We start from the raw sequence: 57,671 nt of genomic DNA, 5'->3' as shown, positions 1-57,671 counted from the left end.
ATAACCTTGATCAACTGCCAATTTTGCAGCACGCGCTAATGCGAACGTATCGGCAATCATCTGATAGATCAATTAACGGAGAGATTGTATATGACGATTACAAGGCTGTTGGAGGAATGGAGGAATCTTTATCGCGCCATGCAAGCGATAAATTCTGGGAGTTAGGTGATAAAGACAACCAAGCAAAGCTTTCAAAAAAGCAGCAGATTGCTAAACTGATTTTTCAGGCCATTACTGACCAAAGTAAGGGCGGACAAAAAGGGGGCCGTCGGCCGCTTCCACTTGGTAAAATATATGACTTATGCAAACCGCTCCCTGCAAATGAGGAAGAAATAAATGCCGTAATTGCGTATTTCAGGGCAACAGATACTTCTTTTCTGATGCCGCCCCCCTCTACGCCATTAAACCCGGAGTTGGTTATCGACATCTCACACGAAAGCCTGATGCGAAACTGGGTTGAACTCCGTACCTGGATCAATGAAGAAACCGCGAACGGAAAACTTTATACCAGGCTTAATGAAAGAAGAGAACTTTATGAACACGATCCTTCGGATGTTATAAAGGGGGTATTGCTACGTGAACTGAAAGAGCTGGGGGAGAAGATAAAAATTACGGCAGCATGGGCTTCTCGTTACCATCAAACCCCGCAAGAAGGGGGGGCTGAGCCTGATCATGAGTTTCTCAAAGAAAAGAACCTTGCGTTCCTGGATTATAGCATAAGAAAGGAGGATCAGGAAACAGAGGAGCAAAAATTAGAGATTGAGGCAGAAGTCAGGAGGCAGGAACGGGAAAGGAACAGGAAGATCTTAATGTTTATACTTTCTTTCGGTTTAGTACTGACATTGATAATCGCAGCATGGGCTATTCAGCAAAAGGCAGAGGCAAACCGACAAAAGGCAGAGGCGAACAAAAACCTTGTAGAAGCGCAAAAAAGTGCCCGAATAGCTCAAAACGCAAAGATCAGGGCAGACAAATATCTGGAACAGACCACACTTGTTAACAACGAGCTCATAAAAAGCCAAGCCGGCCTTCAATTGCAACTAAAACATAATGATTCACTTACTAATTCGCTTCGCAAAGTTTCAAAAGAAGTGGCGAGTCAGAAAAAAGCGATTGAACTACAACTAACCATCAACGCGCTTCAAAAGGAACATTTTTATAAGGTAAGTGGACTAAGTGACAAGCTCAAGGGCGATATGTTGGGTAATGTGTTAAAAGGAAAGCTGGAACGTTCTGGAACGGTAGATGTAGAAAAATATATTGACAATAATAAACTTCAACTTCTGAATAGGGCTGCGATAGCATTTGATACGATACCAGCCAATGCTATTTTGGGACTGAGAATGGCAGACACCTTGTGGAGCATGCATTCAGAAAACATTTACCTGAGTCAAATTATCAGGACTATTTTCGAAACCAATCTTTTTCCCGATAATATCCTAAACGTGGGAGATGACGAAAATCTTAAAATTTCGCCCGCCGGAACCGATGGTTTTTATGCTATCGGCAGCGACTCCCTGTTCTCCCTTCGTTATGATCCGGTTGGCAAAATGATTGAGCTACGTCAGGCTTACCAGATCAAAGGGGGATCCCTTGGATGGAAAGCATACATTTCGATAAACAACAACGGGTTGCTTGCACTTGACCGGGGCAATTTAATTTATTGGGATAAAGGTCGTGAATCTTTATTAGATACTATTCCATCACCTGCATATGCAGTTTTTACTCCAGGCGGAAAACAGCTTATTACTTCCCTGCGGGATTCGGTTACGCTCTGGAATCTGGATCAATTAAAAACGAGCCCCGGGTTTGGCAGGATGAAGGGGAAATTCCTTACAGCTAAACAGAATATCAAAGGTTTAACAGTGTCGCCCGATGGCTTAAAGTTGTTGATTCAAACCTCAGAGTATGACGAGGCCTGGGATATTAATAATATGGTAAAGCTTACTTTAAGAAATAATTATTACCTCAAAGGGACAAACTATGTAAGTTTTACTCCGAACAGCGATAATTTATTGGTAGTATGGGGAAATAGCATATACCTGACAAAGTTTGATGGGAGAGTTTTAAATATCGTTTCCTGGCCTTTGCCTGGCAATGGTTTAGACCAGGGCTATAACAGCTCAAAAATTGATAAGATTATGCTTTCTGCCGATTGGAAAAAAGCTATAGTATTATCAAGAAGAGGCACTTTTTTGATTGAGTCGGCTGGCGATTCCTTATTACATAATATGTCTGCAAACCAGATGACGCGTAGTTATGCAAGGAAAAAAATCTATCCGGATATAAAAGTGAAGAGGTTCAGCAATGGGACTACACCAATTAAAGAAGCGAAATTTATTGATGATATAACTGCAGTGATGACCGACAACGACGGGCTTGTGAGTATTTGGAATACACGTAATAATTCGAGGGCTGATATAAACGAAAGTTTTGGCCGATTAAAGGGCTTTCTTAAACAATCAGAGGAAGAAAAGCTTGAAAGTGGCCTGCTTTCTTATGATTACATCATGCATTCTAACAATGTTAGATTGGTCAGAAAGTCGGTTTTTTATTTTTTTCCGCATACACCGGATTCGTACAATGAGATGCCGATGGATACACTTATCAAGGTTAAAGCTTTGTTAACGCATTCGTTACAAATAAACCACACCAGCCAACGGCGATATGAGCTCTGGCAACTCGCCATGGTCAATAATCAAATGATTGCCGAGATGCCAGAAGTTGATCTTTCTGTTTACAGCGAAAAAGCTAAACTTTCAGCGGAGAATATAAAACTTTATAACGAATACCTGGCTCTCACTCCCAATGATGCAGAAGCGCAACGATCATTGTCTGTTTCATATGGTTCGCTTTCTTTCTACAAAATTTTTGAACGGGATTACACTGCTGCAATTGCTGCAGCAAAAAAGGGATTGGAGCTCGGTCCCGGTGAAACTTGGATCTACACTAACCTGGCGCTTGGCAATCTGCTACAGGGAAATTATACAGAGGCAGAACGATTGTACCGGAATTATAAGGATGTTTTGTACCGGAGTCAGACAATTAAGGTGAGTTTCCTGGATGATTTTGAGAAAATGCAACAAACGAAAGTTATTACCGGAAAAGAACCCGCCGTATTGAAGATTAAAGAAATTTTAAACGCCAACCCATAGGTACAGTGCTTTTAAAAAAGCAAAAGCTTATGCCAATTATCTGCCATTATGGAACAGAATGATTTTCAAAAGTATGTCGAAGACAGGTATCGTCATCAAATGGAGTATTACAAGACAACCTCGGCTAAAAACCATCGTCTCTACAGGAATTTTCAGTGGATCCTGATAATTCTATCGTTGTTGACTCCGGTATTTACGGCGTTAAAATTAGGAGGTAACGCCGCCCCTGGCAGTGGACTGGGCGTTGATTGGACTATCCTGACATTGATTATATCGAGTGCGGTTGCCATTCTCACTACCGCATTAAAAACCTTCAATTATCAGGAACTTTGGGTAACAGCACGTACTACTTACGAACAGCTAAAACCAGAGATCCATTATTACAATTTTAACCTGGGGCCTTACGCCAAGCCCGATCAAAATAAGGAAGGTTTATTTGTTACGCGGGTTGAAGCAATACTAAGTTCAGAGCACGATTTATGGCCACCGGCGAAAATGCAAACCGAAAAAAAATAGAATAGCTGCTTCATTGCTTCGCCGCTCACACTCTACTTCCTGGAAAATTGGCTCGAAAAATATGCTCACAGCGTGAGTATTGGCCCAGGGGTATTTATCGCATCCTGGATAGCGGCAATCGTGATCACCCTGTTCACTATCATTTTTCAGGCTATAAAAGCTGCGTTGACCAACTCAGTGAAAAGTTTGCGGAGTGAATGATTTATAGGATCCGCTGAAAACGCTTAAATCCGCAAACTGGGATCTGAGGCTTAATTGAACATTAGTAGGTGCATTCTGTGGTGAGATACGTAACGCATTCTTAAACGTGTAAATCATGTTACAAAAGTGTTACAGTAACATTTCAGCGAAGGATCCTATTTCGCGTTTAGAGACAAAAAAAGGCCGTTTTTGATATCAAAACGGCCTTTTTTCAGAAATGCACCCTGATGGGCTCGAACGTGTAAAAAATAATAAACAACTATTATTATTTTTTAGGTGTTCCTCAAATCGCTTATCAAATGAATAACGGCATCTAATTAATGTGCGGTGGTTAAATCATCTTTTATTTCCTTGTAAAGGAGTCCTGGACATTGTAGGCAAGTCTTCTTTGAATTGGTTCGAACCAACTAAGTCAAGGAGTACCAAACCGGGATGAAAGCTTTCCGAAGTTTTTATCTCGGCTTTTTTTTCTTCCTAACTTATTGTTAGTGTGGTGAATTAAAAATGCAGTCAAGTTAATTTGATCGGTTCTTACAGCTTTTTCTAAAATCTTCCATTTTTCTGGAAATATCGAACCAATAATCGGCCTTTTTTCGTCAATTTTAGCCTTTCTATACACTTTAAACGGCATATTTAGCCGCAACGATGCTCCGTCTATAATTTGGGCGTTATCTAAATATTCGGTGTTATTTTCCTTCAAAGTTTTTAACCCCGCTTCAAATCAAGTGTCATTGGTTTTAAAATTCAGGTTGGAAACTGAATTTGATGCTGAATACGCGTGCGCCGGGTTGGTCAAGATAATTGCAACGGCGAATAAGGTCGATCCGCAAAAATTTGAAAATATTGGCTATACCGGCCCCGACTTCAACATACGGTGCGCTGCCAAGGGTGTAAGTGCCGTTGGAGCTTTTGGTTGCAGCAGGTAAGCGATAAAGGCCTGTGCTTTGCTTCGGATCGTTTTCGGTACGCAAGCCACCGTACAATATTTTAGCAGAGATGAATTCCCGCCATTTTAGATATTTGATTAGCGGGACTTTGTTTAGCAGGAAGCCGTTAAAGGTATGCGTAAGGTTAAGCCCAACGTAATGATCGCTCACAAATTCAAGATAATTCATGGCATTATAAGCATCTCGCTTATAGGCGAGCGATTGATTGGCGGGGCTGATATTGAGCAAGGGAAAAGGCACTTTGCCCAGCACATAGCCGCCGAGCAGGGTAACATCGGTAAAGCCTGCCTGAGAGAGATAAAAGCGCTTATAAATGTTAATGCCAAAGTCGGTATAGGCATACCTGCCACCAAGGCTACGGTTAATAAGAAGGTCATAAATAGGATAAGGGTTATGGATACTATGTCGCGTGCGGCTGCCCTGAATAAGCTCTTCGTGCGGTGCATAGCGTAAGTGAAGATTTAGCTCGCTGGTAGTTAAATTGTTCACCAAACTGCCATCATCATTTTTTTGATAAACCAGTGCTGCAGCGGGTGTTTGCTGCCAGTTTTTATAACCCAGAATATACGAGAAGTGATTTTCGAAATCACGAAAATATTGTAGCTCAAATATTCTACTATATAGCCAATAGTTGGTTTTTCCGGTTTGAAAAGATGAGAATGCTGTAGCACGGTTGGTTACCGAAAAAGCATGACCAGGTACATCTACATCATATAAATAGCTTGCCTTAAAATAATTATTAGGAAAACGGTAGGGCGCTGTTTTATTTAATGAAAGATAAGCGATTGCATTCCCTTTTACCCGATGATCTTTAGTGCCATAAGCACCGTATCCCTCAAAATAAAAGGTGCTATCCAGCAATGGAGTAGTTCGTCCGCCCAATTCCAAATGCAAGCCTTCCTGGCTATTAAAAGATAAAAAATGTGCAATTGGTCCGATTTGCACCGGGCCGGTATCGGCATAGCCCGCTGTAAGTGTGGACAGCCACCACATTGTTCTTTTGTAAGACGGCATCTGTTCCAGTTTGTACAACTTTTCGTAAACCTGTGCCTGGCCTTTGCTAAGCGTATCAAAACCAGCTTTGCCCGTAGCCACCTGTAAAGTCTCACCCTGGTAAAATGCCGCAGTCTGCGACGCGCCGATTTTGTAGTTACGATATATCACCTTACGCTCACCAAATACACCCCAGCCTTTTTTAGTAAGCCCAAAATCAGCCTTAACTCTACTGCTGGCCAGTTCATACCGACCGCCAGTTTGCCGGGCAAAATCTAACAGTACATCAAAGCTTCTTACAAAATTTACATTGATCTTCCCATTTAGCCTTAATTCACAAGCTGTTACTGAAAAACGCCCGTCCAACGTTACAACCAACTTGCCCTCAAATAACAGATCTCCTTTTGCGCGCGGCGTAAAAGCGAGCTCTACCTGTTTACCCATAGCCGTGCTAATAGTATCTGTAATAAAAAACTTATAATAATTTGGCGCATGATCCGCTATAGGGCTCAAAAACTGGTTAGCTATAATAAACAGGTTATTCTCATAAATATCCACTTGATGACCGTACAATTGGTTTACATAAAGTTTAACCCCCGCGGTGTCAATAAACTGCAATATATTAACGCCTTTATAAGCTCTCTGTATCTGTATTTTCTTCTCCGGCTCCTTTCGAAAATAAATGTCCGACAGTTTTTCTTCCAGCAACACCGGTAAAAAAGTTTGCCCCTGTACCGTATCCAACATAAACTTATATTGGCTAAAAAATTTACTCTCAACCACTTTCTGCGGTAAATTAAAAAAAGATAGTCCCATTCGTTCATACTGCTCGTATTGCAAATAAGCTGCAGCCTCTGCCCGGTTCTCCTGCTTATGATCGATCACTTGCTGAATGAGCGCGACTGCCGGATTTCCTTTGTTGCGATAACGCTGCCCTCTCACAGAGGTTATCGTTACATTTGCCAGCTCATTGGCATCCCGTTCAAGCAATACTTGTAATTTATTCGCTTGCCCGGGTACAATTACTTTGACGGTGGGTAAATAACCAACATGCGAAAATGCTACCTGTGTAAACGTTACTGCTCCAGCCAGCCGAAACCGCCCCAGCGAATCTGCCTGTGTGCCAATATTACTACCTGCAAAAGTCACTGAAACTGATGCAAGGGGCTCACCGCTAGATGCATCTACCACTTGCCCTGTCACTAACGTCTGCGCTGCGGCCCATAAGCCTGATATTGAAAAGCATATCAAAAAACAAAGACGCAAACGCATGATTAATTAACCATTTCTGTGAAAATATGTTTTTGCCTTAAAAAGCATTTAGATAGTCTTCACTTTCTTTTTCGACCTAACAACTCGAAAAAAATCAATACAATCATGAACCTGTTTGGCGTTTGAGCTATCGCTCGGTTGAATGGCTGTATTTTCAGACCGAAGAAGAAAATTACCTTTGAGAGTTTCTTCGTTTGTTCACTGATTTGCCGTATCGCATCATTCAAATATTATGGGTCAAGACTACGTAAATTGCCTATTTATCTATACTCAGTAAAATTTCAGTCAATTCATCGGGGCGATGCTCCATAACATTATGTTCACAATCAATCACCTCCACTCGCCATTCCGGAGAATTTTTATGTAATTCATATAGTTGCCGGAAAGGAGTACTTTCCCAGCCGCTGAGATAGATAAAAGTAAGGTTTCGAATTTGCTTGTAGTTACCAATTAATTGTAGACTTTGCATAAAGGTAGCCAAAGGGTGTGGGCGCCTTCTACTATCAGAACCTGGCCTGCTAACTACATTAAATCCATCCGCCGCGGCGCCAGCTGCAAAAAGCTCGCGATAATGATCACTAGTTAGCTTCCAACATGAATCCCCGTCTTTGGGAATATAGGCATCTATGTATACAAGCCCGAAAATATTTTCAGGAATAATATCAGCTACACCTGTAATAACCATTCCAGCATAGCTATGCCCGCATAAGATCACATCGGTCAATTTCTTTTCAACAATAAAATCAATGACAAATTGAATATGAGTTGTCAAATTAATGATCTTGTCTTGGCTAACGGCTTTTTGCTCGAGTCCGGGTAATGTTAAAGAAAAACAATCTTTTTCATACGATTTCATTCGCATTGTTATTGGATCAAATATCCACGCACCATGCCACCCACCCGGTATAAATAAATAAGTTTTTTTAGTTCTTTCAATCATTGGTTGAAAAGCGTTAGTGAATATTGTGCTTTACTTCAAGTTTTTAGAAGACGAAAGCAAACTGTAATAAAAGGACTGCGCTGTGAAAAAAACAACGATCAACGGAACAAGCTTTTGATTAAAAGAAGTTTATTTTTCATTGTGATACGTTAAATATTTATGTATAAGCTAAGATTTTGCCGGGCCGAAGGGTTTTCAATTAAGGTGCACTATAAATAGTCCTTTTCTACAAAAGCTTCTTCCCGGTTTTGTTCAATAGGAAAGGTTATCGTTAAGGTAACGCCATGGCCATTTTCAATTACAAATTTTCCCTTTAACTGCTTGCCAAGCGCCTTCATCATTTCCATCCCAAGGGAATTAGCTTCACTAAAGTCAAAGTCGGGAGGGAGGCCGCGCCCTGAGTCAGAGACCTTTAAAATAGCGTTTTCATCGTCTGATGTTGACAGGCTCACCTTGATCTCGCCGCCCTTATGATCAAAAGCATATTTTATAGCATTGGTGATAGCTTCGTTTAATATTAAGCCGATGGGTACCGCTAGGGCCGGATCAAGGTTAAGAGGATTTAATACCTGGTTTATTTTGATCTGCCTGTAACCTGTATCGAACGAATCGCTCAGGTAATCGATCAATTCACCGATATAAGCGGGCATAGATACGAGGGCAGTGGTTGTACTGCTGTAGAGTTTCTGGTGTAAAAGCGCGATAGCGTTTACCCGGTGCTGGCTGCCGCGAATTGCTTCAAGCGCGATATCATTTTGTAAATAAGCCGACTGGGTGTTCAGAATGCTCATTACAATTTGCAGGTTATTTTTTACCCGGTGATGTACTTCTTTCAACAACCATTCCTTTTGCAGCAGCAAATCTTCCAGAAGAACGTTTTTGGAAGTGATCACCTCGTTGCTTTTTTGCTTATGTACGTTTTGCCTGAATAATAAAGCCGCTATGACCAGTAATAAAAATATGGCGCCGATAGTAAGGTTTTTAACCAGGTTGGCCTGCTGTAAATTAGCCTGCTCAAGCTTGCTCTTTTGGTTTAAAAGTGTAATTTGTGCTTCTTTTTGCCTGGTTTCATACTCAATTTGCAACTGCTCAATCTGTTTGCTTTTGGTGGTATTAAATATCGAGTCTTTGATGGTATTGGCTGATATAAGATGATGAATAGCCGACTGATACTGCCTCCGGCTGGTATCAAGGCCAAACCAAAGAGTTTCATTGGTGCCAAGGTCATTGTTATTGCCAATCTTCCTCAATAGATCCTGATTCATTTTGAGGTATTTTAACGCTTCGGCAAACCTGGAGGTTGCGGTGTAAAACTTAATGATTAGTTCATAATAGCTGGTCCGGGCATATAAGTTGAGGTTGGGATTGTTAGTTTGCTGTATCAGTTTGTCGCAGTAAAGTTTGGCCGTATCATACTGTTTTAATGCCAGGTAAACTTTAAGATAGGTTTGACTTACCTCATCGCCTCCTTCATATAATTCTCCGGAGGGCTGTATGAATTTTCGAGTTACCTGTGTTAAAAAAGCTTGGGCTTTTTGGGGCTTATGCATTCGGAGGTAAACATCAACTATATTGCCTGCCAGCAGGTATATGGTTGCATTATCTTTCTCTGATTTGGCAATTTCCAAAGCACGTGAAAAATAATTGATGGCCTTTTGATTGTCGCCAAGCTTTACAAAATTATAGCCCAGGTTATTGTTGATCTGGCATATTAACCTCACATTATCCGCGTGGCTTGTGGTGGCAATTTTCAGGGCCCTCAGTTCATAGCTGATTGCTGTTTTATAGTCGCCCTGGGTATAATACAGCCTTCCTAATAACGCGTACAGCCCCTGGGTTTCCGTGTAATGGGCCTGGTCATAATAGGCTAATGCTTTTTTAGTTTCGGCAAAAGCAAGGGTATAATCATTCATCATCTGGTGAAGGTCGGCTAGTAACCGGTAACACCGGGCGAGTTCAACCATGTGGTTTGTACGTTCAAAAGCGCCGATGGCCTGGTTCAGGTAATCAATCCGGGAAACCATGCTTTGCTGTAAAAAATCCTGGCTGTAATATTCAGATAACTCAAAATAAGCTTTACCAAGCAGCACCCAGTTATGTGCCTGCTTAATTTCCTGTATGGTTCGTTCAAGCAATGCGCGGCCGTTTTTGGATTGGCCTTTCGACTTGTAAAAAGCCGAACGGATCAATGCAATGCGAAAGCTGGTTTCAGCCTGCGGAGAGCGGTAATTAAGCTGTTCGGCCTGGTTAATAAAGTGAGAAGCACTATCCAACTGTGCAGTGGAAGGGTGGCGCAGATGGGTGAAAAACTCCGCCAGTTGCAGCGCAACATGGATGCGGTCGGCGGCAGAACCAGGGATGCTTTTTTGCGAAAGCAAAGAATCAACATGGTGCCTGGTAATTTCCTGCGCGTTTGCTGAAATGGCCAAAAGAAAGCACAGGATAATCAGTTTGCATTTTGGTATCGTGTCAGCTCGTTTCATCTTTGGTTGGGAGCCTGTATGCATTAATCTTTTTTTTAAATTTAGGTATATTCAAGTACATCTGCTAATTTAAAAGCTATCCTTGTGTTATGTAATTTATTAGTATTCAGTTATTTTAAAGCTTTGTTGAAAGAAATGATTAGCAACATCGAAAAAGAAATAGAATTAAAAACATTAGCAAGGCTATATCAGCATTCACAGGATCTTTTAATATATTTTCTCCGGTATAAATATATCCGTATTTGATAGATCGTCATTGATCAGGATGCTGCAGCTCAGTACATTTATTTTTATTGCTGAGTTATGGCCGGTAATTTGTACCAAACAGGTGCCACAACTCCCCATTCCGCAGCACATCCCCAAGCCCGTTCACTATTGCCCGGGTGATGTAATGTAAATAAAATGCCGTTTTTTTCGGGCATCGTATGCTACTTTAAACTTTAACGGGTGCGATAGGTAAATTAATAAAAAATCTCCGGTTACCCGTAATACCCGTAAGGATGCTCGGTTTAAGCCAACGGTAAACTGAAGTGAAAAACAGATCCTGTACCGCTTTCGCTTTCTGCCCAGATCTGTCCTTCGTGCCGACGGACGATCTCGGCACTTAAATAAAGTCCTATACCGAAACCTGAAATATGACGGGTTTGGTTGCTTTCAACCCGGTAATAACGGTCAAAGATCCTCGGCAGGTCCTGTGCATTAACCCCCATTCCCTCATCTTTTATGCTAACCTGTGCAAAGCCATTGACCGGAGTGCATTTCACTTCAATCTTCCTGCGTTTGGGCGAGTATTTAACGGCGTTGCTAATCAAGTTGGAAATTACCGAGCCGATCTTTTCCCTGTCGGCGTTAACCTGCACATGATTACTGATATCAATGTCAATAATATGAGTGGAAACAGTGAGCCCGTATTCCTCAACAACTTCCCTGATCAGCAGGTCCAGATCAAATAATTCTTTATTGATCGCGATTTTGCCCGATTCCAGGCGCGATATATTCAGGAACCCGTTAATCATGCTGCTCATCCTCTTCGCTTGGATATCCGCTTTTTCCATAGCACCCGCGAGAAAATTATCAGGATTATTTTTCAACTTGAGGTTAGCTACCTGAATCAGCGCCATCAACGAAGTTAACGGGGTTTTAAGTTCATGGCTCACCATGCCTATAAAATCATTTTTTCGCAGCTCGTCCTGTTTCTGTTCTGAAATATCCCTGGCGATCTTGGAAACCCCGGTGATCTTTCCGTGTTTGTCACGTATAGGCGAAATGGTTAGGGATACGTCCAGGACACGACCACCGTTCGCCAGTCTTTTTGTCTCAAAATGTTCCATGCGCTCCCCGTTTTTCAAGCGGGCTATTATCTGCGGTTCCTCATCCTGCCGGTCTTCCGGAACCAGTTTAAGAATAGACTGTCCTATCATTTCGGAGGCTGGATAACCAAAGATCCTTTCTGCAGATTTGTTCCAGCTGGTGATCGTCCCCTCCAGCGATTTGCCTATTATCGCATCATCTGATGATTCTACGATAGCGGCCAGTTTGGCACTGCGTTCCTCTGCTTTTTTCTGATCGGATATGTCAAGCGCGATTACCAGTCCAGCATAAACCATTCCCCGTTCATCTGTTAATGGTACAAAATCTACCTGCAGATCATGACCGCCGGTGCTTTTAAGTTCGGTCCTTATCTGCTCACCGTTCAACATCCGCTCATGGTACTCCCTGGTTATGGCATATCGCTCGGGAGAGTTAAGTTCGGCCATGTGTAAACCTGCATAACTATCTTCGTTGTAACCTAATTTTTGCATCAGGTCACCCTCCATCGTTATCAAGTTTTGCTCCCTGTCAATAACGAGGATCAGCGAGCGGGGAATATTGACGGCGATAGAACGGAATAACTGCTCCTTCTTTTGTATTTCTTCCCTGCTTCTTTGCAGTTCCTCATTACTTGCCAGCATTTCTTCGTTTGATGCCGCAAGTTCTTCGTTAATAGCTGTAAGTTCTTCATTAAGGGCTTGTGTTTCCTCTTCGCTTTCTGCAAGGGATTTAGTGCGTGCAGCTACCAGTTCCTCCAGCGATCCGTTCATCCTTGAAAGTGCTTGTTGTGCCTCCAAAAGCTCACCATTGATAGAGATGAGTTCTTCGTTTGCTGTGCTGATCTCTTCGTTAGCCGCGGTAAGCTCCTCGTTAAAAGCCGCGGTCTCCTGTTCTTTGACCTCCAGTTCCCGCTGCAGACGGTCTTTGACCTTCACATCGCGAATTGCACTGATATATGATAGTGAGGCGATCACAACGGCGAGTATGAGCACTACGATTATGGCTGCAGGAGCAACAAAGGTATAACGCTCCAAAACTGCCCGGCGTTCATCCAATAGTTTGCGTTCGGTATCTTCTGCATGGTCAATGGCATGTCGTAATTCATCCATGGCAGATCTTCCTTCTTCCAGATCGGCAGTGGAAACAAGCTGTTGATGTTGTTTTTTTGAAACAAGTTGCTCCAGGATAGCCATTCGATGGGTTAGTATTGCACGGATGCCTGCCATGTTGGCTTGCTGCAGGGCGTTATCGGCGGTTAAGGCACTTACCTCACTAATCAGGCGCTGTGTTTTGAGATAGGCGCCCTTATAAGGGCCTAAGAAGGCGGTCTTGCCGGTAAGCAGAAAGCCACGCTGCCCTGTTTCTGCATCTTTCATCGATGAAATAGCTTGTTCAAGCTTCTGGATCACCAGAGTGCTGTGCCCAACAGCTTTATTGCTGTTTAGCAAATTATTAATCGTAGCGTAAGAAAACAATCCTACGATCAACAGGATCAATATTGAAAACCCGTAGCCGAGCTGCAAATTGCGGGTAAAGTTCAGTCGCATAGAGATACCGGGTAACAATGTTTTTAAGGGGTATGCAATAATTTATGATTTTACGAAAAAAAACACGGAGATGGTTTGGCGTTGCCGGTAATAAATGTTGAAGGTAACATAGATGTTACAATTTTATGTCTGCTATTTATACAAAGGTTTAACTTTAACTAAGGGGCTTAATTTTTTTTAATTGGTAACTTACTAATTAGCAATAACGTTTAACAACTTTATTGATTTACTAACTATATATGAGAAAAGGGGCGTTTGGAATTGCCTTTGCTTATTTGTTGATTAGCCTGTTGTGGATCATGTTCAGTGACCGGCTATTGTTTTATTTCGAAGGAATACTTAGCCCCAACCAATACCTGTGGCTGAGTTTAGGAAAAGGGTGCTTGTTTGTGGTGGTTACAGCAATTGCTCTTTACGCTTTGATCAGGTCAGAAGACCAAAGGTTGAAGCAGAGCGAAAAGCAATACCGGAGCATGTATGAATCCAATCCAAACCCGATGTGGATTTACGAGCCGGGGACACTCCGGTTCATTTCGGTAAATGATGCCGCCATTGCTGTTTATGGCTACAGTGCGGAAGAGTTCAGGCATCGGACAATTCTGGATATCAGGCCTTTGGAAGACCGGGAAAATGTGATTTCTTCATCAGAGCGGGTGAACAGTAAGCTCAATGATAGCGGTACCTGGCGTCACATTAAAAAGGACGGACAACTGATTTATGTAAATATTACCTCCCATAAAATCTGGTTCAATAAAAAGCCCCATATCATGGTTATGATACGTGATATGACCGAACGGGTGGCATTTGAGCGGGCTCTTGAAAAAGTAAACCAGGAGCTTTTAGAAGAAAAACACAAGCTCAGTGAAACCCAGTTGTTGTCGCGGGTGGCCGGATGGGAATTCTACCCTCGCGAAAACAAGTTGATATGGTCAGACGAAGTTTATCGCATTGCGGGCTTGAAACGAGATGGGCGCGAAGCTTTCGATATTTATGTACAGCATATTTTTCCGGAAGACCGGCCGCTGATGATCAACGCTTTGCATGACCTGATCAGTACCGGTAAACAACTCGATATAACGCACCGCATTACTGCGCTGGACGGCACAACCCGTTACATCCGGCAGCTTGCCCGCGTAGAAAGCAGCGGGGAGCAGGAACTTAAGATAGCAGGTTCGCTACAGGATATTACTGAGCTCAAGCAATTGGAAATGGAGCGTAACCGGTACCAGTATAGCTTTGAGCATACGCTGAACAGTATCACCGATTGCTTTTTCGAGCTCGACCACCAAATGAAAATAACCCGGATAAACGATATTTTTCGGGAGATGGTTAAAACAGACAGAAGCCGGATTATTGGTGCAAGTGTTTTTGAGTTTTTTCCTAAAGCCGAAAATAAGTTTTATCATGTTTACCAGAAAGCGCTTGAAGAAAGGATTATTGTAAGGCACGAAGATTACTCGGTTGTCCTGCAGCGCTGGCTGAGAATGGCTGCATATCCTACTGATGAAGGCGTTGCTGTATACTTCGCCGACATAACCGAAGACAGGCTTAAAGATGAACGGTTAAAAGAAGCAGTTGAACGTTACGAACTGGTGGCCCAGGCGACGAGGGATGTTGTTTATGACCTTAATATTGTTGAAAATAAACTGGTATACAATACAAGCCTTACGCATTTGGTGCAAATACCGCTCGATGAAATTAGTTATGAGCTGGAATGGTGGCGGTCACTGATTCATCCGGATGATATGGAAGAAGTAGTGAGCAGCCAGGAAAAGATCAGCCGCGCCGGTTTAACCAACTGGGAATGCGAATACCGGCTCAATTGCGGTAAAGGCGAATATAAATACGTGATGGACCAGGGGTATTTTATATATAACGAACAAAAGCAGCCGATACGACTGATAGGGGCGGTAAGAGATATTGATGCCCTTAAACGCAGCACCCAGGAAAATAAGCGGCTGGCGCGCATCATCAAACAGGTAAATAACATGGTGCTAATTACAGATGACCTGCGAAGGGTACAATGGGTAAATAATGCCTTTGTAGAGCTGACCGGTTACGCTATGGAAGAGGTGGTAAATAAAATGCCGGGTGATTTTTTGACAGACCCCGATAACCCGGTGATCCAAACGTTAATAAGAAAGCAGCAGGCCAGGGAAGCTTTTGGTATTGATACAATCATTTATACCAAAAACAGAACCCCGGTTTGGGTATCAGCCCAGTTAACCCCGGCATATGATGAAAATAACGCTTTTCAGGGTTACATCATCGTTTGTCAGGATATAACCTACCGTAAAGAAAAAGAAGAAGAGATTAATAGGCAGAACCGTTTACTCCGTGAGGTTGCGTGGATAAGCTCACATGAGATAAGGCGGCCCGTGGCAACTATGCTCGGATTGGTAAACCTGCTGGATATGACTGAAGATGAGAGCGAGCGAAAAGAGATTTTTTCAAAACTCCGCGAATGCGCCGCGGAAATGGACAGCATGGTGCATGAGATCCACCGTCGCATTGAAGCGGAAAAAGTCATGCAAATTGCGCGCGACCTTTAAACAGGTCATTTAATGGTTAACATTAAAACTTAGTAAAAACTTCACATCACAGTGCCTTAGCGAAAGCCTGCCTGAATAAAGTTACGACAGTTTTTTTTAGTATTATACTCCAATATACCGTAGCCGGAATTGTTCCGCCTATTCGCTTTTCAGGCTCTTTACGGGGCTGGTTAACGCTGCTTTTATCGTCTGTAAGCTAACCGTAAGCAGTGTGATGACAAGGGTAGTAAAACCGGTAACGATAAATATCCATGCCGATATACCCGTCCGGTAATCAAAATGTTGAAGCCAGTTGTACATCAGGTAAAATGCTATAGGTTTAGCCAATAGTAATGAAAGCATGACCAGGCTAATGAAATCTGCAGATAATAATCGCCAAAGGTTGAAAACTGTTGTCCCCAACACCTTACGAACGCCGATTTCTTTTACACGTTGTTCGGCCATAAAGGAAGCCATGCCAAACAATCCCAGGCAACTGATAAAGATTGCCAGCCCGGCAAAGAAGGCGGCCAGCCTGCCTATGTGCTGCTCGTTACCAAATTTTCGAGCGTAGGCTCCGTCGATAAAAGTATATTGAAAGGGTTGCTCGGGATTAAAACGTTTAAATACACTCTGGTTATTTGCTATAGCAGTACCGGCACTCACCTTTGGGTTAATACGCAGCTATACCGTACCCCCGGCATCATTATTAAAAAAGTAAACACATGGCTTCACCTCCGGGACAACGGGAAAGGTATCCCTGAAGAAGCGCAATCAAAAATATTCAACAAATATACCTCATATACTACTTTTGGTACAGCCAGTGAAAAGGGAAGTGGTCTTGAGCTGTTATTATGTAAAGAGTTTGTAGAAAGAAACAATGGCACCATACGGTTTGAAAGTAAGGCAAGGATCGGAAGTACGTTCTATTTTACTGTGCCAATAGAAAACGAAGAGTTGGTTGCTCTTTAAGGGGCTTTAAACAGGTCAGAAGATGGGGCGTCTACCTATTTTTCAATAATCCTCCGATATCAGGGCATGATGTTTGTGTGAAAAGAGTTATGTTAAAATGTAGCTTTTAGAACTATAATGATTGCCTCTTATCAGAAGAGAGTCCTGGTTGTTGATGATGATAAGGACATTCGTGAATTAATGCACCTGATCCTGGAAATGGAGGGATATGCGGTAACCGAACTGGATAATGGTCATGGCGTCCTTGAAGCTATACAAGTCTTACGACCGGATGTTGTGCTGCTGGATGTTATGCTGGGCGATATGGATGGCCGTGACATTTGTAAACATTTGAAGAATGACCCGGGTATGCAGGATATACCTATAATCATTGTTTCGGCAAGTCACGGGTTGCATACGATGCACGAGAAACAATGCGGCGCCAATGATTATCTGGCCAAGCCTTTTGATGTCAATGAGCTCATTAACCATGTCCGGCGTTTTGCCGCCTGATGGGTGCCATGCTGTAAATCTCCGGTTTTGCAATGGCAGTTGCAGTAGTGGCTCAAATAATTTCTTTATATAGCTGCCAGCAGGTTAATTAAGGTTGGAATTTCGGGAAGATTTTCGACGGTACGAACGGTGCCTATCAGTTGGTCCTGAATCTCTGCGGAAAAATATTGTTGCTGAGCCGCCGAAATTTTTCAATCGTATCATTCCACGTAAACGGACGTGTAAAAAAACATGATAATCTCCCTGTTCCCTAATTAGGGTTTGACCGTTTTTGAGGCCGATCTCCACCTTGGTTTTCATTTTATAGAGATAAGCAACAGTATAAGGATCAAGCAGGCAGGCAACTATCAGCGGTTGATGAAGCGGGAAACCTCTACTTACTTTCAATTGGCTGCATTTTGCATTTGCCGCCTTCGCCCATAGCCTGCAATTGCCTCAATAATTTGGGAATGGCAGGCTTGTTACCAGCGTGGATCAGCGACCCCAAAGCATCAAGCAAATGGCGTTTCAGTTATTCGATGGCGGTTTCACCGATGTCATCATAACGGGCATTAAGCGCGAAGCTGGCGATCTTGAAATTCTGCAGCTCTTTTTCCATGATCTACCTGTTAATTGCTGCGGCCGCGAAACAATGAGATAACCCAGATGATGACCGCGATAACGACGATTACCGCGAAAATGCCCACGGCAGCACCTGCTTTAAAAATACCGACAATGGCATCACAGCTGCTCAATAACACGCAAAGGCTTAAGAATAGTGGTGTAATTAACTTTTTCATAGACTGATAGTTTTATACTTAAAACTTAAAACAGCGAGCGATGTTTTAATTATCATTTAAAAGATATTTTTTCAGCGATTTTTTTAATTGTTAACTGATTTTAACCTATGAACGCATCACCCTGGTTTTGGAATACCAAAGCCGCCCTGTACTTGCCTGACCTTATTCCGGTATATAAAACCACATCAGGTAGCTATGATTTTAAAATATATGACCTTGGCGACAGTTGCTGGCTGGTGGTTGGATGGCCGGATGGCAACCAAATCGCTTTCCGGCTGGCTTATTCACCAAACGACCGGTTGCAGATCACACTAAAAGAAAGAAAAAACGATGTGCGATTGAAGATTGGCTCGCTGTTGGGCGACTATGAAGTGGTTTTGACGTTACCCACAGAAGACCGGCCCGTACTTCATCATACCACCAGGCTAACGCCGGCCTCCACCTTATTGTTCCCTTACTGGCCACGCGACATTGTGCCGCTTGGTTTCGGGGGAAGTAAAAGCATGGCCGAAGGACAAATACATACCCGGCAGGTGGGTACACGTTCGGGACAGCTCTATTTTAGCATGAACCAGCCAAAAGCGGGTTCGGTATTATACCTGCAAAATCTAACCGCGTTGGCAGGTTACAACCAGCAAACCGAAACCTCCGCGGGTGACAGTGTAGGCGGCGAATGGCCCGAAATTGGCTTTGCCCTGCCGCCTACCATTAAAAATAGGCCGCTGGCAGCAGGTACAAGCTATACTTTGAGCGATGCTTTTATTGTTTTTTCGGAAGAAGTACCTGCTGATGAGGCGGCTATGGTTCGGCAATACCTTAACCTGCTGGCAGAAGTCTACCTGGCTTTGCCCAAACCGGCAACGAATTATATCCATTGGCCCGACATCCTTGATAAAGGATTAAAGGATCTAATAGATAGCCCGGGTTGCTGGGTACAACTCGATGGTCATCATTATTTTAACGCCTATGTATCAGACTATATCACTCCTCCCGAGATCATGGTGCAACTGGCGGTACTGCTTCCTTTACTTGATTATGTGGAATGGAGCGGCGCGGAACTGGAAGTAATGAAAAAAGTTAAAGCCGGCCTGCCATCATTCTATAGTGAAAAATACGGCACCATAATGCGCTGGCACCCAAAAGCAGCCGATACGCTGGAAGGTGAGGAGGAGCAGAAACAACCTCTGGTTATGGATTCCTGGTACCTGCACCATCCTTTGTTAAACCTGTCGCGCCTTGCGCTGAAGGGCGATAAGGTTGCCAGGAAACTCTTTTTGGATTCTTTGGAATTTTCGATACGGGTGGCGCACCATTTTAATTACAAATGGCCGGTTTTTTATAAAGTAGATACCCTTGAGGTAGTAAAAGCCGAAACGCAGCCAGGCAAAGGAGGTGAAAAGGATGTGCCGGGTTTATTTGCCCATGTCATGCTGCAGGCCTGGGAGCTTACGGGCGAAAAACGCTATTTAACCGAAGCGGAAAAAGCCGCTATGCATTTGCGTGGCCAGGGTTTCGACCTGTTTTACCAGGCCAACAATACAGCCTTTTCTGCTGGTGCAATGCTGCGCTTATATAAAATCACCAAAAAAGAAATTTACCGCGAGCTCAGTTACCTGTGCCTGGCCGGTGTATTTAACAACGTGAAGCTTTGGAACTGTGATTATGGCTATGGGAAAAATCTCCCGACATTTTTTGCATTGTTTCCGCTTAATGACGCTCCTTATACGGCAGTATACGAAGAGCAGGAAGTGTTCTGCGCGCTGCATGACTACCTCCGCTACGCCGAGGATATTGAGATTTTACCATCGGTACGCCTCCTGATAAACGAATATGTCCGTTACCTTGTAGACCGTGCCGCTTATTACTACCCCACAATGCTTCCAAAAGAAATGCTCCAGGAAAAGCCAAAAATAGGAGAGGTTGATCCGAACCTATGGATCGCGCTTGAGGATTTACACGACGGCTGGGAAAAATCAGGGCAGGTAGGCCAGGAAGTATATGGGGCAGGCAACGCTTTCGGGATCCTGCCGCGCCACTATATCCGTATACCCGATCAGCCTTTCATGATCTTCACTGATTATCCTGTTTACCGCTTTGCCACCAGGAAGCAAGATCATCTTCATGTCCGCATGGCGGGGGATAATCGCATCGACTGCCGCCTGATGGTGGTTAAGAGCGGGCATGGTAAATTACCAGGGGTAGAAGTGCGTGTTAATCAGAAGCCTATCGACGGAAAAAAAATCAAAGGCGGCCACTTTGAATATTTAATACCCGGCAATGCCGAAATCACTATTAGCTGGAAATAACATGAAAAAAAAAATCAATTACTTTGAGCGGTTCTCTAACTGGGCCACCGCAGCAACGGGCAGTTCGGCTGCTTTTATTATAGCTGCGTCCACCATAGTGCTATGGGCTGTTACCGGGCCGGTATTTCACTACTCGGAAACCTGGCAGCTTATTATCAATACCGGCACAACCATCGTTACTTTTTTAATGGTTTTCCTTATCCAGAAGGCGCAGAACAAGGATTCGAAAGCTGTCCATTTAAAACTGAATGAATTGCTGGCCTCTCATGAAGGTACCAGTAACAGGATGGTTAATATTGAGGACCTGACTGAAGAGGAGCTGGATCACCTGTACAAATTTTATATCCGTTTGTCCGAACTGGCGCAAAAAGAAAGTGACCTTACCAAAACACATTCTATTGATGCCGCGAGGGTAAATCAACAAAATAAATCAAAACGTTATAACAGGAGTAATAAGAGGTCAGAGTAACCGGATGCCTGGAACTGCCGGTGGCGCGTCAGCTATTGAGATTATGATAAGCAAAATAAGATTTTTGATCATCATCGGGTTTGTTGCAGCGGGCATTTGGCTGGCGGTAAGGTATCGTTCGGCCCAAAACGTCAAGCCTGTAGTTGTTTGCAGCGGACCTTTAAAAAATTGAGTTATGGAAAAGTTATTGATCACTGTTTTTGGAGAGGGGAAGGACCTGAATGCGCTGCAGATGAGCAGCCGCGGCGTTGTTATCTTTTTTATCGCGCTTATGCTGATCCGCATTTCGGGGCGTCGCTCTTTTGGGTTACGTACCCCGCTTGATAATATCGTCAGTATTTCGCTTGGGGCTGTTATGAGCAGGGCGGTGGTTGGCGCCTCGGCTTTTGTGCCGGTTATTGTTTGCTGCTTTGTGATCGTTCTGCTACACCGGCTGCTGGGCTGGCTTATTGCACGTAACAGTCCTTTAGTTAGTTGGGTAGAAGGGGAGAAGATCCCGCTTTTTCGTGGCGGCCGGTTTGATGAAGAGCGGATGAAACGGGCACTGGTTTGCCGTGAAGATGTGATGCAGGGTGTACGCAAATCTGCACTTACTGAAGATTTAGAAAAGATAGACAAGGTGTATATGGAACGGAATGGTGATATCAGCGCCATTAAAAAATGATATGTATGGATTGGCATATAGGATGTTCAGGGTTTTACTATCGTCACTGGAAAAATACTTTTTACCCGGAGGGGCTGGCGCAAAAGCGCTGGTTTGAGTTTTACGCCGGGCAATTCCGTACCCTGGAATTAAACGTGACCTTTTACCGTTTTCCGCAATTATCTATGCTGCATGCCTGGTATGAAAAAGCGCCGGCTGAGTTTCGCTTCGCGGTAAAAGCCCCCAAGGCTATTACCCATTTTAAGCAGTTTCACGGAACCGTGGATATGATTACGAGTTTTTATGATACCATCCGCAATGGTTTACAGGAAAAGTTAGGGCCTGTATTGTTCCAGTTTCCGCCGCGTTTTCATTATGATGAAGAACGTTTGACACGCGTGTTGGCGCAATTGGATCCCAGCTTTAGTAATGTATTGGAGTTCAGGCATCCGGGCTGGTGGCAGGAAGATGTTTATTCAAGGCTTAGGGAGCGTGGTGTTTCTTTTTGCGGTATGAGCCATCCCGAACTGCCGGCTGAACCTGTTGTAACCGGCCCGGTGGTATATTATCGTTTTCACGGTGTTCCGGATTTATACCGCTCATCTTATAGTGATGCTCAATTACGGAAATTTGCCGATGAGATTAATTCAAAACCTGAAGTCCGGGAAGCATGGTGTTATTTTAACAATGACGCGGCAGTGGCAGCTATTCCCAACGCAAAGTCCCTGCTGCAATTTTCGGTTAAGCACCAGTAGATATATGTTGGTGATAATTAAATTGAGTTAGCGCCCTGATCAGCATCTCCGCGGTAGCCTGGATAGTTTGCTGAATAATTTCTTCGCATGATCCCTGAAATACTTTTCGAAAACCGAGGTGCCTGTCATGGATCAGCGCATATACAAACATAGTTCCAACCGGTTTTTCCGGGGTTTCGCTGCCACCGGGTGTAGTGAGCCCGGTAACGGTTACCTGTATGTCGGATGGGATAAGATGTGCCAGGCGGTATGCCATTTCCTTCGTCACCTCCATCGACTCTGGTGTAAACTGATCAATCAATCCCTTCGGTACTCCTAACAGTGATACTTTGAGATCGGCATCATAGCAGGCGATCCCGCCCTTAAGCACCTGGCCGGATTCGTCGGTAAGTGCAAACTCCGAACAAAGCCAGCCTGCCGTAGCGCTTTCGGCAAAAGCAATGGTCATCCCATGTTGAGCTATCAGTTTACTACATTCTTTAATCTTATTTTCTGCCATGATTAATTGATCCAGGCCTGTCGATTACAGACTCTATAAAAACCTCCGGAAATACGGTTTTGTTTTGTTGTAATTTATTATTTTAATAATAAATTAAGGTTTGGAGGATGGCACTGATAGAGAAATGTGCGCCGCAAACAAACTCATCGGCTGCACCATAATAGATGGTTAAACGGTCGCCATCGGCAATATGGCCGTTGGTGAAAACAACGTAACCGAAAAAGCCGCTAAGCTCATAAGCCTCGGTTGGCACCATGATCGGGTCACTACTTCGGGCGATAACCTTTGATGGATTGTTAATATCCATTAAAAAAGCGCCAAGGCAATAACGGTGCTCGACATTGGCACCATGATATATCTCCAGCCAGCCATGTTCCGTACGGATAGGTGCCGCGCCCGCGCCAACGCGACCGCTGTCCCACATTCCAGGTCGGGTTTTTATCAGGCATTGGTGATTGCCCCATTGCCGGCTGTCTGATGACTCTGCCAGCCAGATATAATTGCCGCCGATCTCTTTGCTGCTTGGCCGGTGTAAACAGTAATATTTTCCGCCGATCTTTTCCTCAAAAATTGCGCAATCCTTATTATGCGGAGGCAGGATCATTCCGCCGCTTTCAAAATGCTGCCAATTGGTGGTTGTTAACAGGCCTACACCCACGCCGCTGTCTGATACGGCGGTATAGGTGAGGTAATAAGTGTCATTTATCTGCGTAACCCGGCAATCCTCTATACCAAAACGTTCCAGGTATCCCTTTCCGAATAAGGGCGGATAGCCTTCCTGTTCAGTAAAACGGATCCCATCGTCACTGGCCAGTAAACGTAAATGCGAAACTGTGGTGAGATAGTCCAGCCCCTTGTAACTAATGACCCGGGCATCGGTAGCGATCAGATCGGGGTCGTTAAGCGGCACTTTAATGATTTCGGTATTGCCTGTGGCATCCAGGGCAGGGAAAAATAAAACTCCTTCCTCCTGCATAACTCCTTCTGCTACCCTTACAATAAGCCAGGTTTTACCGCCATACCTAAAAACGCCGGGATTAAGCAGGCTGATAATTTGTAAACCCTCGCGACTGGGAGCAAGGTCTTTTGGCAGCAGCAAAGGGTTTTCCGGAAAGCGTTGTGCCAGGTCTTTCATATTTCTTCCCCGCTAACCCAGGCTTTGGCCTCTTCCAATTGATCGGGTGAAAAACCGCGCGACTTGCCGGGTATCATAAACCGGAAGAGGTCCGTAAACCATTCCACACCTTTCTGGTCGGTTACTACCGCAATGCGGTGCCAGTTTGTAAAGTTGGTTAGCCCAAGTTTGAGGTCGTCCCACCAGGCCGCCAGCGTGAAATTCTGCACGCCTGTTCCCAATACCAGCAAATAGTTGATTTCGCCCTGGCGGTTTTTCAGCTCCTGTATCTTGGGTATCAGTATGGTCTCCATATCGTTGCGGGTTACTTCGCCGCTGGCATAAATACCTACCACGTGCTGCGGGAGGTTATTAATTATTTGTAGCATAACTTGTTGTTTTTTGTAAGATGTGATAACCAATGCCGGCGAAAACCGCGAACACAATATGTGCTGGTACCAGTTGCAGATAATATTTTTTAAAGTTGAGGGATGGGGGCAACGGGTGCATTTTAAAGGTCGTTTTCCAAACAGCTACGGCTAACAGGCCGCTTAGGCCACCGAGCCAAAGATTTGTCTTGAGGTCGGGTTTTAATTTACCGCGGTGCCATAGTTCTACATAAACGAGTGTAAACAGCAGGCCAACGCCGTAATGCCCCAACCAGCCTAATGCCTGGCTTTGCTGCTTATCTAACTTAGGGATCAGGCGGCCGGTTAGCTGCCCCAGGCGCTCCGGCTCGCTGAAGTTTTCGCCGTCGGCGAGCGATACCAGATAGCTGAACAGCGTCATGAAGGTAGTGCCGGTGACTCCCGAAATTAAAATTTCTTTAGTTTTCATCATTGCTTATCGTGGTAAGGCCCCTGGTTGCGGGCCCGGTTAATACATTGCCATCGATATCGTAACGCGCGCCATGGCAAGGGCAGTCCCAACTCTTTTCTTCGCTGTTCCAGCTAACAATGCAGGCGGCGTGAGTGCAAACGGGACTTAAGGCATGTATGGTGCCGTCGTCATCGCGGTAAGCGGCGATTTTGTTTCCGTCTACTTCAACCACTTTGCCGGTGCCAGGCTTTAACCTGTTCAGCGAATCGGTACTTTTAATATTCAGGCGGTCAGCCACAAAGTGGTAGGCTACATCGGCGTTTTCTTTTACAAATTCGCTAAACCCGTCTATCGGTTTTATTCTGCCCGGATTAAACAGTTTTTCATATTTGCTGCCCTTGCCACTTACCAGGTCGACAAGGATTTTGGCGGCAATGCTTCCGAGCATCATGCCGTTGCCATTATAACCGGTTGCGCAATAAATACCATTGGCAGTCAAAGGCATCCGGCCGATATAAGGAAGGCCATCTACGGGTACGTAATACTGACTTGACCACCGGTATTTCACTGATGACACGTTATAATACTTACGTGCATATTTTTCAAGATCGTCAAAAGCTTTCTCGGGCTCTTCGTGCCCTGTCTTATGATCCAGCCCGCCAATCAATAATAATTCCTGCCCGTCTATTACATGTGTCCGCACATAATGATAAGGTTCCTGGCAGTCATAAATAAGCCCGTCAGGATATTTTCCGCTATGGAGTTTAACGGCCAACACGTAACTGCGGTAGGGTGCACACTCGAAATTGAATACATTGATATTCGGCGGCATATGGGTGGCATAGATCACATTTTTTGCACGGATCTCGTTTTTACCAGCCTGCACGATATGTATTTCATCTTCAGTGACTATTTGTTCAACAAGCGTGTTTTCTAATAACGCGCCGCCGGCCTCCAAATAAGCTTTTTGTAATCCTTTTAAATATTTTATGGGATGAAATTGTGCCTGGCCATCGAAAGCCAAAGCTCTTTGAAAAGGAACAGGTGTCGGTACTTCGTCTGTATATTTTACAGGAACGCCAACTTTGGTAGCACCCTGGTATATTTCATCCAGCATTTTCACTTCATCGTCATTTTCGGCATACAGGTAACCAGTTTTCGGTTCATAATCGCACTTGATGCCATAGGTGTCGATATTGGTCTTAATCAGTTCGAACCCCTCATTGATCGCATCTGCAAAACCCTGTGCACCTTCCTCGCCAAAGGCGCTTTCAGCTTCGCTGTAAGTAGTATCGGCAAAAGTATTGATATGCGCGCTGGTGCCGCCGGTTGTGCCAAAACCGGTATTATGCGCTTCTGTAATAATGGTAGCCTTGCCTGCTTTTTGTAATAGCAGTGCCGCCGTCATACCGGTAATTCCTGCGCCAACAATGAGGCAATCGTATATTTTATCTTCGGGCTTAACCCTGGCTGCCGGACTGCTGAGAGACTGCCAGGGGCTATTCCTGGTACCATCTCGTTTAAGATTGATTAATGTCATTGCATAGATTTTGTACCATTAAATACAGTGCAAATGCGTAATGGTTTCCTTTGAAGAATATTTTTAATTATTTAATTAAATTGAAGAGAGGGTCGGCTGAATAATCAACTTTTTCGTGGGGAAGTGCTGTTAGGGGGGCCAAACAGGTTTGTTTGGCTTATAACATTTATGCCAACCATTTATGCAAATGTTTGTTAAGCCAATCATGCAACAAGAAACTACTAAAACACGGTACACTGATACCGAATTAAATGAATTCAGAACATTGATCAAAGAAAAGATCGGCATGGCACGCGAAGAACTACAGGAATTGGTGGGTAGCCTCAGCGCTTCAAACACCAACGGGGACGATGCCGCGATTGCGGGCAAGACGCTTGAAGATGGATCGGCAACTTTTGAAAAGGAACAGATTAATCAGTTGGCCGCCCGCCAGAAAAAATTTATCGAGCAGCTTGAAGCCGCGCTGATGCGCATTGAAAACAGGACTTACGGCATTTGCCGTTCTACCGGTAAACTGATACCAAGGGAACGCCTGCTTGCTGTTCCGCACACTACCCAAAGCATGGAAGCCAAACTGAAACAGGCATGAGTTCGGCATTTGTAAAAGAAGGGGAGGCCGGGCATCTTAAAGATGTTGCACCGAATATAGGCGCACTGCTTTTTTTTCTGCGTGTGGAAAATAACGGTACTATTATCCGTGATGAGAAAATCTACTTTAGTCAAAAACATGACCGTGACGTTTATGAAATGAGTGACGGCCTGGCCTATGCCCTCGACGATGATGATCATTGGTATATCATACTTGACTTATGAAAGAACTGTTTTTTGGAGGGACCAGTGGCTTACAGATCGACAGGCCCAGGCGGGACTTTCCGCCTGAATACAGCCATTTGTCGCGGCTGGGTTATTATGCTTTGCAGGAGAACAGCATCGAGGTTAACAGCTCTTTTTATAAAATCCCGCAGGCAAAAACCATAGCCCGGTGGGTAACGGAAGTAACCGAGGGGTTTCGTTTCACTTTCAAGCTGTGGCAGGGGATCACCCATCAAAAAAATTTGTTTTTCAATAAGGAAGATGTTACCCGTTTTATGCAGGCTATCCGTTTGCCGGAAACTGAGCGGGGTTGTCTGCTTGTTCAGTTTCCGCCAAGCCTGCAGGCGGGAGCTCTTCCTCAGTTAACGGAATTGCTGGAGGCCCTTAAACCTTATACCTGGCCTATGGCCGTCGAATTTCGTCACCCGTCCTGGTACAGGGATGAAGTTTTTGAACTTTTAAACTGGTACCAGGCAGCAATGGTACTGCAGGATATGCCCACATCGGCCACGCCCATGGAAATCACCGCCGATGAACTGGTTTACCTGCGCTTTCATGGCCCATCGGGCAATTATAAAGGAAGTTACAGTGAAAGTTTCCTTTCTGAATATGCTTCGTACATCAATGAATGGCAGCAGGAGGATAAAACAGTTTACGTTTACTTCAACAATACCGCCGGGGCAGCGCTGGAAAATCTTCAGTTGCTGAAACAGTTTCTCGTCTAAGCAAAGACCCTGGTAGCTTAAATCTGCCCTGTAACGAACGCTTTACCGGATCGGTATCTGCACGTGTTTATTAGTGTTATAAATACAATTAATTTTTTATTTCTGTTTTTCCATATAAATTATTTCTTATCTTGTCGTCGTTATAGCCTTAAATAATTACTCCATGGCAAAACTACTGCTTCGGATATTATAAACGTAAACAACAATCTGAATCGATTAATTTTATCTCGTTTAGTTAAATGTATTTTGTACACTTATAATTGTATCCATACGGAAATCCGGTAAGGATGATTTTATCTTAAATGAAAAATTTTTAGGATCATGCGGATGTTCAGTTGACTGGGCTTTTTGAACCTGGAGATATTGACGCGTGTGAAGGAATCTACAACTGGTATTGGCTAAAGCTCGTAGGATACTCATAGAAATAAACAAAACGCAGGATGGCGGGTTGGCCGTTACTGCTTTAGAACTAATATATCATCAGGATGAAAAAAAGATTACTTATTGCATTATCATTTTATTGCGGCATTGCTTATGCGCAAACCAAGGATTATCCCATTAAGCCGGTATCATTTACCAATGTAAAGCTTAACGATAAGTTTTGGACCTCGCGTATTGAAACCAATCGTACGGTTACCATCCCGGCATCATTTGCCCGGTGCGAGAATACCGGCAGGGTTAAAAATTTTGAAATGGCGGCCGCGCGCAGCGGTAAGTTTTGTACTAAGTTTCCTTTTGATGATACGGATATTTATAAAACCATTGAAGGCGCATCTTACTCCATGGCCGTTCATCCTGATGCAAAGCTGGATGCCTATGTCGATTCATTGATCACGATAGTAGGGAAAGCGCAGGAGCCGGACGGATATCTTTATACCGCCCGCACTATTGACCCATTGCACCCGCACGCATGGTCGGGCCCGGAGCGTTGGGTAAAAGAGAATGAACTGAGCCACGAGCTGTATAACTCCGGACACATGTTTGAGGCCGCGGCCGCACATTACCTGGCTACCAACAAGCGCAATTTTTTAGATATCGCCCTTAAGAATGCTGACCTGCTGGTTAAAACTTTTGGGCCGGGTAAAAGGCATGTAGCGCCCGGACATGAGATTGTGGAAATGGGCCTGGTACGCCTGTACCGCATCACCGGCAAAAAAGAATATCTCGATCTTGCTAAATTTTTTATTGACGAAAGGGGGCATCGCACCTATGATAAAACCAGTACCGACGAATGGAAGAACGGGATGTACTGGCAGGATAATGAACCTGTTATAGCCCAGGAAGATGCCGAGGGCCACGCCGTAAGGGCAATGTACCTGTACTCGGGCATGGCCGATGTTGCCGCTTTAACCGGCGATAAGAAATACATCGCCGCCATTGATAAGATCTGGAACAACATGGTTGGCAGAAAGATCTACGTGCAGGGGGGAATCGGCGCAGTGCCGGGCGGTGAACGTTTCGGAGCCGATTATGAGTTGCCAAATACTACCGCTTATAATGAAACCTGTGCGGCAATAGGTGATGTGTTCTGGAACCAGAGGATGTTCCTGCTGCACGGCGAGTCGAAATATATTGATGTGATGGAAAAGGTTTTATATAACGGGTTAATTTCGGGTGTTGGGCTGGATGGTAAGACATTCTTCTACACCAATGCCATGCAGGTAACCAATGGGGTTACACATCATGAGCTTGAGCCCGAGCGTTCCGGCTGGTTTGAGTGCTCATGCTGCCCAACCAATATGGCGCGTTTCCTGCCGTCGTTATCAGGCTATATGTATGCCCAAAAGAATAATAGTGTATTTGTAAACCTGTTTATTGCCGGTACAGCCAATATGGAGATAGGCAATAAAAAAGTGAGCATTGTTCAAAGCAACAATTACCCGTGGAATGGTGCACTGTCGTTTGCTGTAACACCGGAGACGGCAACTAATTTTGCTATACACATCCGGATCCCAGGTTGGGCAAGGGCAGAGGCGATCCCGTCTGATCTGTATGCTTTCCAAAATAAATCGGCCGCAAAAATCAGTCTGAAACTGAACGGCAAAGCGGTTGCTTATAAAGTTGAAAATGGCTACGCTGTAATTAACAGGCAATGGAAAAAAGGTGATAACATCCAATTAAACCTGCCGATGGAAGTTAAAAAGGTTATTGCCAATAAAGCATTGGTTGATGATAAAGGTAAAACAGCCCTTCAACGCGGCCCGATTATATACTGCGCCGAGTGGAAAGATAACGGCGGAACGGTGAGCAATTTAGCAATCCCTGCAAACGCAGCTTTTAAACCTGTAACCGAACCCAACCTGTTAAATGGCATAACTGTTTTAAAAGGGGAAATCCTGAGTAAAACAAAAGGCGAAGCTGCTAAAAAGGTAGAGCTTACGGCCATCCCTTATTATTCATGGGCAAACCGTGGTAAAGGCGAAATGACCGTTTGGTTTCCAGAAGTAAACGCCGCTACCAAATAAATATTTAAAGCCTCAGTAACTCTCCAGCAAAAAAATAGGATGGTTTAGGGTAATTGCATTCAGCATTCCCGTGCTTGTTTTATTATTTGCCAAAGCATTGCTGAGGCTTTTCCATTACAGGCATGATACCGGCCTGTTTAGCAAATACCCTTGATGACCCTGACTATTGGGTGATCAATAAATACGCGAAAAGTATTTATGTGCACTACCAGTTCAACTGAGTTAACCGGCGCAGGAATTGGCAACTCATCACAGCAAACTTCCGAAACCTATACGCCATCATTTAAGCTCCCCGGCGTAATCTGAAAACATTTATATATTTTTTTAAATTGTCAGATATTAGCCTTAAAATTAAATAATTAAAATTTACAAGTCTTAACTACCTATCCCTTAAGATTTGCCGGCATATCTTTTTCTAATAATGTAATGTTTAATAAGCAATCATGAAAAATATTAAAGTGATCATCCTTGCAATCATAACTACCTATTTTATGGCCGGAGTTTCTGTAAATGCGCAAAGCAGCAAATTAATTACGGCTGATATTTGTGTATATGGCGGAACCTCCGCAGGGGTAATTGCTGCGTATACGGCAAAAAAGATGGGGAAAACGGTGATTTTGATAGAGCCGGGAAAGCATTTAGGTGGCATGAGTTCGGGAGGTCTTGGTTATACGGATATTGGGAACAAATATGTGGTGACAGGTTTAGCACGGGATTTTTACCGCCGTATAGGTACGTATTATGGGAAATTTGAACAATGGATATTTGAGCCAAAGGTAGCGGAGGGCATTTTCAACGATTATGTAAAAAGGGCTGGCTTTCCTGTTTTATTCCGGAACAGGCTTATAAAAGTGAAAAAGGAAGAAAATCAGCTAAAGGAAATTATGGTAGAGGACAGCTATAAGCCCTCGACTGCTACCAATAAAACTATTCGAGCTAAGGTATTTATTGATTGTACTTATGAAGGGGACCTGATGGCCCGCTCGGGTGTTTCTTATACTGTAGGAAGAGAAGCTAACAGCCAGTACGATGAAACTATAAACGGAGTGGAGTTGCTGGATAAACACCAGTTTCCGGATAATATTGATCCCTATAAAGTGCCGGGCGACGCGAAAAGCGGTTTGTTGTGGGGTATAAGTAAGGAAGTATTACAAGCAAATGGTGCAGGAGATAAAAAAGTGCAGGCATACAATTTTCGTATCACGTTAACCAATGTGCCCGAAAATCGGATCCCAATTTCAAAACCCGAAAATTATGATCCCAAAAAGTATGAGTTACTGCTGCGTTTAAAGGAGAAACAACCCTGGAAATCATGCTCCGATGTTTTTTTTATAAGTAAAATGCCTAATGGCAAAACGGATATCAATAATAACGGAGGTTTCTCGACGGATATGATCGGGATGAACTGGGAATATCCGGAGGCTGATTATAATACGAGGACAAAAATTTGGAAGGAGCATGAAGATTATACCAAAGGCTTCTTTTATTTTATCGGCAATGACACCCGCATACCCGGAAATATCAGGGACGAAATGAAACAATGGGGCTACCCTAAAGATGAATATACGGATAACGGGAACTGGACACCGCAGCTTTATATCAGGGAAGCACGCCGAATGATTGGTGAACTGGTTATGACCCAGCATCATTGCCAGGGAAAAGAACAGGTAGAAGATGGAGTAGGAATGGCCGCATATGGTATGGATTCGCATAATTGCGAAAGGCTGGTAGTGAATGGCGTGGTGAAAAATGAGGGGGATGTTCAGGTACATGGTTTTGCGCCATACGCTGTTTCGTACAGGGCAATAGTCCCAAAGCAAAAGGAAGCCGCTAATTTATTTGTCCCGGTATGCTTATCTGCAAGTCATATAGCTTACGGATCAATCAGGATGGAGCCGGTATTCATGGTATTAGGCCAATCTTCGGCTGTGGCGGCATGCCAGGCTATTGATAAAAAAATAGCAATACAGCAGGTTAATGTAAAAGAAGTACAAAGCTTGCTCAGGGCAGACCCTCTTGCAGACGGAAGTATGCCCGAAGTACTGGTTGACAATGAGGACAGTCACGTAACAGGCGATTGGAAAACTGAAAAATCAGGCGGTTATGGGCCAACCTATCTCACTGATAACTCAAAAGCAGAAACTGCAAAATCGGTAAGGTTTATTCCAGAAAAATTAAAAAAAGGTGCTTACCACGTTTATACCTATTTTCCTAAGGTTATGAATCCGGCAACAAAAACTTATATTACTATTTATGATGGTGATAAGGCCACAGAAAAGATAATCAACCAGTCTGATTTGCAGGTAGAAGGCCAAACTTCAGGTGAGTGGCTTCCACTGGGGCTATATAACTTTTCAGATGAAAAGAAGGCATATGTAGAAATTTCGAATAAAAACGCAGATGGCGTAATTGTGGCTGATGCAGTGCTTTTTGTGCCTGTTAGGTAGTTTTATCGTTTTTGTGCGACGCTTAAATTATTAAATGGCCATATAAAACATAGATTTATTTTATTAGAGGTGGAGCCTTAAAGTAGCTGATAAAAAATACCGATGCTGCCTATAACCCCAATATTTTAATTTAATAACATATTTTATATTTTCATTGCTTATAACGGCTTTGATAAATTTAAACTATGTTTAACGGCCGTTGTAAACCAATTAAACAAGCATAATGCAAATAAAGCAAAGAGCTAATTACGGGGTGAAATCCCTCGTACAGCAAATTGTCGGATCAATCAGTAAGAATATTGACAAAGGTGTTTACCGGAAAAATGAAAAGCTGCTGTCAATAAATACATACAGCAAGCAACACGGCGTAGCAAGGGACACCATTGAAAAGGCTTACACGATACTTAAGAGCAATGGCTATATCCGTTCGGTTTCCGGAAAAGGTTATTTTGTAGTCGGTAAGCCCGATGTGCGGATCAAGGTACTTTTGTTGTTTAATAAGTTAAGCTCTTATAAGAAAATGGTTTATGATACCATCGTACGCACCCTGGGTGATAAAGCCAGGGTCGATCTTCATATTCATCATTATAATCCCGCTTTGCTCGAGGAAAGTATAGATGCAAATTTGGGCAATTATCATTATTATGTGGTAATGCCGCATTTTTTTGATTATAGTAACGAGCAGGAATATTTAACCATTTTAAAAAAGATCCCGGTTGATCAGTTGATATTGCTGGATAAAGATTTGCCCAAATTAACCAGGCAGTCGGCTGTATTCCAGGATTTTCGCAACGATATCTACGGGGCATTAAATGTAGTCACCGATCTGATTGCCAAATACAAAAAATTAATTATCATATATCCTGTAGACCGCCACCATCCGCCCGAAATTAAAGATGGAATAATGCAGTTTTGTGAGGAGAAAAACAAAAAGTTTGAAGTAATAGACGCTTTTAAAACAGACGATCTCAAAAAAAGCACCCTTTATATTGCATTGACCGAAAATGACCTGGCCGATCTGATTAAAGGCGCCAGAGCAAGTGGATATGAATTAGGGAAAGATATAGGGATCATATCTTTTAATGAAACCGTGTTTAAAGAATTATTGGATATTACCGTTATTACCAGTGATTTTGAAGAAATGGGCAGAAAAGCAGCTGAGCTAATGTTGCAAAACAAAGCCGCGGTTATTAAAAACGCTTTTAAAATAATTATCCGAAAATCGCTATAGCGAAGCCCTGAGTGTAAGGTAAAAAGGCACCTCGTAACGGCCGGTAGAACCATTTTTAATAATCTCTGCGGTCATTTTTCCCATTTGTTCAAAATCTGTGGATATAGTGGTTAAGCCATTGAGGATGATTTTTTTTAGCGGGGTTTCATTGTATGATATTACGCCAACATCTTTACCTATCTTTAATTCCGTAGCCAGGATCCTTTCAATCAAGACCACAAGGTCGTTTTCCATCAGGTTGATAAATACGTCTCCTTCATGTATCGGCTCGCCTTGTATGTCATGAACTACTTTGTAGGTAAACGCGTATTGGATACAGAAACTGAAAAAGCCTTTCAAAATCTCGCCTGGAAAATAAGTGTATTCAGGAAATATAATCTTGAGAGTGTGATACTTCCTTAATTGCGGCAGGGCTTCCTCCAGGGCCTGGAAAATGTCTTTTTCAAAATTTTCGTATACAGCGGCAAAATCGCCTTTTATTCCCGGTACTAATTTATCAAGTATGATTAGTTTCTCCTTTGGCAGCATATTGATTATATCGTGAACGTTTTCGCCGCCATGCATAAAGTGCGGCAGGATCACATAATGAGTGTAATCGTTGCTATTATTTTGAAGCAGTTTTTTAAAAAATTCGAAGTCGTTATTGTATATATAAAAGTCGATAGCGGCTTCATGCCCAAGACCATCAACTATGGCATCATAAACCAGCTTTTTATGGGTGCTTAGTTTATTAAATATTAAAAAAACCTTAAACTGTTGCCCGGCTTCAGTGTTTTTGATGTAATACCCCTTGCCAGGTACCGAGCCAAGCAGGCCGATTGATTTCAGGTGTTTATAAGCCTTTTCGGCGGTGTCACGTGATATTTCAAAGTTGCAGTTTAACTCATTAATGGATGGCAGCGTTTCGTTAATGATTAATTTCCCTTCACGAACACTTTTGATGATCGAGTTAGCTAACTGGATGTATTTAGGGGTAGATGAATAATAATCAATATAAATGTATTCTAAAAATCGTGAAGACTTCATAACTATTGAACTGGCTACTGGCAAAAACTTAAAGTTAATCAAATTAGGTTTGATAAGACTCCCACCTTTTGCGTGTGTAAGCCGGGGAAGCTTAATAAGCAGCCAAAATAAATAAAGTGATGAATTTGTTACAATAAGAGAGCCTTCAATCAGGATGGTGCAGGACGCTGTTGGTATGAACATGCCATAACTTTATCTATTATAAACCAGGGCTCGTGTTAGCCTGCAAATAACCAGATAAATACTATCCATAATGATCAAGCTGCCTTACAAGTTCTTGTTTTGCGCTATTGGCGTCTCGCTTCGGCTTATTTTGCCTGCGCCACTTTTTGCACAGGCGGTTAAAACCAGCTTTAAGTTTGACTTTGGTAATGGAAAAGCTGCAGCGGGTTATCAAAAAGTAAGTCCTGATGATATCTTTAGCGAGCTTAAAGGCTATGGATTTGATTTTGGCCAGGAAGTAAAGGCAATAACGCGCGGCGAAGGGAATAAACTTACAGATGATTATATAACCGCTGATAAGCCTTTTTATCTCTCAGTAAACGTGCCTGAGGGTAATTATAAGGTTACCTTAACGGTTGGCGACGTCAAAGGTAGTAGTGATATTACGGTACGAGCTGAATCGCGGAGGTTGATGCTGGAAAAAGTAACGACCAATAATTCGGTTAAAAAGTTAAGCTTCATCGTAAACATCCGTAAGCCGGAAATAAGTACGGGCGGTAAAGTAGCGCTTAAGCCCCGCGAGTTGGGTAAATACGATTGGGACAATAAGCTTAGTCTTGAATTTAACGGTACAAGGCCCTGTGTTGATGCGCTGGAGATAGAAAAGGTAGATGACCAGGTAACCCTTTATCTGGCCGGAAATTCAACCGTAGTTGATCAGGATGATGAGCCATGGTGTTCCTGGGGCCAAATGATCACCCGGTTTTTTAAACCTGGTGTGGCCATTGCCGATCATGCCGAATCAGGACTTAGTTTGGGTAGTTTTTTAAATAGTCATCGTTTAGATAAAGTGCTGAGTGTAATTAAGCCGGGCGATTATCTGTTTATAGAGTTCGGCCATAACGATCAAAAAGAAAAAGGGCCGGAGGATGGCGCCTATAAATCATATATAGAACGTTTTAAGCTGTTTATCAATAAAGCTCGCCAGAAAAAAGCCATTCCGGTAATCATAACCTCTACCAGTCGCCGGGCTTTTAATGACAGCAATAAAGTGGTAAATACCCTTGGCGATTATCCCGATGCAGCCAGAAAAGTTGCTGCAGAACTGCATGTGCCTTTGATTGATCTTAATGCGATGTCTGCTAAATTTTATGAGGCATTAGGTAACGAAGGATCAAAAAAAGCCTTTGTTTGGTATCCTGCAAACTCGTTCCCAAACCAGCCGAAAGATTTGGCTGATAACACGCATTTTAACAGTTATGGTGCTTATGAACTTGCAAAATGCATTATAGAAGGCATCAGGAGCAATCATTTGGGCATTGAGCAGTATATTATTGATGCGCCGCCTTTTGATCCCGCTCATCCTGATCCGGCAGAAACATTCAGCTTGCCGGCGAGTCCTAAAAACAGCACTGTAAAACCTGATGGAAATTAATTGGCGGTATGAACGTCGGAGCATATAAATTTTAATAAAAATGATAATGAGTAAAAAACTGGCTGTATTAACGCTTGTTGTTTTACAAGCAGGCATGACCGCTGTAAAAGCCCAGGAGGTAATGGAAACAGGTGGCGCCAAACCTATGCCCGCACAGTGGATTGATAGTGAAACAAGTCATAAGGTAATCCGCCTGGTGAACCGCGAAAATGACAATGGCAGTTTTTATTTTAACAATACACCCTTTGTTCCTCAAATAAAAAATGAGGGCGATTTGATGGTATTTTATGGTAAAACGGATAAGGGCGAGCAGCTATTTACGGTTAACTTAAAAACGCAGAAAATAGAACAGTTAACAAACAGAACCAAAGTATCCGGAGAGATGGTTTGTGCCAAAACCCGCGAAGCATTTTATCAAAGTACCGATAGTATTTTCGCCGTAAATGTTAACACACATAAAACAAGGTTCATTTATGCCTTTGCCCCTGAATTTAAAGGAAGGGTTGGCACTGTAAATGCCGACGGAACGTATATGGCCTGTGTTAAGGCTACCGGTGAGCAGGAGCGTGAAATACTTGCGAAATATCCCGAAAAGCATGATTTTTTTAACCGGATCTATGATGTACATATTCAGCATACCCTGTATGTGCTTGACGTAAAACGAAAAGTATTAAAACAAATACACCAGGAAAATGAGTGGACAAACCACCTGCTTTTTTCGCCTACAGATCCTGATAACCTTTCTTATTGCCATGAGGGCCCCTGGGAAAAGGTGGACCGGATCTGGAACATCAATATAAAAACCGGCGAAAACAAGTTGTTGCATAAGCGTACCATGGTCAATGAAATAGCCGGTCACGAGTTTTTTTCACCGTTAGGAAACACCGAATGGTTTGATTTGCAGAAACCCAAGGGCCAAACATTTTTTCTGGCAGGCATTAATATGAAAACAGAAAAAGAGGATCGCGTTTATCAAATGAACAGAAACGAGTGGTCAATCCACTTTAATGTAACTAAGGACGAGCAAACATTTGCCGGCGACGGAGGTAATTCTGGGCAGGTAGCCAAAGCACCCGATGGCATGTGGATCTATTTGTTTAAGCCTAACGGCGATCATTTTAAATCAGAAAAACTGGTAAATATGAAACATCATAATTATCACCTGGAGCCTAATGTGCATTTCTCGCCCGATGAAAAATGGGTTATCTTCAGGGCTAATTTTGAAGGTCATGAGGGCGTTTACGCTGTAGAGATTGCCAAACACTAATACCCCAAACAGGATGTCATTGATCAAAAATAATTTTAAAATAGCTGTTGCATTCGCACTCACAATAGGTTCGCAAACAGTATCTGCGCAAGTTGGTTGGCCTGCAACTACCGAACAAACCAAGCCCTGGGCCCGTTGGTGGTGGGAAGGGAGCGCGGTAAATAAAAAAGACCTGACCTGGAACATGGAGAGTTACCATAAAGCCGGATTGGGTGGTTTGGAAATTACACCAATTTATGGCGTAAAAGGGCACGAAAATGAATTTATACAATACCTGTCGCCCCAATGGGTGGATATGTTAAAGTATACGCTAACAGAGGCAAAGCGGCTGAATCTGGGGATTGATTTGGCTAATGCTACCGGCTGGCCTTTCGGCGGCCCCTGGGTTACCAATGAAGACGCCAGTAAAGAGCTGTTCTGGAAAAATTACGATGTTAAAGGCGGCGAAAAACTTAGCGACGCTGTGGTATTTGTACAACAACCTCTTGTAAGGGCAGACGGGCAAGCTCCAAAGATCACAGACCTTGTTGAACCCATCAGCAGTAACAAAAACCTGCAATTGATGGCGCTTGACCAGGTACGGTTTGAGAAACGGATCCCTTTAACTGTTTTAATGGCTTATGATGGCAAGGGGCAGGCGCTGAACCTTACCGATAAAGTTGATGCAGCCGGCAAACTTAACTGGACAGCACCCGCCGGTGAATGGAAGTTGTATGCACTTTTTCAGGGTTGGCATGGTAAAATGGTTGAGCGTGCGGCTCCCGGAGGTGAAGGTTATGTTATTGATCATTTTTCCAAACCGGCGCTTGATCATTACCTTGCCCGGTTTGATGAGGCATTTAAAGGGCAGAATTTAAGTGGGATCAGGGCATATTTCAATGATTCGTACGAGGTGGATGATGCCGCGGGCAATCAAACTTTACCCCGCTGTTTTTTGACGAATTTATTAAACGCCGCGGTTACGATCTGCGCGATCACTTGCCGGCTTTATTAGGTAATGATAATAAGGAAAATAATAGCCGCATACTATGCGACTATCGCCAAACCATATCCGACCTGTTGCTTGATGATTTTACCAAACCATGGCATGACTGGGCCAAAACCAGGGGCGCTTTAATCCGCAATCAATCACACGGTTCCCCATCAAATATACTGGATCTGTATGCTGCTATTGATATTCCCGAAACAGAGGGCGATGATGTGTTGCGGTTTAAATTTGCCACATCGGCAGCACATGTAATGGGAAAACCTCTTGCATCGTCCGAGTCGGCAACATGGCTTAATGATCATTTTCTATCGTCGCTGGGAGATGTTAAACAGGCTATTGATAAATATTTTGTAGGAGGCGTAAACCATATTTTTTATCACGGCATCAGTTACTCGCCTCAAAATGCCCAATGGCCGGGATGGTTATTTTATGCTGCAATTCACTTTAATCAAACTAACCCGTTCTGGAATGATTTCTCAACTTTAAATCAATACATAACTAATTGTCAGTCGTTTTTGCAGCAAGGAAAGCCCAATAATGATATATTGGTTTATTACCCGTTATTTGATAGCTTTTCCGAGCCGGGGGATAGGGGCTTGCTTAAGCATTATGATGCCATGAAACCCGATTTTAAGGGGACAGGCTTTGAATCCTCTGCCGAAGAAATGCTTAAACAAGGCTACACGTTTGATTTTATATCAGATAAGCAAATAATGGATTTACAAACCTCCGGTAGTCATTTGCTTACCGGCGGTCTTAATTATAAGACTATCCTTTTGCCTGATAATAAATATATCCCGCTCGAAACCTTTAATAAAATGGTGGATCTGGCAAAGACCGGGGCAACAATTGTGGTGTATAAAAATCTTCCATCGGGTGTTCCGGGATATTCCGGGTTGCAGGAACGCGAAAAAGTATTTAAAACACTGCTTGCCGGGCTTAATTTTACTGCTGAAAATAATGGTGTTAAAATTGCCAAAGTTGGCAAAGGCCGTTTTTTAATAGCAGATGATATTGCTCCGTTACTGGACGCGGCGGGAATAAACAGGGAACAAATGACCGATAAAGGGCTGCAATTTGTACGCCGTACTTATGAAAATGGCAACAGCTACTTTATAACAAATAGCGGCGGTAACCAGGTTAATGGTTGGGTTGATCTATCTGTTAATGCTGCATCAGTAGTAGTATTTGATCCGATGACAAAAAGTTACGGATTGGCTAAAAGCCGCAAGCAGGCCGATGGTAAAACCAGCGTATTCCTGCAATTATCGTCCGGACAAAGCTGTATTTTACAAACCCTGCCGGTAAAAACTCAAATAGCAGCGTATCTCTATTATCAGGTTGCAGGTAAAAAGGTGCCTGTTAACGGTACGTGGACGCTGAGCTTTACCGAAGGTGGCCCAACATTACCTCAGCCAATAAAAACCGCAGCGCTCAAATCATGGACAGATTTAGGTGGTGATGACCTTAAAGCTTTTTCCGGAACAGGCAGTTATAATATCACCTTTAAAAAGCCGGTAAAAAATGCCGCAGTTTGGAAGCTTGACCTGGGAAAAGTTAATGAAAGTGCCGAGGTTTATTTAAATGGTAAAAAACTGGCAACACTTATTGGTCCGCAGTATGTAGTTGTTATTCCTTCAGCACAGTTAAGGACGGTTAACCAGTTGCAAGTGAGGGTAGCTAACCTCATGGTTAACCGGATCATTGATATGGATAAGAAGCATATACCATACCGGATATTTTATAATACCAATTTTCAATCACATAGTTCGGGTTCTAAAGGACCGGACGGGCTTTTTACGGCTATAAACTGGGGACCGAAACCTTCCGGTTTGATTGGACCGGTAACACTTGAGCCGGTTAAGCCTTTGTTTGTTAGGTAGTTATTTAAGGGTTTATTTCAAAAAGGTGGTCATGTTGGCCGCCTTTTTTTGTGTTTTAAATGTATCGGAGCAGGATACTACAGGATGGTATTATTGAAATTAACTTTTATGTTCGTTTATACAATTATAACCCAAACTGGACCAAACAGTAAACCCCTTAATTTGATTTTATGAAAAGAATTTTTATTCATTCTTGTAAAATGCTATTGCTGTTGCTGCTCTTTAACGTGGCAGGGGCAAACAGTGCATTGGCACAAAAGCTTAGCATTACGGGTACTATTACAGATAGTAAGCACCAACCGGTTTCGGCGGCTTCTGTGCAAATAAAAGGCACGAAATCGGGTACTACGTCCGATATAGACGGAAAATACGCCATTAAGGCCTCAACAGGAGAGGTGTTAATATTTAAATCAATCGGTTTTGATGCTAAAGAAGTTACCGTAGGTACAAGTAACACCATCAACGTTAGTTTAACCGAAGCCGAATCACAATTAAACGAAGTGGTGGTAATCGGCTACGGAGCTCAAAAACGGGCAAACGTTACCGGATCTCAGGCCACCTTCAAGGCCGATAACCTGAACGAGCGGGCTATAACCCGTGTTGACCAGGCCTTGGTAGGCCAAATGGCAGGTGTAACTGTCAAGCAAACAACAGGTGTGCCGGGTAAAGCATTTAGTGTTAATGTGCGTGGCAGTGGCTCTATCAGTGCCGGTAATGAGCCTTTGTATGTAATAGATGGCTTTCCTTTGTCTGTATCGGCGATAGGCAGCGGTGGTAGCTTTAGCTCAGGAAACCCGCTTGATAATATCAATCCGAACGATATTGAAGATATCCAGGTTTTAAAGGACGCAGCAGCGGCGGCTATCTACGGCTCAAGGGCGTCAAACGGCGTTGTATTAATCACCACTAAAAAAGGAAAATCGGGCAAGGCTAAAATTAGCTACAGTGCTTACTACGGTTACAATGCTGCCGCCAAATATTTGCCCATGCTCAACGGCGATCAATGGATTGATAGGGCTACCGAAATGATCAATGCTGCCTATGTGCTCAAATATGGTGCAAAGGGAGCAACTGCCAGTGACGATAATGCAACACGCCAGGCGATGAATGGCGGTGCCTTTAGCTCAGCCTATATGCTCGATCCAAGATGGGCCATGCCGGGCCATCCTGGGCTGCAGTATATAGATTGGCAGAAAGCGATTGAGCAGAAAGGAGCTATGCAAAACCAGGCATTGAGCGCAAGCGGTGGCAATGAATTTGTAAATTATTTTATTTCGGGCAACTACGCCAACCAGGATGGTTTTGTGAAAGGCCTGGGTTATAAAGCCTACTCGGCCAGGGCCAATGTGGAAGCTCGTATTGCCAAAAACCTGAAATTAGGTTTAAACATTGCACCCACTTATTCAATTTCGCAGGATCCGGGTGTAGAAGGGAAAGACAACATTTTTCACCAGGCCATAAGCTATAGTCCTATTCAGGAAGATACGGTAGGTTTATATCCCAACGCGTTTAAGAACGGACAATACACCTGGGGTAATTCACCAAACAGCCCCATAGCTAAATTGGAGAACAAGGTAGGGCAAACCAAAAAATACCGCACACTGGGCAGCATATTTGCCGAATACGAAATTATAAAAGGGTTGACGTTAAGAAGCTCATTGAATCTTGATAATGTTGACAATGCCACTAATAGCTACACACCGTATGCCATAGCCGGTAATCTTGCTTCCAGAACATTTGATGCTGCTAAAAATCCTAATTTAACAGCGAATTCTTCAGGATCATACAGCACCTTTAAAAGGCAAACCTTTGTTAATGAAAACACGCTTACTTATAATACTACTATTCATTCAAATCACAGTCTGAGTATATTGTTGGGTCAGTCGTATAATACAGATCGTTTAGATCAGTCTACTTTATCATCAGTTGGCGGTTATACCAGCAGCGTTATCCAAACTTTAAATGCTGCCGCAGCGGTAACAGGCAGTACCTCCAGCACCAAAAGTGTGTTGGTATCCTACTTTAGCCGCGCGCAATATGCATATAAGAACAAGTATCTTTTATCCGCAAGCATACGTGAAGACGGCTCTTCAAGATTTGGCGGCAATACTAAATATGGCGTTTTCCCTTCAGCGTCTGTAGGCTGGCGCATTATACAGGAGGATTTTATGAAAAAACTGCCTGTGATGAGCGATCTGAAACTACGCTTTAGTTATGGCGTAAATGGTAATAACAGCATTGCCGATTATGGAAGTATTTCGCAAATAGGTTCATATGGATATGTTTTGGGTTCACCTCAGGCTTTAGCCATCGGGCAGGCACCAAGTAACTTACCAAACCCAGATATCAAATGGGAAAAATCACAAACTTATGATGCCGGGCTCGACTTCGGTTTTTTCAGCAACCGTTTAACCGGTTCATTTGATTACTATAACAAACTAAATACCGACTTGTTGCTGAATGTACCTATCCTGCAATCTACCGGTTTCAGCAGCCAGCTCCGCAATGCAGGTTCAGTGCGTAACATCGGTCAGGAGCTGGAATTGACAAGTCGTAATTTGGTTGGCAAAGTTCAATGGAGTACATCAATTAATATCAGTCATTACAAAAATAAAATCGTAAGCCTTTACGGTAACCAGCAACAGATTATTATTCCAAACTCCTTTGATGTATCTGACGCTATTTTGCGCGTAGGCCAGCCAATAAACAGTATCTATGTGGTAAGGCAGATAGGTTTTCTTACACAGGCCGATATTGATAACCATGTGGCAACCTATGGTACAGGTGAAACTGTTGGTGATCCCAAATACCAGGACTTGAACGGTGATGGTGTAATAACCGAAGCCGATAAACAAATTGTTGGCCATCCCAACCCTACTTATACCTGGGGTATTACCAATACTGTACGCTGGAAAGGCTTCGACCTTACTGTTTTAGTACAGGGTCAAAATGGAGGATCTGTTTATTCCTTACTGGGTAGGGCCATAACCCGTACCGGCCAGGGCTTTACTGATAATGCTCCTGCCTTTTATGATAATCGCTGGAGATCTCCTGAAAACCAGGGTGCCGGCCGCGTTAGCAAAGCCTATTCTACGTTTGGTTTCGTAGCCAATACCGATTGGTTGTATTCTTCAGATTATGTGAGGATTAGAAATATCACGTTAGGGTACGATCTTAAAAATATCTTTAAAACCAAAGTTTTAGGAGCGGCACGCTTGTATGTTACGGCCGAAAACTTCTTCGGGCATGACAAATATTATGGAGGTTTCAACCCGGAGGCGCAAAACACAGCCATCAGTTCTGACAGTAACTATCCCGAAGCAGGGGATTACGGAGGCTTGCCGCTGGCTAAATCATTGATTTTCGGGTTAAATGTTACTTTTTAATTATTTCAACCAATTAAAATGAAAAAGATACTTTTTCTATCAACCATAACAGCTGCATTTTTAATGGCCGCCTGTAATAAGGATTTAAATCAGGTACCAATATCCAGCTCAACAACAGCAACTTTTTATAAATCGCCAAGCGATTTTTTGCAGGCAACAAACGCTATTTATGCCGATCTGCACAATTACCCGGTGCGGTTAGCCAACATGTCTGAAATCCGTTCGGATAATATTTACGGTGTTTCAGTTACCGTACGTGACTGGGACCCGGTAAATGATTTTTCTCCCTCATTAGCAGCAAACGCTTACGTTACCGAAGCCTGGGGCACCGACTTTAACGGTATTTTCAGGGCTAATACCCTGCTTGACCAGGTTGCCAAAAATGGCAGCTACATAGGTTCGGCTTCGTTAGCTACAAGGCTGCAGGCCGAAGCCAAATTTCTGCGTGCATTTTATTACTTCGATCTGCTTAGGTATTTTGGTAAGCTTCCAATCATTGACCACCCGGTTACTGCGCCTGAAGCAAATTCTATCGGCCGCAGTTCTGTAGCTGATGTTTACAAACTGATTATAGCCGATCTGCAATCGGCCATAGCTAACTTACCTACCACGTATACCGGGGTAGACGTAGGTCGCGCTACCAAATATGCAGCGGAAGCCTTGCTGGCACAGGTGTATATGGCTAAATCCGCGCCAAATTATGGTATTGAAGGGCCGGGAACCGGATCAAATGAATGGAATTTAGCTTTGCCTTTGTTGCAGGATATTATCAGTAGTGGTAAGTTCGCTTTTGAGTCTACTTACAGCAATATATTTTCATATGCTAATCAAAGCCCTGCAGTTAATAAAGAGGCCATTTTTGATGTGATGTATACCAGTGGTATCAGCGGTACAAGTGATCTTTACGGAGCCTCATACCCATGGACGCTTGCACCAAGCGCTTATTTTTTATCTATCAAGGATACCAAATCAGACGGAAGCCTGGAGATTATCCCGGTATCAAATGATCTGGCCAACAGCTATGACGCTGCCGATACACGCAAGGCTTTTAGTATCTACACCGCAGGCTATACAAATGCTGGAAGTACAGAAAACCGCCCGTTCTTTAAAAAATGGCTTGATATAACAAAGATCCCAACTGCCAGTAGGTTTGACTGGGGCATTAACTTTATCGCTATCAGGTACACTGACGTTTTGATGCTTAAGGCCGAGTGTATATTGAACGGTGCAACCGGAGGCTCGCAGGCTGATGTGGATGCTATTGTTAACCAGGTGCGCACACGTGCCGGGTTGCCATCCCTGGCAGGTGTAACGCTTGCTCAACTGTTTGATGAACGCCGCAGAGAATTTGCAGATGAAGGCTCACGCTGGTTCGATCTGCAAAGAAGCGGCAACCTCTTAACCATTATGAATAGCTGGATCGCCAAAGAAGATGCCCAGAAAGCTATCAAGCCGGTTATTGCTAATTATGTTATTTACCCTGTACCGCAAACACAACTGGATGCGGCACCTGGGTTATACTCACAAAATCCCGGATATTGATCCGGGGGAATGATGAACAAACGATTTTGATCATCATAAAAATGGTTTATCTCCCTGCTTGGGGGATAAACCATTTAAAGAATAAGCTTACCTATGAAATTATTACGTTATTCTGTTTTCCTGATAGTTATTGCCGCGAATGCAGTAAACGGGCAAACTAACCTGGACTGGGCAAAAAAAGTTGGGGCCCGGCACGCCCCGCAAAAAACAATGGTGTGGTATGTAAATGATAATGGCGCGGTCAATGATGGTGTCACTTTAAACACGGCCGCCATACAAAAAACTATTGATCAGTGTTCGGCAAAAGGTGGCGGTATAGTCACATTTAAACCCGGTAAATATTTAACAGGTTCAATTTTTTTGAAGAATAATGTTTGTCTGAATATTGATGAGGGAGTAGCGTTGTTGGGTAGCCAGAATTTAAAAGATTATCCTGAAATTGATACCCGCGTTGCCGGTATTGAAATGAAATGGCCGGCTGCTTTGATCAACATAGCCGGGCAAGCCAATGTGGCAATTACCGGGAAAGGACTGGTAAACGCACAGGGTAAACCATTTTGGGATATTTACCGCAAAATGCGGGCTGAATATGACCCCAAAGGCTTACGCTGGATAGTTGATTATGACGCCAAGCGCCCGCGTACGTTACTGGTTTCTAATTCGGCAGATGTTACCATTAAAAATATTACGCTGCAACAGGCCGGGTTTTGGACGGTGCAGTTGCTTTATTCGGATCATGTTACTGTTGATGACATCACCATCCGCAATAACGTTGATGGGCATGGGCCATCGACAGATGGGATAGATATAGATTCGTCCAGTTGGATCCTGGTGCAAAACTGCGATATTGACTGTAATGACGATGATTTTTGCCTTAAAGCCGGCAGGGATTGGGATGGGCTGCGGGTAAATAAACCGACCGAATATGTGGTGATCCGCAAATGTGTATCAAGGGCTGGCGCTGGGTTGCTTACCTGCGGCAGCGAAACTTCGGGCGGGATCAGGCATGTGCTTGCCACCGATCTGATAGGTAACGGAACCAGTAATGGTTTAAACATTAAATCTGCCATTACGCGCGGCGGCACGGTTGAGGATATCCACTTTACAAACATAACCATGAATGGCGTAGGCACGGCTTTTCAAATCACTATGAACTGGAACCCAAGCTACAGCTATTCTAAATTACCCGATGGTTACAATGAAGCAACGCTGCCCGATCATTGGAAAAAGATCCTGCATAAAGTGGATCCCGCGGAAAAAGGGATCCCGCACTTTAAGGATGTTTATATTTCAAATATTAAAGTTACCGGTGCTAAAAAAGCCATTAATGCTATTGGGCTTAAAGAATCAACTATGCAAAATTTTCATTTTGATGGAGTTAATATTGAGGCGGGTACTGCGGGCGATGTGCAGTTTGGACAAGCATGGGAGTGGCAAAACTCTCAGGTAATTACTCAGGACAATACAAAACTTAATTTAACTGATGCGGTTGCCGGTCGATAATAAATACAATCCTTTAAAGAAATTCCTTATTTGTGTGGGAGCTGGTTTGGCATTGCTTTTTAGTGCCTGGTCAATTCCTTCGGCACAAAAGGATGGTAGTGTTATTTCGCTGGCAGGCCGGTGGCAGTTTCAGATGGATCCGGCCGATAAGGGGATTGAAGAGAAATGGTTCTTAAAATCACTGGCGGATACTATCCATTTGCCGGGCTCTATGACCCAAAACCTAAAAGGTGATGACATCACCCTTAAAACAAAATGGACAGGCAGTATTTATGACAGCTCATGGTTTTACAACCCTCGGTTAGCTAAGTACCGGGTGCCCGGCAATCTCAAAATACCATTTTGGCTTACACCACCGAAATACTACGCAGGAGCTGCATGGTATAAAAAAGAAGTGATTATCCCGGCAGATTGGAAAAACAAACACCTTGTGCTTTTCCTGGAAAGAGCCCACACCGAAACCAGGTTATGGGTTGATAGCACCGAAATTGGTATGCAAAACAGTCTCGTGGCCCCGCATCAGTATGATCTTGGAGATCATTTATCGCCTGGAAAACATCAGATCACGCTTTGTATTGATAACCGGATTAAAGCCATCAATGTAGGTCCCGATTCTCATAGCGTCACTGATCATACACAGGGCAACTGGAATGGGGTGATCGGTAAAATGGAGTTGCGGGCCGGAAGTCAGACCTGGCTGGATGAGATCCAGGTATATCCTGATCTGCAACAAAAAACAGCCCATATCAAAGTACGGATAAAAACCGAACTGGCATCTGTTAGCGGCAACATCACGCTTTCGGCCAAAGCATTTAATACTCCGGTATCGCAACTTATACCAGCTGTAAGCAAAACTGTAAATGTTAAAGATAGTGTGGCTGAGTTAACCGTCGATTTACCAATGGGGCCCAAAATGCAAACATGGGATGAATTTAATCCGGTTTTATACCGGCTTACAGCAACGCTGCACACTGCGGATGGATCAACAGATATCAGGCAGTTGAATTTTGGCATGCACGAGTTTAAAGCCGATGGAAGAACATTCACCATAAACGGTAAACCTGTTTTTCTGCGCGGTACGGTGAATAACTGCGAGTTTCCGCTTACGGGTTACCCACCCACTACTGAAGCGGAATGGGACAGGATCTTTAAGATTTGCAGGGAACATGGGCTTAACCACATGCGTTTTCACTCCTGGTGTCCGCCAGAGGCTGCATTCGCAGCAGCCGATAAAGCCGGCTTCTATTTGCATGTGGAAGGGCCTTCGTGGGCAAATCATGGCAGCGGTTTAGGCTTAGGGCGACCCATCGACCAATATATTTATGACGAAACAAACCGTATGGTTAAGTGGTACGGTAATCATCCCTCATTTTGTATGATGGCTTATGGTAATGAGCCAAGCGGTAAACAAGTAGAATACCTTACCAAATTTGTTGATTATTGGAAAGCTAAAGATCCGCGCAGGCTTTACACTGGCGCGGCGGTAGGCGGCAGCTGGCCGGTAATCCCCAATAGCGAATATATGGCCCGCGCAGGCGCGCGCGGCCTGGCCTGGAACCAGCGACCTGAAAGTTACTCAGATTACAGTAAACAGATAGCTCAGTTTAATGTGCCCTTTGTGGCTCATGAAATGGGGCAATATTGTGCCTTCCCCGATTTTAAGGAAATCAGGAAGTATACGGGTATATATAAAGCCAAAAACTTTGAACTTTTTCAGGAAGACCTTAAAGATCACGGCATGGCCGACGAGGCCGAAAAGTACCTGATGGCTTCGGGGAAATTACAGGTTTTATGTTATAAGTACGAAATTGAAAAAGCCATGCGTACACCCGGATATTCGGGTTTTCAGTTGCTTTCGTTAAATGATTATCCGGGCCAGGGTACAGCGTTGGTTGGGGTACTTAATGCCTTTTGGGATAGCAAGGGTTATATAACTGCAAAGCAGTTTGCCCGGTTTTGTAATTCCACCGTACCGCTTATCCGTACCGAAAAGTTTGTATATCAAAACAACGAAACGCTAAAGGCTCAGGTTGAGCTGTTTAACTATAGCAAGCCTATGGCAACCGCGCTTAACTGGAAATTAACCGATGTGCAGCATAAGGTAATTAGTGCGGGTGTGCTGGATAAGAAGAGTTATGGAATGGGCAACTGCCAGCAGGCAGGGATGATCAATGTGCCTTTATCAAAAATAAAGTCGCCGGTAAAACTGAACCTTGAAGTATCCGTACCCAACACTCAATATGTAAACGATTGGGACTTTTGGGTGTATCCGGCAACATTACCTGCTGTAAAAACCGATGTGTATTATACTACCTTGCTGGATGATAAGGCCAAAGAGGTACTCAATAATGGCGGCAAAGTATTTCTGAATGCCTCTGGTAAAATAATAAAGGGCAAGGAAATTATACAAACGTTCACGCCGGTTTTCTGGAATACCTCCTGGTTTAAAATGCGCCCGCCGCATACGCTGGGTTTTGTGTGCGATACTAAGCATCCTGCGTTTAATGATTTCCCGACATCATTATACAGTGAAATACAATGGTGGGATATCCTGTCGAACGCTCAGTTAATGCACCTGGAAGATTTTCCGGCAACATTCCGACCGGTTATTCAGCCTATTGATACCTGGTTTATGAACCGCCGTTTAGCGTTGCTCTTTGAAGCAAAGGTAGGTAAGGGAAGTCTGATGGTGAGCAGTGCCGATCTGTCACCAACATCCGGCGATGACAGGCCTGCTGCCAAGCAATTATATTACAGTATTTTAAAATATATGTATTCAGCGCAGTTTAAACCTGCTGATATGATAGCGATGGAGACTATTGAAGATCTTTTTAAAACAGCTTCAAAGGAGGTGTTTGTGTCCTATACCAACGGTGCTCCGGACGAACTGAAGCCTAAAAGCATAAAAAAATAATATGAAAGTATTGAAACCGGTTTTAGCTTTATTAATAATGGCCTTTGCCGGCCTGGCTTTCATCAATCAGCAAAAGCCAACCATTTATTTAATTGGCGATTCCACCACGCATAACAACGATAAAGAAACATGGGGCTGGGGTAGCATCATTCCATATTATTTCGATCTGTCGAAGATCAATGTTGAAAACCATGCCATGGCCGGTCGCAGTACTCGCACTTTTATAAAGGAAGGCCGCTGGAACAAAGTTGATTCGCTTTTAAAGCCGGGCGATTATGTGATGATGGTATTCGGCCATAATGAAGGCAGTAAACCAGATACTACAAAAACCGGTTATCGGGGTGTATTAAAGGGTACAGGTAATGAAACGGTAGAGCTTACCTGGCCTAACGGTACCAAAGAAACAGTACATACCTATGGCTGGTATTTTCACAAATTTATAAGGGATACCAAAGCTAAAGGTGCAACGCCTATGGTACTGTCCATGATCCCGCGTAATGAATTTCGTGATGGCAAAGTTGTTCGTGCCGATAACGATTATGGTAAATGGGCTCAGGAGGTGGCGCAGCAGGAAGGTGTCATCTTCATTGATATGAACCGTATCACAGCCAATAAATATGATAAATGGGGAGCCGATTCAGTTAAGAAATTTTTCCCCGGAGATCATACCCACACTAATAAAATGGGCGCTACGGTAAATGCAGAATCGGTAGTTGATGGCATTAAGGCCAATCCTGCAAATCCTCTTAATAAATACCTTAAAAACTAAATTTCAGGTTGCTATGAAAAATATGATCCGTACAAATGCCGGCTTAGGCTTATTACTGGCCTTGAGTATAATATTATCTTCTTTTATGTTGATGAAACCTGCCGATAAGCCAACCTTTTACCTGATAGGCGATTCGACTGTAAAAAATGGTAAAGGCAAAGGCGATGGTGGTTTATGGGGCTGGGGGAATTACATAGCCCCTTATTTTGATACAACAAAAATAACGGTCGAAAATGATGCGCTTGGCGGCACCAGCAGCCGCACCTTTCAAACCATGGGTTTGTGGGATAAGGTATTGGTTAAAGTTAAACCCGGCGATTTTGTGATCATGCAGTTTGGCCACAATGACGCCGGTGCGCTGGATGATACAGCCCGTGCCCGCGGAACTATCAAAGGCATTGGCGACGAACAGCAGGAAATATACAACCCGATAAGAAAAGTAAAAGAGGTGGTACATACCTACGGTTGGTATATGCGCAAGTTTATTGCCGATATTAAGGCAAAGGGGGCAACTCCGATCATCTGCTCCCCGATACCCCGTAATGTGTGGAAAGATGGTAAATCTGCAGGGCGTAACAATGAAAACAACTATGGGCAATGGGCGCGTGAGTTGTGCGAACAAACCGGGGCTTTTTTCATCGACCTAAACAAACTAATTGCCGATGATTACGATACGGAAGGCGAAACAAAAGTTAAGTCAACCTACTTCGGCACTGATGCCACGCATACGCTTGAGCCGGGTGCTCAGCTAAATGCCAGCATGGTTATTCAGGGTATCCGGTCATTCAATCAGCTGGCGCTCAATAAATATTTAAGGTAACAGGTTCTGTAAATGATTGTGTTTGGATGATGAAAAGAAGAGATTTTATCGAACAGTTAAGCGTGGCTTCGGCTATGGCATTATTGCCGGGTTGGGCCTTTGGGAATTCAAATGATCGTATTTCGGCATTTGCCAAAAAACTGAAGCCAGTTGGTCGCGCATTGGAAATGGAGGGTTACTACGTTTGGTGCAACAGTCCTATTGAGGGGCCCGATGGCCGGATCCATGTGTTTTTTTCGAGATGGATTGCCTCAAAAAAAATGGGCGGATGGATCAATGGATCCGAAATCTGTCATGCCGTAGCTGATACGCCGAAAGTGAGTTTAAATTTCTGGGAACCATTCTTGCCCGCGTGGGCCGGGTTATTGGGATGCTACTACCTGTCATAACCCGTCGATAAAAGTAGTTGATGGTAAATATTGCCTGTTTTTTATGGCAATTCCAACGGTAAAACCAATACAAAACGGATAGGCCTGGCTACCGCCGATTCTTTGGATGGCCCCTGGACACGCCCGGATGAACCGTTGCTTTTACCGGGCCCGGAAGGTGCCTGGGATGATCATTGCACTACCAACCCGCATTTATTAAACATCCCAACGGGCAATATTGGCTGTTTTATAAATCATGGAACACTAAAGAATATGAAACATCAACCGACCCATTGGTAAAGGGGAACCGTAAATATGGTTTGGCTATTGCCGATAAACTGGAAGGCCCTTATATCAAGTATGATAGCAACCCGGTTATAGATTTTTCAGGACGGGGCAATAATGCCCAGTTGGAGGATGCTTTTGTTTGGCTTGATAAGGGCCGCTTTAAAATGCTTGCCCGGGACATGGGTGTATTTAATCACCAGTATGGTTTATACATGGAATCAAAAACCGGTAAAAAATGGAGCGAACCGGAGATTGGCTATTTTAATGCTGAATATTATCATATCAATCAACCGCCGCCGCCAAAATACCTTAACAAATATGGCAGGTTTGAGCGGCCCCAGCTCTTATTTCAAAATGGTAAACCAACTTATATGTTTACTACCTCGCAGGGCGGTAAATACATGACAGCATCGCCATTTATATTTAAAATAGAATCATAGCATCCTCAACATGAAAAAAATACTGCCTGTATATTTTGCATTATTTGCTGTTGTTTGGCCGGGTTTATTGAGGGCGCAAAATAAAATAGACCGTAAGGCTTTGGTGCAAAGGCACAATGTGATGAATAATGGCACCGACACGCTATCTTCACTCTCCGTTGGCAATGGTCGTTTTGCTTTTACGGTTGACGCTACAGGCTTACAAACCTTTCCTGAACATTATGATAAAGGCATTCCATTAGGCACACAATCTGAGTGGGGTTGGCACAGCTTTAAAGATACCGCAGGCTACAAGTTCGATGAAACACTAAAGACCTACGCACTTAATGGCCGCAACGTAAGTTATTCGGTGCAGTGGAACCAGCCCGGCCGTAATAGAGAGGCTGCCAATTGGTTTAGAGAAAATGTACATCGCTTGCAATTAGGTAATCTTGGCTTTGTGTTATTGCATAAGGATGGAACCGAAGCCCGGGTAACTGATATTCAAAATATCCGGCAGGAACTTAATTTGTGGACAGGGTGCATCAGCAGCTCATTTACTTTTGACGGCGAGCAGGTAAAAGTTCAAACTTATGCGCACCAGGGGCAGGATCTGATAGCTGTAAAAGTACAGTCGCCGTTGTTAGCCCAGGGCAGGCTTAAGGTAAGGCTACGTTTCCCTTTCCCAACCAATCAGTTTGCCGATTATGGTGATAACTGGAAAAATCCGCAAAAACACTATTCGGCAATTGTTGGTTCCGGTGCCAGCCAGGCTACCATCATTCATCGTTTGGATACCAGCCAATATTTTGTTCGCCTTGCCTGGAACGGTGTAGCTTCGGTTAAGCATACTGCTGCCCATCAGTTTGTGTTAACGCCTCAGGATAAAGCCGCTGAACTGACGTTTACCTGTTCGTTTAATCCAAAGAAATCCACTGCGGCTTTACCTGGTTTTGCCAAAACGCAAATCAACAGCATACAACAATGGAAAGCCTTTTGGCAAAGCGGCGGCGCGGTTGATTTTAGCGGCAGCGCTGATCCCCGCGCAAAGGAACTGGAACGCAGGGTGGTGCTGTCTCAATATCTTACCAAAATACAATGTTCGGGCCATCAGCCTCCGCAGGAAACTGGCTTAACGTATAACAGTTGGTACGGCAAGCCACACCTTGAGATGCATTGGTGGCATGGGATTCATTTTGCATTATGGGGCAGAGAGAAACTGCTCGAAAATAGTTTGGACTGGTACCATCACGTAAAAGCCAATGCCAGGGTTATCGCCAAAAGACAAGGATATGATGGCATCCGCTGGCAAAAAATGACCGACGCTGATGGTAATGAAAGCCCATCTTCGGTAGGGGCATTTCTCATCTGGCAGCAGCCACACATTATTTATTTTGCCGAACTGGATTACCGTGCCCATCCAAATAAACAAACGCTGGATAAGTATAAAGACCTCGTACTGGCCGACGCCGATTTTATGGCTTCATTCGCAACTTATGATAAGGAACATGACCGGTATAATTTAGGTAAGGGCATTATCCTGGCGCAGGAACGTTATAAGCCCGAAGAAACATATAATCCAACTTATGAGTTGCAATACTGGCGCTGGGCTTTAAATACCGCCCAGGAATGGCGCAAACGACTGGGCTTGCAGCCGGATAACAAGTACGCCCAAATCCTGGATAAATTGGCCCGGTTACCCCAAAAGGATGGTGTTTACCTTGCTGCTGAAAGTTCGCCCGATGCCTATACAAACCCTAAATTAAAAACAGATCACCCGGCCGTATTAGCTGCCTATGGTATGTTGCCCTATAATGGTAAACTGGATACTGTGGTAATGAAGAAAACCTTCAACCTGGTTTGGGATGTATGGGATTGGAAGGATACCTGGGGCTGGGACTTCCCGATGACCGCCATGACCGCCGCCCGCTTAAATATGCCCGAAAAGGCCATCGATGCTTTATTTATGCCCATAAAAACCAATACTTACTTAGCCAACGGACACAATTACCAGGGCGGGCGATTACGCCTGTACTTGCCTGGCAACGGTGGTTTACTGGCCGCTGTAGCCATGATGTGTGCCGGCTGGGATGGCTCAGCCACTGTAAATCCCGGTTTCCCTAAAAACGGGAAGTGGAAAGTAAGGTGGGAAGGGCTCAGGAAAATGCCTTAATGTTTAACGTGTTTTTTTAGAATGGATATATAAAATCTACGATATGAATAAATTATTGCTTACAATAAAAACGGTATTAAGCACATGCGCTGTTATGGGTATGATAGGTAGTGCATTTGCCCAACAGCCTGCAAAAACAGAGGTGTTGGCCGGTATGACCCTGGCCAATAATTATTTTATGCAGAAATGGCCGGATCCGGGAGCGTCTGTTACCGTAAAAAATGTCACCCGCACCAGTAATTTGTGGACGAGGGCTGTTTATTACGAAGGGCTGATGGCGATGTATAAAATCGATCCTCAAAAAAGGTACTATGATTATGCAGTTGATTGGGGCGAAAAACATCAGTGGAGCCCCCGTGGCGCTGTTGATACCCGCAATGCCGACAATCAATGCTGCGGGCAAACCTATATCGACCTTTACCTGATAGATAAAAAGCCCGAAAGGATTGAAAAAATAAAGCAAAGCATCGACCTGATGGTGACCAGGGAAAAAAAAGATGACTGGAACTGGATAGATGCACTGCAAATGGCTATGCCGGTATATGCCAAGCTTGGTGCAGTTTATAACGACAATAAATATTATGAAAAGATGTTCGACATCTACAATTACTCAAAAACCGTTCACGGTGGCAAAGGATTGTACAATACGGCCGATCATCTTTGGTGGCGTGATAAAGACTTTGTACCGCCGTATAAAGAACCTAACGGAGCGGATTGCTACTGGTCGCGCGGGAACGGTTGGGTAGTGGCTGCCATGCTGCGCGTGTTAGAAGTTATGCCTAAACATGCGCCTCACCGCAATGAATACTTATCAGTATATAAAGAAATGATTGAGGCTTTGGTTCCATTACAGCGTGTTGATGGCTACTGGAATGTGAGCCTGAAAGATTCAACGAATTTTGGCGGGAAGGAATTGTCTGGCACAGCCTTGTTTACTTATGGTATGGCCTGGGGGATAAATCACGGCATCCTGAAAAAGAAAACCTATTTGCCGATAGTTTTCAAAGCATGGAATGCCATGGCAAAAGAGTGCCTGCACCCGGATGGTATGCTTGGCTTTGTACAAGGAACGGGCAAAGAACCAAAAGATGGACAGCCGGTTGGGTACAATAATGTACCCGATTTTGAAGATTATGGTTTGGGCTGTTTCCTGCTGGCCGGCAGCGAAGTTTATAAACTGAGTGAATAATGAAAAAGATCCCCCTGTTTTTAGCTTTTGTTTTATTGGTTGTGGTGGATGCCTTCGCCCAAACGGGTATCGGCAGCAATAAATCCGGGTACAAAAAGGATGGCAATACCTTGTTTTTCAGTAATGCCAACGGCGATGTTAAAATTGAGTTCTGCTCTGCATCCATGTTCCGGGTAAGGGCCAGTTGGAGCCGCAAATTTGCACCGGATGAGCATTTAATGCAGGAAAATTATACATGGCCCGCTGTTGATTATAAAATAACTGATGCTAAATCGGCATACGTAATCCAAACGTCGGCGTTGATTATCACGGTAATTAAATCACCGTTTATAATTAATGTCGCAGACAGCAAGGGCGTGATGTTATCATCAGAGTATGTGCCTGATAGTAAACAAAATGGAGGTTTACATCACATCGGTGATACGGTTATGTGTACCAAAGATTTGCTTCCCGATGAGCATTTCTTTGGCTTTGGCGAGCGTATGGATTTTACCGACCAGCGCAACAAACTGGTAAAGCTGAATGTGGGCCGGGGAAAAAGCAAAAATAACTTGCTTGGCGCTTATAATATCAACGAGGCTAACTACTGCCCGGTGCCATTTTTTATGAGCACTAAGGGCTATGGCATATACCTGCACAATTCATCGGCTACCGAATGGAATATGGACAGCAAAACTGATAATGAGTACAGTTTTAAGGCAAATGATGGCGAATTGGATTATTACTTTATTTATGGCCCAACATTTCCTGTTATTTTAAATAGCTACTTATCAATTACAGGTAAAACGCCTTTGTTGCCAAGGTTTGCCTTCGGTTTGCATATGGGCACTTATAGCGGCGGCACCTGGGGCATGAAGAACTTACCTCGGATAGATATGTAATAGAATTGGCCCGTAAAATGCGCGAGATGGGCATCCCGGTTGATATTCTTTTTCTTGATTCTACCTGGCGCTTGTTTGGTAAAAATGGGGCAAGGGAGCTACAACCTTTGAATGGCGCGAAACATTTAAAAACCCCAAAGCTATGTTTGATAGCCTGTATGCCATGAATTTTAAAATGGTGGGGCTGCATATCCGCCCAAGGTTTGATAATGCAAAAAATCTGAACCTGCTTGATGAGGCACGGGCCAAAGGTTTTACCTATCCCGAAAATGGTAAGCCCGGCGAATTCGTGAATTTTTTTGATCAGCAGGCTGCAAACTGGTGGTGGGATAATGGGGTGATGAAAGTAGCCTCCATTGGTGCTAAATTCCTGAAAACCGATGAAGGCAGCGCATTCGGTTCATTAGCCAACGAAAGCGAAAAAATTGGGCCTACGGGTAAAGAGGTAGCCCAATTGCATAATGTATTCCCTATTGCTTATGCTAAAGCGCCGTATTTGAAATTTCAGGAATATAATGGTATTCGTGGTTTAAACCAAACGCGCGAAGGTTATTCCGGCATTCAGCGTTACCCATTCATTTTTGCGGGCGACTGGCCGAGCGAGTGGCAGTATTTTGCTCCGGTTATAAAGGCCGGGTTAAATATTGGCCTGTCGGGTGTGGGGTATTGGGCGCATTGCATGGGCGGTTTTGA

Annotated in this window: 45 protein-coding genes (2 of these 45 only partly in view); 31 read left to right on the top strand and 14 right to left on the bottom strand. The window is 43.7% G+C overall.

Going from position 1 to position 57,671, the window contains the following annotated elements; all coding sequences use genetic code 11:
* Nucleotides 1-3,155, top strand: the 3' portion of a protein-coding gene (locus tag DIU38_RS12515) for an nSTAND1 domain-containing NTPase (RefSeq protein ID WP_112655019.1). The gene continues 913 nt to the left of window position 1, outside the view; only the last 3,155 of its 4,068 coding nucleotides appear in the window; its start codon lies beyond the left edge, outside the window; the stop codon is at nt 3,153-3,155.
* 48 nt (nt 3,156-3,203) lie between these two features.
* Nucleotides 3,204-3,671, top strand: a complete 468-nt coding sequence (locus DIU38_RS12510; protein WP_112655018.1) for a DUF4231 domain-containing protein — start codon at nt 3,204-3,206, stop codon at nt 3,669-3,671.
* A gap of 613 nt (nt 3,672-4,284) precedes the next feature.
* Here DIU38_RS12510 and DIU38_RS12505 read toward each other — a convergent pair.
* The 5 genes from DIU38_RS12505 to DIU38_RS12485 all read right to left on the bottom strand — a co-directional run bounded on the left by DIU38_RS12505 (nt 4,285) and on the right by DIU38_RS12485 (nt 13,365).
* Complete coding sequence (locus tag DIU38_RS12505; protein ID WP_112655017.1) at nt 4,285-4,572, bottom strand: hypothetical protein; 288 nt, start codon at nt 4,570-4,572, stop codon at nt 4,285-4,287.
* 37 nt (nt 4,573-4,609) lie between these two features.
* Nucleotides 4,610-7,003, bottom strand: coding sequence for a DUF5686 family protein (locus DIU38_RS12500; RefSeq protein WP_167516159.1), 2,394 nt, complete (start codon nt 7,001-7,003; stop codon nt 4,610-4,612).
* Nucleotides 7,004-7,340: 337 nt separating this feature from the next.
* Complete coding sequence (locus DIU38_RS12495) at nt 7,341-8,024, bottom strand: alpha/beta fold hydrolase (RefSeq protein ID WP_112655015.1); 684 nt, start codon at nt 8,022-8,024, stop codon at nt 7,341-7,343.
* A gap of 209 nt (nt 8,025-8,233) precedes the next feature.
* Entirely contained in the window at nt 8,234-10,507 is a 2,274-nt protein-coding gene (locus DIU38_RS12490) for a tetratricopeptide repeat-containing sensor histidine kinase (protein WP_167516158.1), read from the bottom strand.
* A gap of 509 nt (nt 10,508-11,016) precedes the next feature.
* Nucleotides 11,017-13,365: a PAS domain S-box protein gene (locus tag DIU38_RS12485; RefSeq protein WP_112655013.1), complete on the bottom strand. Its 2,349-nt coding sequence runs from the start codon at nt 13,363-13,365 to the stop codon at nt 11,017-11,019.
* A 239-nt stretch (nt 13,366-13,604) separates the two neighbouring features.
* Here DIU38_RS12485 and DIU38_RS12480 point away from each other — a divergent pair, with 239 nt between their 5' ends.
* Nucleotides 13,605-15,917: a PAS domain S-box protein gene (locus tag DIU38_RS12480; protein WP_112655012.1), complete on the top strand. Its 2,313-nt coding sequence runs from the start codon at nt 13,605-13,607 to the stop codon at nt 15,915-15,917.
* 138 nt (nt 15,918-16,055) lie between these two features.
* Here the strand turns inward: DIU38_RS12480 and DIU38_RS33015 are convergent, their stop codons facing one another.
* Nucleotides 16,056-16,361 carry an ABC transporter permease gene (locus DIU38_RS33015; RefSeq protein WP_167516157.1) on the bottom strand — a complete coding sequence of 102 codons (306 nt, stop codon included), beginning with the start codon at nt 16,359-16,361 and terminating at the stop codon, nt 16,056-16,058.
* Here DIU38_RS33015 and DIU38_RS12470 point away from each other — a divergent pair.
* Nucleotides 16,350-16,868, top strand: a complete 519-nt coding sequence (locus DIU38_RS12470; protein WP_167516156.1) for a sensor histidine kinase — start codon at nt 16,350-16,352, stop codon at nt 16,866-16,868. The two genes, DIU38_RS33015 and DIU38_RS12470, sit on opposite strands and share 12 nt — an antisense overlap.
* A gap of 117 nt (nt 16,869-16,985) precedes the next feature.
* Nucleotides 16,986-17,360: a response regulator gene (locus DIU38_RS12465; protein ID WP_112655010.1), complete on the top strand. Its 375-nt coding sequence runs from the start codon at nt 16,986-16,988 to the stop codon at nt 17,358-17,360.
* A 373-nt stretch (nt 17,361-17,733) separates the two neighbouring features.
* Here DIU38_RS12465 and DIU38_RS34460 read toward each other — a convergent pair whose 3' ends face one another.
* Together DIU38_RS34460 and DIU38_RS33010 are read right to left on the bottom strand one after the other, a co-directional pair.
* Entirely contained in the window at nt 17,734-17,859 is a 126-nt protein-coding gene (locus DIU38_RS34460; protein WP_262714359.1) for a hypothetical protein, read from the bottom strand.
* 109 nt (nt 17,860-17,968) lie between these two features.
* Nucleotides 17,969-18,139, bottom strand: a complete 171-nt coding sequence (locus DIU38_RS33010; RefSeq protein ID WP_167516155.1) for a hypothetical protein — start codon at nt 18,137-18,139, stop codon at nt 17,969-17,971.
* A 107-nt stretch (nt 18,140-18,246) separates the two neighbouring features.
* Between DIU38_RS33010 and DIU38_RS12460 the strand changes: the two genes are divergently transcribed.
* The 4 genes from DIU38_RS12460 (at nt 18,247) to DIU38_RS12445 (ending at nt 22,312) form a co-directional block, all read left to right on the top strand.
* Entirely contained in the window at nt 18,247-20,445 is a 2,199-nt protein-coding gene (locus DIU38_RS12460; protein WP_112655009.1) for a hypothetical protein, read from the top strand.
* Nucleotide 20,446: 1 nt separating this feature from the next.
* Complete coding sequence (locus DIU38_RS12455; RefSeq protein WP_112655008.1) at nt 20,447-20,914, top strand: low affinity iron permease family protein; 468 nt, start codon at nt 20,447-20,449, stop codon at nt 20,912-20,914.
* A gap of 175 nt (nt 20,915-21,089) precedes the next feature.
* Nucleotides 21,090-21,578 carry a DUF421 domain-containing protein gene (locus tag DIU38_RS12450; protein WP_112655007.1) on the top strand — a complete coding sequence of 163 codons (489 nt, stop codon included), beginning with the start codon at nt 21,090-21,092 and terminating at the stop codon, nt 21,576-21,578.
* Nucleotides 21,579-21,583: 5 nt separating this feature from the next.
* The gene (locus tag DIU38_RS12445; RefSeq protein WP_112655373.1) at nt 21,584-22,312 is read left to right on the top strand and encodes a DUF72 domain-containing protein; all 729 of its coding nucleotides are present in this window, start codon (nt 21,584-21,586) and stop codon (nt 22,310-22,312) included.
* Here DIU38_RS12445 and DIU38_RS12440 read toward each other — a convergent pair.
* From DIU38_RS12440 to DIU38_RS12420, 5 genes are all read right to left on the bottom strand, one after another.
* A complete protein-coding gene (locus DIU38_RS12440) occupies nt 22,299-22,811 on the bottom strand; it encodes a CinA family protein (RefSeq protein WP_112655006.1) in 513 nt (170 codons plus the stop codon). The genes DIU38_RS12445 and DIU38_RS12440 overlap by 14 nt on opposite strands.
* An 82-nt stretch (nt 22,812-22,893) precedes the next feature.
* Nucleotides 22,894-23,946, bottom strand: coding sequence for a glycoside hydrolase family 130 protein (locus DIU38_RS12435; RefSeq protein ID WP_112655005.1), 1,053 nt, complete (start codon nt 23,944-23,946; stop codon nt 22,894-22,896).
* Nucleotides 23,943-24,314, bottom strand: coding sequence for a SpoIIAA family protein (locus DIU38_RS12430; protein WP_112655004.1), 372 nt, complete (start codon nt 24,312-24,314; stop codon nt 23,943-23,945). Before DIU38_RS12430 ends, DIU38_RS12435 begins: the two co-directional genes overlap by 4 nt.
* On the bottom strand, nt 24,298-24,765 hold the full coding sequence (locus DIU38_RS12425; RefSeq protein ID WP_146750314.1) for a hypothetical protein: 468 nt from the start codon (nt 24,763-24,765) through the stop codon (nt 24,298-24,300). Before DIU38_RS12425 ends, DIU38_RS12430 begins: the two co-directional genes overlap by 17 nt.
* Nucleotides 24,752-26,284, bottom strand: a complete 1,533-nt coding sequence (locus DIU38_RS12420) for an FAD-dependent oxidoreductase (RefSeq protein ID WP_112655002.1) — start codon at nt 26,282-26,284, stop codon at nt 24,752-24,754. Before DIU38_RS12420 ends, DIU38_RS12425 begins: the two co-directional genes overlap by 14 nt.
* Nucleotides 26,285-26,489: 205 nt before the next feature.
* Between DIU38_RS12420 and DIU38_RS12415 the strand changes: the two genes are divergently transcribed.
* The 6 genes from DIU38_RS12415 (at nt 26,490) to DIU38_RS12390 (ending at nt 33,965) form a co-directional block, all read left to right on the top strand.
* Entirely contained in the window at nt 26,490-26,873 is a 384-nt protein-coding gene (locus DIU38_RS12415; protein ID WP_112655371.1) for a TraR/DksA family transcriptional regulator, read from the top strand.
* On the top strand, nt 26,870-27,097 hold the full coding sequence (locus DIU38_RS12410) for a hypothetical protein (protein ID WP_112655001.1): 228 nt from the start codon (nt 26,870-26,872) through the stop codon (nt 27,095-27,097). Before DIU38_RS12415 ends, DIU38_RS12410 begins: the two co-directional genes overlap by 4 nt.
* Nucleotides 27,094-27,822, top strand: coding sequence for a DUF72 domain-containing protein (locus DIU38_RS12405; RefSeq protein ID WP_112655000.1), 729 nt, complete (start codon nt 27,094-27,096; stop codon nt 27,820-27,822). Before DIU38_RS12410 ends, DIU38_RS12405 begins: the two co-directional genes overlap by 4 nt.
* Before the next feature lie 485 nt (nt 27,823-28,307).
* Nucleotides 28,308-30,287 (top strand): glycoside hydrolase family 127 protein, encoded by a 1,980-nt coding sequence (locus DIU38_RS12400; protein WP_112654999.1) that lies wholly within the window; start codon nt 28,308-28,310, stop codon nt 30,285-30,287.
* A 443-nt stretch (nt 30,288-30,730) separates the two neighbouring features.
* Nucleotides 30,731-32,734, top strand: a complete 2,004-nt coding sequence (locus DIU38_RS12395) for an FAD-dependent oxidoreductase (protein ID WP_112654998.1) — start codon at nt 30,731-30,733, stop codon at nt 32,732-32,734.
* A 223-nt stretch (nt 32,735-32,957) separates the two neighbouring features.
* Nucleotides 32,958-33,965, top strand: coding sequence for a GntR family transcriptional regulator (locus tag DIU38_RS12390; RefSeq protein WP_112654997.1), 1,008 nt, complete (start codon nt 32,958-32,960; stop codon nt 33,963-33,965).
* Here the strand turns inward: DIU38_RS12390 and DIU38_RS12385 are convergent.
* Nucleotides 33,960-34,991, bottom strand: a complete 1,032-nt coding sequence (locus DIU38_RS12385) for a GntR family transcriptional regulator (protein ID WP_112655369.1) — start codon at nt 34,989-34,991, stop codon at nt 33,960-33,962. The two genes, DIU38_RS12390 and DIU38_RS12385, sit on opposite strands and share 6 nt — an antisense overlap.
* Before the next feature lie 253 nt (nt 34,992-35,244).
* Between DIU38_RS12385 and DIU38_RS12380 the strand changes: the two genes are divergently transcribed.
* The 16 genes from DIU38_RS12380 to DIU38_RS34000 all read left to right on the top strand — a co-directional run.
* Nucleotides 35,245-36,588: a rhamnogalacturonan acetylesterase gene (locus DIU38_RS12380; protein WP_112654996.1), complete on the top strand. Its 1,344-nt coding sequence runs from the start codon at nt 35,245-35,247 to the stop codon at nt 36,586-36,588.
* 46 nt (nt 36,589-36,634) lie between these two features.
* Nucleotides 36,635-37,855: an oligogalacturonate lyase family protein gene (locus DIU38_RS12375; RefSeq protein WP_243770757.1), complete on the top strand. Its 1,221-nt coding sequence runs from the start codon at nt 36,635-36,637 to the stop codon at nt 37,853-37,855.
* A gap of 13 nt (nt 37,856-37,868) precedes the next feature.
* On the top strand, nt 37,869-38,849 hold the full coding sequence (locus tag DIU38_RS33530; protein WP_208809234.1) for a glycosyl hydrolase: 981 nt from the start codon (nt 37,869-37,871) through the stop codon (nt 38,847-38,849).
* Nucleotides 38,834-40,726: a glycosyl hydrolase gene (locus DIU38_RS12370; RefSeq protein ID WP_208809233.1), complete on the top strand. Its 1,893-nt coding sequence runs from the start codon at nt 38,834-38,836 to the stop codon at nt 40,724-40,726. Before DIU38_RS33530 ends, DIU38_RS12370 begins: the two co-directional genes overlap by 16 nt.
* Before the next feature lie 170 nt (nt 40,727-40,896).
* The gene (locus DIU38_RS12365) at nt 40,897-44,112 is read left to right on the top strand and encodes a SusC/RagA family TonB-linked outer membrane protein (protein WP_112654994.1); all 3,216 of its coding nucleotides are present in this window, start codon (nt 40,897-40,899) and stop codon (nt 44,110-44,112) included.
* 18 nt (nt 44,113-44,130) lie between these two features.
* Nucleotides 44,131-45,654 (top strand): RagB/SusD family nutrient uptake outer membrane protein, encoded by a 1,524-nt coding sequence (locus DIU38_RS12360; protein WP_112654993.1) that lies wholly within the window; start codon nt 44,131-44,133, stop codon nt 45,652-45,654.
* A 93-nt stretch (nt 45,655-45,747) separates the two neighbouring features.
* A complete protein-coding gene (locus DIU38_RS12355) occupies nt 45,748-47,157 on the top strand; it encodes a glycoside hydrolase family 28 protein (protein ID WP_112654992.1) in 1,410 nt (469 codons plus the stop codon).
* Nucleotides 47,138-50,071, top strand: a complete 2,934-nt coding sequence (locus DIU38_RS12350; RefSeq protein WP_112654991.1) for an exo-beta-1,4-galactosidase — start codon at nt 47,138-47,140, stop codon at nt 50,069-50,071. Before DIU38_RS12355 ends, DIU38_RS12350 begins: the two co-directional genes overlap by 20 nt.
* 1 nt (nt 50,072) lies before the next feature.
* The gene (locus tag DIU38_RS12345; protein WP_112654990.1) at nt 50,073-50,840 is read left to right on the top strand and encodes a rhamnogalacturonan acetylesterase; all 768 of its coding nucleotides are present in this window, start codon (nt 50,073-50,075) and stop codon (nt 50,838-50,840) included.
* A 13-nt stretch (nt 50,841-50,853) separates the two neighbouring features.
* Complete coding sequence (locus DIU38_RS12340) at nt 50,854-51,660, top strand: rhamnogalacturonan acetylesterase (protein WP_167516154.1); 807 nt, start codon at nt 50,854-50,856, stop codon at nt 51,658-51,660.
* Nucleotides 51,661-51,686: 26 nt separating this feature from the next.
* Nucleotides 51,687-52,049 carry a hypothetical protein gene (locus DIU38_RS34015; protein ID WP_244311295.1) on the top strand — a complete coding sequence of 121 codons (363 nt, stop codon included), beginning with the start codon at nt 51,687-51,689 and terminating at the stop codon, nt 52,047-52,049.
* A 173-nt stretch (nt 52,050-52,222) separates the two neighbouring features.
* Nucleotides 52,223-52,756, top strand: a complete 534-nt coding sequence (locus tag DIU38_RS34010) for a glycoside hydrolase family protein (protein ID WP_244311294.1) — start codon at nt 52,223-52,225, stop codon at nt 52,754-52,756.
* A 10-nt stretch (nt 52,757-52,766) separates the two neighbouring features.
* Nucleotides 52,767-54,908 (top strand): hypothetical protein, encoded by a 2,142-nt coding sequence (locus DIU38_RS12330; protein WP_112654989.1) that lies wholly within the window; start codon nt 52,767-52,769, stop codon nt 54,906-54,908.
* 43 nt (nt 54,909-54,951) lie between these two features.
* Entirely contained in the window at nt 54,952-56,097 is a 1,146-nt protein-coding gene (locus tag DIU38_RS12325; protein WP_112654988.1) for a glycoside hydrolase family 88/105 protein, read from the top strand.
* Nucleotides 56,097-56,978 (top strand): alpha-glucosidase domain-containing protein, encoded by an 882-nt coding sequence (locus DIU38_RS34005; protein WP_244311293.1) that lies wholly within the window; start codon nt 56,097-56,099, stop codon nt 56,976-56,978. The genes DIU38_RS12325 and DIU38_RS34005 overlap by 1 nt, the downstream gene beginning before the upstream one ends.
* 142 nt (nt 56,979-57,120) lie before the next feature.
* Nucleotides 57,121-57,671: the 5' end (the start) of a glycoside hydrolase family 31 protein gene (locus DIU38_RS34000; protein ID WP_244311292.1), read on the top strand. Its footprint extends 898 nt past the window's final position; 551 of the gene's 1,449 nt are visible here — the first part of the coding sequence; the start codon lies at nt 57,121-57,123; its stop codon lies beyond the right edge, outside the window.

This window comes from Mucilaginibacter metallidurans (assembly GCF_003286435.2).
Taxonomy (GTDB): domain Bacteria; phylum Bacteroidota; class Bacteroidia; order Sphingobacteriales; family Sphingobacteriaceae; genus Mucilaginibacter; species Mucilaginibacter gossypii.
Note: the sequence above shows the minus strand (reverse complement) of the source record. Positions and strands in the feature narration are given on the sequence as shown.

Excerpts from the sequence above, each read along its gene's own strand:
- DIU38_RS12510 (WP_112655018.1), top strand. The coding sequence starts at position 3,204 with ATGGAACAGAATGATTTTCAAAAGTATGTCGAAGACAGGTATCGTCAT.
- DIU38_RS12495 (WP_112655015.1), bottom strand. The coding sequence starts at position 8,024 with ATGATTGAAAGAACTAAAAAAACTTATTTATTTATACCGGGTGGGTGG.
- DIU38_RS12490 (WP_167516158.1), bottom strand. The coding sequence starts at position 10,507 with ATGAAACGAGCTGACACGATACCAAAATGCAAACTGATTATCCTGTGC.
- DIU38_RS12485 (WP_112655013.1), bottom strand. The coding sequence starts at position 13,365 with ATGCGACTGAACTTTACCCGCAATTTGCAGCTCGGCTACGGGTTTTCA.
- DIU38_RS12480 (WP_112655012.1), top strand. The coding sequence starts at position 13,605 with ATGAGAAAAGGGGCGTTTGGAATTGCCTTTGCTTATTTGTTGATTAGC.
- DIU38_RS33015 (WP_167516157.1), bottom strand. The coding sequence starts at position 16,361 with ATGGCCGAACAACGTGTAAAAGAAATCGGCGTTCGTAAGGTGTTGGGG.
- DIU38_RS12465 (WP_112655010.1), top strand. The coding sequence starts at position 16,986 with ATGATTGCCTCTTATCAGAAGAGAGTCCTGGTTGTTGATGATGATAAG.
- DIU38_RS33010 (WP_167516155.1), bottom strand. The coding sequence starts at position 18,139 with ATGAAAAAGTTAATTACACCACTATTCTTAAGCCTTTGCGTGTTATTG.
- DIU38_RS12460 (WP_112655009.1), top strand. The coding sequence starts at position 18,247 with ATGAACGCATCACCCTGGTTTTGGAATACCAAAGCCGCCCTGTACTTG.
- DIU38_RS12455 (WP_112655008.1), top strand. The coding sequence starts at position 20,447 with ATGAAAAAAAAAATCAATTACTTTGAGCGGTTCTCTAACTGGGCCACC.
- DIU38_RS12450 (WP_112655007.1), top strand. The coding sequence starts at position 21,090 with ATGGAAAAGTTATTGATCACTGTTTTTGGAGAGGGGAAGGACCTGAAT.
- DIU38_RS12445 (WP_112655373.1), top strand. The coding sequence starts at position 21,584 with ATGGATTGGCATATAGGATGTTCAGGGTTTTACTATCGTCACTGGAAA.
- DIU38_RS12440 (WP_112655006.1), bottom strand. The coding sequence starts at position 22,811 with ATGGCAGAAAATAAGATTAAAGAATGTAGTAAACTGATAGCTCAACAT.
- DIU38_RS12435 (WP_112655005.1), bottom strand. The coding sequence starts at position 23,946 with ATGAAAGACCTGGCACAACGCTTTCCGGAAAACCCTTTGCTGCTGCCA.
- DIU38_RS12430 (WP_112655004.1), bottom strand. The coding sequence starts at position 24,314 with ATGCTACAAATAATTAATAACCTCCCGCAGCACGTGGTAGGTATTTAT.
- DIU38_RS12425 (WP_146750314.1), bottom strand. The coding sequence starts at position 24,765 with ATGATGAAAACTAAAGAAATTTTAATTTCGGGAGTCACCGGCACTACC.
- DIU38_RS12420 (WP_112655002.1), bottom strand. The coding sequence starts at position 26,284 with ATGACATTAATCAATCTTAAACGAGATGGTACCAGGAATAGCCCCTGG.
- DIU38_RS12415 (WP_112655371.1), top strand. The coding sequence starts at position 26,490 with ATGCAACAAGAAACTACTAAAACACGGTACACTGATACCGAATTAAAT.
- DIU38_RS12410 (WP_112655001.1), top strand. The coding sequence starts at position 26,870 with ATGAGTTCGGCATTTGTAAAAGAAGGGGAGGCCGGGCATCTTAAAGAT.
- DIU38_RS12405 (WP_112655000.1), top strand. The coding sequence starts at position 27,094 with ATGAAAGAACTGTTTTTTGGAGGGACCAGTGGCTTACAGATCGACAGG.
- DIU38_RS12400 (WP_112654999.1), top strand. The coding sequence starts at position 28,308 with ATGAAAAAAAGATTACTTATTGCATTATCATTTTATTGCGGCATTGCT.
- DIU38_RS12395 (WP_112654998.1), top strand. The coding sequence starts at position 30,731 with ATGAAAAATATTAAAGTGATCATCCTTGCAATCATAACTACCTATTTT.
- DIU38_RS12390 (WP_112654997.1), top strand. The coding sequence starts at position 32,958 with ATGCAAATAAAGCAAAGAGCTAATTACGGGGTGAAATCCCTCGTACAG.
- DIU38_RS12385 (WP_112655369.1), bottom strand. The coding sequence starts at position 34,991 with ATGAAGTCTTCACGATTTTTAGAATACATTTATATTGATTATTATTCA.
- DIU38_RS12380 (WP_112654996.1), top strand. The coding sequence starts at position 35,245 with ATGATCAAGCTGCCTTACAAGTTCTTGTTTTGCGCTATTGGCGTCTCG.
- DIU38_RS12375 (WP_243770757.1), top strand. The coding sequence starts at position 36,635 with ATGAGTAAAAAACTGGCTGTATTAACGCTTGTTGTTTTACAAGCAGGC.
- DIU38_RS33530 (WP_208809234.1), top strand. The coding sequence starts at position 37,869 with ATGTCATTGATCAAAAATAATTTTAAAATAGCTGTTGCATTCGCACTC.
- DIU38_RS12365 (WP_112654994.1), top strand. The coding sequence starts at position 40,897 with ATGAAAAGAATTTTTATTCATTCTTGTAAAATGCTATTGCTGTTGCTG.
- DIU38_RS12360 (WP_112654993.1), top strand. The coding sequence starts at position 44,131 with ATGAAAAAGATACTTTTTCTATCAACCATAACAGCTGCATTTTTAATG.
- DIU38_RS12355 (WP_112654992.1), top strand. The coding sequence starts at position 45,748 with ATGAAATTATTACGTTATTCTGTTTTCCTGATAGTTATTGCCGCGAAT.
- DIU38_RS12350 (WP_112654991.1), top strand. The coding sequence starts at position 47,138 with ATGCGGTTGCCGGTCGATAATAAATACAATCCTTTAAAGAAATTCCTT.
- DIU38_RS12345 (WP_112654990.1), top strand. The coding sequence starts at position 50,073 with ATGAAAGTATTGAAACCGGTTTTAGCTTTATTAATAATGGCCTTTGCC.
- DIU38_RS12340 (WP_167516154.1), top strand. The coding sequence starts at position 50,854 with ATGAAAAATATGATCCGTACAAATGCCGGCTTAGGCTTATTACTGGCC.
- DIU38_RS34015 (WP_244311295.1), top strand. The coding sequence starts at position 51,687 with ATGATGAAAAGAAGAGATTTTATCGAACAGTTAAGCGTGGCTTCGGCT.
- DIU38_RS12330 (WP_112654989.1), top strand. The coding sequence starts at position 52,767 with ATGAAAAAAATACTGCCTGTATATTTTGCATTATTTGCTGTTGTTTGG.
- DIU38_RS12325 (WP_112654988.1), top strand. The coding sequence starts at position 54,952 with ATGAATAAATTATTGCTTACAATAAAAACGGTATTAAGCACATGCGCT.
- DIU38_RS34005 (WP_244311293.1), top strand. The coding sequence starts at position 56,097 with ATGAAAAAGATCCCCCTGTTTTTAGCTTTTGTTTTATTGGTTGTGGTG.